The 56,731-nt window shown below is 67.9% G+C and carries 50 protein-coding genes, 2 pseudogenes and 1 riboswitch (1 of these 53 running past the window's edge); of the genes and pseudogenes, 27 read left to right on the top strand and 25 right to left on the bottom strand.

The genetic code is table 11. From position 1 onward, the window contains the following. Positions 1-28: 28 nt before the first annotated feature. The 10 genes from G6N66_RS00480 to G6N66_RS00435 form a co-directional block, all read right to left on the bottom strand. Complete coding sequence (locus G6N66_RS00480; protein ID WP_085231742.1) at positions 29-322, bottom strand: WXG100 family type VII secretion target; 294 nt, start codon at positions 320-322, stop codon at positions 29-31. Positions 323-379: 57 nt separating this feature from the next. Then, on the bottom strand, positions 380-1,897 hold the full coding sequence (locus G6N66_RS00475) for a PPE family protein (RefSeq protein WP_085231743.1): 1,518 nt from the start codon (positions 1,895-1,897) through the stop codon (positions 380-382). Positions 1,898-1,899: 2 nt separating this feature from the next. Further along, entirely contained in the window at positions 1,900-2,208 is a 309-nt protein-coding gene (locus G6N66_RS00470; protein ID WP_085231744.1) for a PE family protein, read from the bottom strand. Positions 2,209-2,213: 5 nt separating this feature from the next. Next, entirely contained in the window at positions 2,214-6,212 is a 3,999-nt protein-coding gene (gene eccCa / locus G6N66_RS00465; protein WP_085231745.1) for a type VII secretion protein EccCa, read from the bottom strand. Next, positions 6,209-7,816, bottom strand: coding sequence for a type VII secretion protein EccB (gene eccB / locus G6N66_RS00460; RefSeq protein WP_085231746.1), 1,608 nt, complete (start codon positions 7,814-7,816; stop codon positions 6,209-6,211). The genes eccCa and eccB overlap by 4 nt, the downstream gene beginning before the upstream one ends. Further along, positions 7,813-9,675, bottom strand: coding sequence for a type VII secretion AAA-ATPase EccA (eccA, locus tag G6N66_RS00455; protein WP_085231747.1), 1,863 nt, complete (start codon positions 9,673-9,675; stop codon positions 7,813-7,815). Before eccA ends, eccB begins: the two co-directional genes overlap by 4 nt. A 187-nt stretch (positions 9,676-9,862) precedes the next feature. Further along, positions 9,863-10,042, bottom strand: a riboswitch (cobalamin riboswitch). 119 nt (positions 10,043-10,161) lie between these two features. Next, positions 10,162-11,649 carry a PPE family protein gene (locus G6N66_RS00450; RefSeq protein ID WP_085231748.1) on the bottom strand — a complete coding sequence of 496 codons (1,488 nt, stop codon included), beginning with the start codon at positions 11,647-11,649 and terminating at the stop codon, positions 10,162-10,164. An 81-nt stretch (positions 11,650-11,730) separates the two neighbouring features. Continuing rightward, on the bottom strand, positions 11,731-12,627 hold the full coding sequence (locus tag G6N66_RS00445) for a class I SAM-dependent methyltransferase (protein WP_085231749.1): 897 nt from the start codon (positions 12,625-12,627) through the stop codon (positions 11,731-11,733). Positions 12,628-12,693: 66 nt separating this feature from the next. Beyond that, entirely contained in the window at positions 12,694-14,412 is a 1,719-nt protein-coding gene (locus tag G6N66_RS00440; protein ID WP_085231750.1) for a PPE family protein, read from the bottom strand. 86 nt (positions 14,413-14,498) lie between these two features. After that, entirely contained in the window at positions 14,499-15,401 is a 903-nt protein-coding gene (locus tag G6N66_RS00435; RefSeq protein WP_085231751.1) for an oxygenase MpaB family protein, read from the bottom strand. Between the two features lie 86 nt (positions 15,402-15,487). On the opposite strand from G6N66_RS00435, the gene G6N66_RS00430 reads away from it, so the two are divergent. Continuing rightward, positions 15,488-16,204: a TetR/AcrR family transcriptional regulator gene (locus tag G6N66_RS00430; protein ID WP_085231752.1), complete on the top strand. Its 717-nt coding sequence runs from the start codon at positions 15,488-15,490 to the stop codon at positions 16,202-16,204. On the opposite strand, the gene G6N66_RS00425 is transcribed toward G6N66_RS00430, so the two are convergent. After that, entirely contained in the window at positions 16,137-16,685 is a 549-nt protein-coding gene (locus G6N66_RS00425) for a hypothetical protein (protein WP_085231753.1), read from the bottom strand. The two genes, G6N66_RS00430 and G6N66_RS00425, sit on opposite strands and share 68 nt — an antisense overlap. Further along, complete coding sequence (locus G6N66_RS00420) at positions 16,686-17,267, bottom strand: VOC family protein (RefSeq protein ID WP_085231754.1); 582 nt, start codon at positions 17,265-17,267, stop codon at positions 16,686-16,688. Positions 17,268-17,488: 221 nt separating this feature from the next. Between G6N66_RS00420 and G6N66_RS00415 the strand changes: the two genes are divergently transcribed. The 3 genes from G6N66_RS00415 (at position 17,489) to G6N66_RS00405 (ending at position 21,356) form a co-directional block, all read left to right on the top strand. After that, on the top strand, positions 17,489-18,622 hold the full coding sequence (locus G6N66_RS00415; RefSeq protein WP_085231755.1) for an alpha/beta fold hydrolase domain-containing protein: 1,134 nt from the start codon (positions 17,489-17,491) through the stop codon (positions 18,620-18,622). Between the two features lie 85 nt (positions 18,623-18,707). Continuing rightward, entirely contained in the window at positions 18,708-19,031 is a 324-nt protein-coding gene (locus tag G6N66_RS00410; protein ID WP_085231756.1) for a hypothetical protein, read from the top strand. Between the two features lie 117 nt (positions 19,032-19,148). Further along, complete coding sequence (locus G6N66_RS00405) at positions 19,149-21,356, top strand: acyl-CoA dehydrogenase (protein WP_085231757.1); 2,208 nt, start codon at positions 19,149-19,151, stop codon at positions 21,354-21,356. Between the two features lie 77 nt (positions 21,357-21,433). Here G6N66_RS00405 and G6N66_RS00400 read toward each other — a convergent pair whose 3' ends face one another. Further along, complete coding sequence (locus G6N66_RS00400) at positions 21,434-21,826, bottom strand: hypothetical protein (RefSeq protein ID WP_085231758.1); 393 nt, start codon at positions 21,824-21,826, stop codon at positions 21,434-21,436. 472 nt (positions 21,827-22,298) lie between these two features. On the opposite strand from G6N66_RS00400, the gene G6N66_RS30210 reads away from it, so the two are divergent. Continuing rightward, positions 22,299-22,628 (top strand): ATPase, encoded by a 330-nt coding sequence (locus G6N66_RS30210; protein WP_085231759.1) that lies wholly within the window; start codon positions 22,299-22,301, stop codon positions 22,626-22,628. An 18-nt stretch (positions 22,629-22,646) separates the two neighbouring features. Here G6N66_RS30210 and fadD2 read toward each other — a convergent pair whose 3' ends face one another. Further along, on the bottom strand, positions 22,647-24,323 hold the full coding sequence (fadD2, locus tag G6N66_RS00390) for a long-chain-fatty-acid--CoA ligase FadD2 (protein ID WP_085231760.1): 1,677 nt from the start codon (positions 24,321-24,323) through the stop codon (positions 22,647-22,649). 58 nt (positions 24,324-24,381) lie between these two features. Here fadD2 and G6N66_RS00385 point away from each other — a divergent pair, with 58 nt between their 5' ends. The 10 genes from G6N66_RS00385 (at position 24,382) to G6N66_RS00340 (ending at position 34,556) form a co-directional block, all read left to right on the top strand. Next, a complete protein-coding gene (locus G6N66_RS00385) occupies positions 24,382-25,656 on the top strand; it encodes a DNA polymerase domain-containing protein (protein WP_085231761.1) in 1,275 nt (424 codons plus the stop codon). A gap of 121 nt (positions 25,657-25,777) precedes the next feature. Further along, positions 25,778-26,752, top strand: coding sequence for an ABC transporter substrate-binding protein (locus G6N66_RS00380; protein ID WP_139825092.1), 975 nt, complete (start codon positions 25,778-25,780; stop codon positions 26,750-26,752). 102 nt (positions 26,753-26,854) lie between these two features. Then, a complete protein-coding gene (locus tag G6N66_RS00375; RefSeq protein WP_085231763.1) occupies positions 26,855-27,523 on the top strand; it encodes a 5-oxoprolinase subunit B family protein in 669 nt (222 codons plus the stop codon). A gap of 19 nt (positions 27,524-27,542) precedes the next feature. Next, positions 27,543-28,451, top strand: a complete 909-nt coding sequence (locus G6N66_RS00370; RefSeq protein ID WP_085231764.1) for a 5-oxoprolinase/urea amidolyase family protein — start codon at positions 27,543-27,545, stop codon at positions 28,449-28,451. A gap of 9 nt (positions 28,452-28,460) precedes the next feature. Further along, positions 28,461-29,006 (top strand): GNAT family N-acetyltransferase, encoded by a 546-nt coding sequence (locus G6N66_RS00365; protein WP_085231765.1) that lies wholly within the window; start codon positions 28,461-28,463, stop codon positions 29,004-29,006. A 149-nt stretch (positions 29,007-29,155) separates the two neighbouring features. After that, entirely contained in the window at positions 29,156-30,562 is a 1,407-nt protein-coding gene (locus G6N66_RS00360; RefSeq protein ID WP_085231780.1) for a nitrate/nitrite transporter, read from the top strand. A 210-nt stretch (positions 30,563-30,772) separates the two neighbouring features. Then, entirely contained in the window at positions 30,773-32,155 is a 1,383-nt protein-coding gene (locus G6N66_RS00355; protein ID WP_085231766.1) for an MFS transporter, read from the top strand. Between the two features lie 79 nt (positions 32,156-32,234). After that, positions 32,235-33,380 (top strand): uroporphyrinogen-III synthase, encoded by a 1,146-nt coding sequence (locus G6N66_RS00350; protein ID WP_085231767.1) that lies wholly within the window; start codon positions 32,235-32,237, stop codon positions 33,378-33,380. Further along, a complete protein-coding gene (locus tag G6N66_RS00345; RefSeq protein WP_085231768.1) occupies positions 33,377-34,072 on the top strand; it encodes a sirohydrochlorin chelatase in 696 nt (231 codons plus the stop codon). The genes G6N66_RS00350 and G6N66_RS00345 overlap by 4 nt, the downstream gene beginning before the upstream one ends. A gap of 31 nt (positions 34,073-34,103) precedes the next feature. Continuing rightward, positions 34,104-34,556, top strand: a complete 453-nt coding sequence (locus G6N66_RS00340) for a TetR/AcrR family transcriptional regulator (RefSeq protein ID WP_085231769.1) — start codon at positions 34,104-34,106, stop codon at positions 34,554-34,556. 2 nt (positions 34,557-34,558) lie between these two features. Here the strand turns inward: G6N66_RS00340 and nirD are convergent, their stop codons facing one another. Together nirD and nirB are read right to left on the bottom strand one after the other, a co-directional pair. Beyond that, positions 34,559-34,915 carry a nitrite reductase small subunit NirD gene (gene nirD / locus G6N66_RS00335; protein ID WP_085231770.1) on the bottom strand — a complete coding sequence of 119 codons (357 nt, stop codon included), beginning with the start codon at positions 34,913-34,915 and terminating at the stop codon, positions 34,559-34,561. Next, complete coding sequence (gene nirB / locus G6N66_RS00330) at positions 34,912-37,476, bottom strand: nitrite reductase large subunit NirB (RefSeq protein WP_085231771.1); 2,565 nt, start codon at positions 37,474-37,476, stop codon at positions 34,912-34,914. The genes nirD and nirB overlap by 4 nt, the downstream gene beginning before the upstream one ends. A gap of 226 nt (positions 37,477-37,702) precedes the next feature. Here nirB and G6N66_RS00325 point away from each other — a divergent pair, with 226 nt between their 5' ends. After that, the gene (locus G6N66_RS00325) at positions 37,703-38,155 is read left to right on the top strand and encodes an Hsp20/alpha crystallin family protein (RefSeq protein ID WP_085231772.1); all 453 of its coding nucleotides are present in this window, start codon (positions 37,703-37,705) and stop codon (positions 38,153-38,155) included. A gap of 66 nt (positions 38,156-38,221) precedes the next feature. Here G6N66_RS00325 and G6N66_RS00320 read toward each other — a convergent pair whose 3' ends face one another. Continuing rightward, positions 38,222-38,752, bottom strand: coding sequence for a DUF302 domain-containing protein (locus tag G6N66_RS00320; RefSeq protein WP_085231773.1), 531 nt, complete (start codon positions 38,750-38,752; stop codon positions 38,222-38,224). Between the two features lie 111 nt (positions 38,753-38,863). On the opposite strand from G6N66_RS00320, the gene G6N66_RS00315 reads away from it, so the two are divergent. The 5 genes from G6N66_RS00315 (at position 38,864) to G6N66_RS00295 (ending at position 43,371) form a co-directional block, all read left to right on the top strand. After that, positions 38,864-39,370, top strand: coding sequence for a winged helix-turn-helix transcriptional regulator (locus G6N66_RS00315; RefSeq protein ID WP_085231774.1), 507 nt, complete (start codon positions 38,864-38,866; stop codon positions 39,368-39,370). Between the two features lie 47 nt (positions 39,371-39,417). Further along, a complete protein-coding gene (locus G6N66_RS00310; RefSeq protein WP_085231775.1) occupies positions 39,418-39,717 on the top strand; it encodes a hypothetical protein in 300 nt (99 codons plus the stop codon). Positions 39,718-39,806: 89 nt separating this feature from the next. Beyond that, on the top strand, positions 39,807-40,637 hold the full coding sequence (locus tag G6N66_RS00305) for a hypothetical protein (protein ID WP_085231776.1): 831 nt from the start codon (positions 39,807-39,809) through the stop codon (positions 40,635-40,637). Positions 40,638-40,696: 59 nt separating this feature from the next. Next, on the top strand, positions 40,697-42,625 hold the full coding sequence (locus tag G6N66_RS00300) for a fumarate reductase/succinate dehydrogenase flavoprotein subunit (protein WP_085231777.1): 1,929 nt from the start codon (positions 40,697-40,699) through the stop codon (positions 42,623-42,625). After that, positions 42,625-43,371, top strand: coding sequence for a succinate dehydrogenase/fumarate reductase iron-sulfur subunit (locus G6N66_RS00295; protein ID WP_085231778.1), 747 nt, complete (start codon positions 42,625-42,627; stop codon positions 43,369-43,371). The genes G6N66_RS00300 and G6N66_RS00295 overlap by 1 nt, the downstream gene beginning before the upstream one ends. Here the strand turns inward: G6N66_RS00295 and G6N66_RS00285 are convergent. Together G6N66_RS00285 and G6N66_RS30545 are read right to left on the bottom strand one after the other, a co-directional pair. Then, a pseudogene (locus G6N66_RS00285) lies at positions 43,368-44,692 on the bottom strand (PE family protein); the annotation flags it as partial. The gene G6N66_RS00295 and the pseudogene G6N66_RS00285 overlap by 4 nt on opposite strands. A 54-nt stretch (positions 44,693-44,746) precedes the next feature. After that, positions 44,747-44,968: pseudogene (locus G6N66_RS30545) on the bottom strand (PE family protein); the annotation flags it as partial. Positions 44,969-45,239: 271 nt separating this feature from the next. On the opposite strand from G6N66_RS30545, the gene G6N66_RS28755 reads away from it, so the two are divergent. Then, the gene (locus G6N66_RS28755; protein WP_169721533.1) at positions 45,240-45,395 is read left to right on the top strand and encodes a hypothetical protein; all 156 of its coding nucleotides are present in this window, start codon (positions 45,240-45,242) and stop codon (positions 45,393-45,395) included. On the opposite strand, the gene G6N66_RS00280 is transcribed toward G6N66_RS28755, so the two are convergent. Then, positions 45,392-45,880: a flavin reductase family protein gene (locus tag G6N66_RS00280; protein ID WP_085235183.1), complete on the bottom strand. Its 489-nt coding sequence runs from the start codon at positions 45,878-45,880 to the stop codon at positions 45,392-45,394. The two genes, G6N66_RS28755 and G6N66_RS00280, sit on opposite strands and share 4 nt — an antisense overlap. Continuing rightward, the gene (locus G6N66_RS00275) at positions 45,877-46,911 is read right to left on the bottom strand and encodes an isopenicillin N synthase family dioxygenase (RefSeq protein ID WP_085235184.1); all 1,035 of its coding nucleotides are present in this window, start codon (positions 46,909-46,911) and stop codon (positions 45,877-45,879) included. The genes G6N66_RS00280 and G6N66_RS00275 overlap by 4 nt, the downstream gene beginning before the upstream one ends. A gap of 200 nt (positions 46,912-47,111) precedes the next feature. Between G6N66_RS00275 and G6N66_RS00270 the strand changes: the two genes are divergently transcribed. After that, the gene (locus G6N66_RS00270) at positions 47,112-48,947 is read left to right on the top strand and encodes an acyl-CoA dehydrogenase (protein ID WP_085235185.1); all 1,836 of its coding nucleotides are present in this window, start codon (positions 47,112-47,114) and stop codon (positions 48,945-48,947) included. A 281-nt stretch (positions 48,948-49,228) separates the two neighbouring features. Here G6N66_RS00270 and G6N66_RS00265 read toward each other — a convergent pair whose 3' ends face one another. Next, positions 49,229-50,539 carry an acetyl-CoA C-acetyltransferase gene (locus G6N66_RS00265; protein ID WP_085235186.1) on the bottom strand — a complete coding sequence of 437 codons (1,311 nt, stop codon included), beginning with the start codon at positions 50,537-50,539 and terminating at the stop codon, positions 49,229-49,231. Between the two features lie 140 nt (positions 50,540-50,679). Between G6N66_RS00265 and G6N66_RS00260 the strand changes: the two genes are divergently transcribed. Continuing rightward, complete coding sequence (locus G6N66_RS00260; RefSeq protein WP_085235193.1) at positions 50,680-52,044, top strand: 3-oxoacyl-ACP reductase; 1,365 nt, start codon at positions 50,680-50,682, stop codon at positions 52,042-52,044. 4 nt (positions 52,045-52,048) lie between these two features. Further along, the gene (locus G6N66_RS00255; RefSeq protein ID WP_085235187.1) at positions 52,049-52,891 is read left to right on the top strand and encodes a MaoC/PaaZ C-terminal domain-containing protein; all 843 of its coding nucleotides are present in this window, start codon (positions 52,049-52,051) and stop codon (positions 52,889-52,891) included. Here G6N66_RS00255 and G6N66_RS00250 read toward each other — a convergent pair. From G6N66_RS00250 to G6N66_RS00240, 3 genes are read right to left on the bottom strand one after another with little or no spacing between them, the layout of a single operon-like run. Next, a complete protein-coding gene (locus G6N66_RS00250; protein WP_179968329.1) occupies positions 52,829-54,127 on the bottom strand; it encodes a chloride channel protein in 1,299 nt (432 codons plus the stop codon). The genes G6N66_RS00255 and G6N66_RS00250 overlap by 63 nt on opposite strands. Beyond that, positions 54,128-54,763, bottom strand: a complete 636-nt coding sequence (locus tag G6N66_RS00245; RefSeq protein ID WP_085235189.1) for a TetR/AcrR family transcriptional regulator — start codon at positions 54,761-54,763, stop codon at positions 54,128-54,130. A 36-nt stretch (positions 54,764-54,799) separates the two neighbouring features. Beyond that, positions 54,800-55,939 carry a glycoside hydrolase family 3 N-terminal domain-containing protein gene (locus G6N66_RS00240; protein WP_085235190.1) on the bottom strand — a complete coding sequence of 380 codons (1,140 nt, stop codon included), beginning with the start codon at positions 55,937-55,939 and terminating at the stop codon, positions 54,800-54,802. A 58-nt stretch (positions 55,940-55,997) separates the two neighbouring features. Here G6N66_RS00240 and G6N66_RS00235 point away from each other — a divergent pair, with 58 nt between their 5' ends. Both G6N66_RS00235 and G6N66_RS00230 read left to right on the top strand, forming a co-directional pair. After that, positions 55,998-56,171 carry a DUF2613 domain-containing protein gene (locus G6N66_RS00235; RefSeq protein ID WP_065443914.1) on the top strand — a complete coding sequence of 58 codons (174 nt, stop codon included), beginning with the start codon at positions 55,998-56,000 and terminating at the stop codon, positions 56,169-56,171. Between the two features lie 61 nt (positions 56,172-56,232). Next, a protein-coding gene (locus tag G6N66_RS00230; RefSeq protein WP_085235191.1) for an alpha-(1->3)-arabinofuranosyltransferase crosses the window boundary here: on the top strand, positions 56,233-56,731 show its 5' end (the start). 3,650 nt of this gene lie beyond the right edge of the window; 499 of the gene's 4,149 nt are visible here — the first part of the coding sequence; the start codon lies at positions 56,233-56,235; its stop codon lies beyond the right edge, outside the window.

The following is a 56,731-nucleotide window of genomic DNA, read 5'->3' as shown; positions in this document are numbered from 1 at the left end:
CACAAGTCCTTTCGCGGAAGTGCTCGGGTCAGAAGCCGGTGTAGGTGGACGCGGCGGCGGCGTCGGCGGCCGCGTACGTGCCGGCGGCGTCGCCGAGGTTGGCCTGGGCGATATCCAGCAGCGCGTTGACCCGTGCCGCTACCTCGACGAAGCGGGCATGCGCGGCCTGGAAGGCCGCGGACGACTCGCCGACGTGAAATCCCTGCGCCGACATTGCTTCCTGCTCGGCCTGGCTGATCGTGCTGCGCATCAACGCCGCCTTGGCGGAAAACGCCGACTGCGCGGCCACCAGTTGCGGGATGTGAGCGTCTAGAAGACTCATAATATGTTCTCTCCCTTCGAATTTCGATCACTCACGTGCATGTTGCGAACTCTCTTGTTAACCGTCCGCACCCCCTCTCCCCGACTCCCAAGTGTGTGGCACCATCGGCATTAGCGGCCCACCGCCGAACTCGTCGCCGGCCAGCATGGTCAACCCCGCGGCCTGCGCCACCGATTCGTTGTGCGCCGTTCCGGCGAAGCCCAGGGGACCGGCCCCCTGATCGGAGGCCTGGGCGCCGAAATCGGGAACGACGCCCTGCCCGTTCATGTCGGAGTCCATGTCCGCGAATTCGTCGGCGTGATCGTGTAGCGCGGCCCGCCGGCGCCGCTGCGCGCGGGCCCGCGCACTGGTTGCGATCGCCGAGCCGGATGCCGGGATGCTCGCCGCGGGCGCCTTGGCGCCACTGCGCCCACCGAGCGTCGGGCCGAAGCTCGGACCCCAATCATCAATGCCGGCCACCGCATACAGGAAGCCCGGTGGCGCCGGAGCGGCCAGCGCCGTCCCGACGGGAGCGCTTGCCGTCGGCGCCGGGGATGCTGGCGCGGTCGTGGGAGTCGGCGTGGGCGAGGTGAAAGTGGCGGCGGGCCAGCCGTGCTGCTCGACACCGGGCGCGACCGCCGCCGGCGTGAAATCGAAGTCGGGAACGTCCAGTTGCACGAGTCCGAGCAGGCCCAACATCGCGGTCGCGGAGGCAACCAACGCCGGCGCCCACAGCGGCGAGCTCAGGATGACCCCCCAGGTGCCCCACCCGACCGGCTCCCAAAACGCCTGATACGCAAGGTTGAACAGCAAGGGCCCCCAGGTGACCAGGGCTTGCGCCGGGTTGGTCGCGAAGTCGGTGATCATCTGCTGGATCTCGGCGCCCGGGTTGGTCAGAAAGTTCCAGATCGCGTCCCCGTCGGGCAGCGACTTCACGTAGGCCTCCAGCGCCTGGACGATGGCGTTCGAGCTGTCCAGTGAGGAGCCCGAATTGGCGGCCGGCGCCGCCGCGCCGGTTTGGGCGGCATTGGCCGTCGCGGCGGCCTCGCCGGCGCCCGGTGTCAGCACGACCGGGGCCGCGGTGGTGCGCGGCGCCGACGCCAGCGCCGCACCCGCTACCGATTGATAAAGACCCATCGTCGTCGCGGCCTGCACCCACATCCGCACATAGTCGGCCTCGTTGAGGGCGATCGGAATGGTGTTTATGCCAAAGAAATTCGTCGCCACCAACACACCGTGGATGACGTGGTTGGCCGTCAGCTCCACCAAGGTCGGCATTGCCGCCAGGGCGGCCGTGTACGCCGCCGCGGCGGCCTCGTGCTGGGCCGCCACTCCGGCGCTGTTGGCGCTGCCCTGCTGCAGCCACGCCACGTACGGCGCGTGCGCGGCCACATACCGCTCCGCGCTCGGGCCTTGCCACGCCCCGGCCTGCACCGCTCCCAAGAGCCCACTGAGTTCGGCTGCGGCCGCGGCGTATTCGGCACTGAGCGAGCTCCAGGCCCCGGCGGCCGCATACAGCGGCCCCGGTCCCGGACCGGCGCTCAGCGACGCCGAATGCACTTCCGGCGGCGAAGCCATCCACAGGGGGGCACTCATCGTTAGCCGGCTGCGATCCCATAGGTCGCGGCGGCCGCGGCGTCGCCGGCCAGATAGCTGGCACCAGACTCGCCCACGCCAACGCCCGCACGGCCCAGCTCCTCAACGCCCTGGGCGGCCACGGCGGCGTGCTCCTGGCCCTGGGCGCTGAACCCGGCGGCCGTCTGCAGCGAAACCGGATCCGCCGCCGGCGGGATCACCGCCGTAATGAGCGGGGCCGCGGCCGCGTGCGCGGCGGCCAGCCGTGCCGTCAGCGCCTCCACCGCCGCACTGGTGGCGGCCAGGCCCTCGGGAACCACTCGCAGCGTCATGACAACTACCCCTCCTGTTGCGTTTCATTGCGTTCTGAAGCCATCGCCGCCGCATCGGCGAGCGGGTTGACCAACTGGACATACGTCGGACTGTCGCTGTCGTCCAACAGAATCGCCCGGCCGGCGGGCAGCCGACCGAATCGTTGACCGCGGATCTTGCCGCTGTCGGCCGCGTTGCCCGACAACATCAGCGCGGTGGCTTGCAAGTCGCTGAACCGGCGCAGCAACGTGCTGGTCATCAGCGAATGCCCGGACCCGCTGGCACGGGCCGTCACGATCACCCGCAGCCCCAGATCGCTTGCCTGCGACAGCAATCCGAGGATCGGCGCCCACGGGCGCTGCCCGATGTACGGCCCGCTGGTGGCCGGGGAATCCGGTATCTGGTCGACGTCGTCGATGATCAGGTAGTGGATGTGGCCCTCAAAGGTCCACCGGGACAGCGCGGCCGGCAACAAGCCCGCCGGTGGGCGCCGCGCCTCGATGATGTTGGCCAGCCCGAGCATCGCCGGCATGATGCGGTCGATGTTGGGGGTGTATTCGTTGTCGGGGAACAGCGGCTCGTCGACGAGGTGCAGCCGGCGATCGAGCACGGTGAATGCCACCTGGTCGGGCGACGAGTTTTCCCGAATGGTGCGGATGATGTGACGCAGCAGCGTGGTCTTGCCCGACTTGCTGTCGCCGAACACCATCAACAACGGGTGCTCGGCGAAGTCGTGGACGACCGGCGCCAGGTCCTCTTCGCGCTGGCCGATGACCACTCGCTCGGGACCCCGATAGAGTGCCCCCACCGCGGCCGGCGGGAGGTTGGTGGGCAGCAACCGCACCGGCGGCGCGCTCACCCCGGGGTGGCGTGCGTTGATCGCGGCGATCTGGTCCAACTGCGGAGCCGCGAACAGGAAATGCTCGGCGGCCATGGTCAATCCGCGGCCCGGCTGGTCGTGCGGGACGGCCTCGGCCGGGCGGCGCAGGGCGCCGACCACGCGCACGTTGCTGTCCCGCGCGTCGTGCAGTCGCAGCTCGAGCCGGAGCCCCAGGCCGTCGCGCATCGCCAGCGGCACCTCTAGCCAGCTCGGGGTCGTGATGATCACGTGGATGCCGTACGCGAGGCCGACGTTGACCAGTTCGGTCACCTTGGCCAGCAAGGGGTTACGAGTGTTGAACTGATCGGTGTTGTCGCGGCCGAAGGCGTAGAGGTTGTCGATGACCAGGAACACCTCGCCGAAGCCGTCATCGGGGGCCGTCGCGTGGCCGTTGCCCGCGTGGTCGGCGAACCGGTCCCGGAAGGTCTCGCGCTGCCGGCGCGACAACAGCAGTTGCTCCAACTCGCCGAAGGTGCGACGAATGCGTTCGGGTTCCAGCGCGGACGCGACGCTGCCGACGTGCGCCAGATCTTGAAGCGCGCGCAGCTGTCCACCGCCGTAGTCCAGGCAGTAGAACGTGACGTCGCGCGGCGAGTGCAGGCTGGCCGCCGACAGGATAAATGTCTGCAGCGCGGTCGATTTGCCCGACTTGGCGCCGCCGTGGATCACCATGTTTCCCGACGAGGACGACGCGTCGAACACCAGCGGGTCGCGGCGCATCTCGAATGGCTTGTCGATCTCGCCGAGCGGCCAGCGCCAATGCCGTTGTGGTATCGCCGCGCGGGCCAGCACCGTGGTCAGCGGGATCGGTTCGTCGAGCGGCGGCAGCCACAGCTGCGGCGCTTGTGGTCCGTAGCGAGCCAGCTGTTCGCCGATGGTTGCGATCAGCTTGCGCGGCGGACCGGCGGATTCGTCGTCCGCGCCGTCGGATATCACGGTGCCCTGCTCCGCCTCTACCGCCGCGGCGGTGAACAGCTTCGGCTCCGGAATGGATTGCACGACCAGGGTTTTGGCTACCTGCGGCGGCTCGTAGATGCCGTCGACATAGGTGCTGCGGAACTTGATCGGCGTCGCGCCCGGGGCGGGCACCAAGAAGCCCACGCCCTTGTGTTCCTTGCCCGATTCGATGTGGTAGGCGTCCTCCACGCCGATGATCTGGCGGGACACGCTGGGGCTGGCCACCTTCAACCCGATCCGGTAGGAAGTGTTCTTGTCGATGTCTTTGATCTTGCCGACATCCAGGGTCTGGGACGCGAACAGGATGTGGATGCGGAACGAGCGGCCCTTGCGTGCCACGTAGTCGAACAGCTCGGCGTACTCCGGGTGATCGGCAAGCATCAGGGTGAACTCGTCGGCCACCACGAACAGGGTCGGGATGGGCGGCAGGTCATGTCCGGCCTCGATCGCGCTCTCGTACTCGGTCACCGAGTTGAACGCGCTGCCCTGAATCTTGCGGCCGGCCTCCCGCAGCAGCACCTCGCGGCGGGCCACCTCGCCGCGCAGGGTGTCGGCGAACCGGTCGGCCAGCGACTTCTTCTCGGCCATGTTCGAGATCACCGCGACGACCTGTGGGAAGTTGCGGAAGCTGTCGGCGCCGGCCTCCCCCTTGAAGTCGGCGTAGATCACGATCAGGCGGTCCGCCGAGTGAGTCGTCAACAGCGACAACAGGATCGACATCAGGGTTTGCGACTTGCCCGAACCGGTCATGCCGATCATCAGGCCGTGCGGACCCATCCCGCCCTCGGCCTCGTCCTTGAGGTCGAACATCAGCGGCTCACCGGTCGCGGTGACACCGATCGGCACGCGCAGTTCGTCGTCGCGGCGACGCGGGGCCCACAGCGCCGGCACGTCCAGTTGGGATGCGTCGCTGATGCCCAGCAACGCGGGGAACGTGGCACCGCGGGTGGCCTCCGAACGCAGGCCGGCGTGGGTCGGGTTGGAGTCCCACCGCGACAGCCGGCGGGCCAGGTGCGCGGCCTCGTCGGCGCCGAGCCCATCGGCGGCGTCGATGTAGGGCAGCCAGCCGCCCGTCTGCCAGCGTTGGATCGCCCCGCGCGCGATCCGCAGGATCGGCTTCTCCGGGTCCGAATACTGTTCGCGGTGCGGCTCGGTGGTGGAGCAGTGCACGACCGTTACGCCGGCCCGGCCCATCGCGAGGGTGGAGGCGTCGAGCTCGTAATCGGGATCGTCGACGACGATCAGCAAGTGCCGCAACGCATCCGCCGTTTCCCCGGTGAACGCCGGACGGTCTTGCAGCGCCGGCCCCAACATTTCGACGAGCTCGTCGGGGTCGCTGGTCAGGTAGCGGGCCGGACCGACGCCGTCGACCTGGCCGGGAATGTCGGTGTGCGGCAACCACTTCAGCCACGACCAGTCCCGGTCCTCCAGATCGCGAGCCGCCAGCGCCACCCCGAGCACGGTCGGGTCGTGCCAGGTCACTGCCTGCGCGATCCAGGCGCGCAACGCCGCGCGTACCTCGGCCGGCTCACCCAGGACGGTGATGCGGGACACCTTGGTCACATCGATTCCGGTCGGCACGTCGCGAACGGTGCGCTGGGTGTCGAGCAGGCTGCGTAACGCGCTGTGCGACACCGGTTCCAGATCGATCTCGTCGGCGGTGTCGTTGACCCGCAACGCGGTGGCCAACGGCACATGGTGGCGGCCGGCGCGCAACACCAGGAAGTCCGCGTCGTGCGGGTCACGTTCCCACTGGCGCCGCGATCCGGGTACCGACACCAGCGTCGCCGGGTCCGGGTGGGACCACTGCGCGGCGGCCCGCTGTTCGGCGGCCTGGGTCCGGATGTTGTCGCGGACCACCGACAGGTAGCGCAGGTAGTCGGCCCGTTCGGCATCGACCTCTTCGGTGCGCATCTTGTTGTCGTTGCCGCGGTACAGGGCGGTCGCCGCCAGCAACAACACGAACGGGAAGAACAACGTCTGCGGGGAGATCACCCGCATCCCGGTGGCAACCAACGCGACGATCATGCCGACGATCAGAATGACGATCAGGTAGGGCATCGCGCGCCGCAGCAGCGACGGCGGGATCACGCGGGGCAGCTCCGGCGGCGCCTCGATGGTGATGGTGCCCTTGCGGGTGCTCGGTGGCGGAACCCGCCGACGGGCTTCGAAGATCAGCCGGCTCATCGGGCTCCTCCCTCGGCCGAAACGGGACGGGCCGGCCGGGTGTCGGGCGGCAAACCGTCGTGTGCCAGCAGCGCGTCGGCGCGCGACAGCGTCGGGCCGGTGGCGAACAACGTGAGCATCGACCACGGCACGGCAACCGCGGGCGCCTTCAAGCCAAGGGCCTCAAGGGTTTTCCCGTGCGCGTCGGCCTCGGTGTCGATGCCGTAGCGCACCCCGGTGTCGGACACCCAGAACAGCGACCCGGCGGCCGGTGCGGACGGACCGCCGCCCACGCTCTGGGCGAAGTAGCCAGTCCCCGGCGCCAACGCGACGCGGGTCGCGCCATTGGCCGAGCCGACCAGGTCCAGGGTGCGCACCCCCTGGGGCACCGGCAGCGCCGAGCCGGACAGCAGGCTCAGGGTGCTGCTGGCGGCTCCGGCCGGCTTGCGCCAGTACGCGCAGGTGACCGGATCGCGGGCCGCATCGACGAGGCGGACCTGCTGGCCCGGGTAACGCGCGTTGTCCAGCAGCCGCGACACCGGCAGTTTCGCGACCTCGTCGGCGCCCAGCCGCGGCGGTTGTTGCAGGCCATAGGAATTCGTGTTGCGCAGGATCGCGGCCAGCACCGGCGAGATGGGTTGCAGGCCGTCCGGTAACACGGCGTAGTACCGCACGGTGTCGCCCGACGCCTTGTCCCGCGGCGCGTTGGCTTCCGGTAAGCCGTACGACACCACCACCGCGCCGATCGGGGCGGGAACCGAAAAGCCCGCGGGGGCACCGGCGTTCGGGATCACCGGTGCCGTCAACGACTGAGCCTCGGGTATCGCGTTGAACAGGCCCGGCGCGATGGGCCGCGCCGCGGGCACCTCGGAGCCCAGGCCGAGGGCGCTGGTCACGGCGTGATCGGCCAGGTCGATCTGGCTCCGCTTGCCGTCCCAGAGCAACCACGTGCCGGCCCCGCTATCGACCAGGATCGCGCGCTCGGGGTCGAGGGCAGTCGCCCGCGCCCCGCCGGTGTCGAGCGGTCCGGCGATGACGGTGACACCGGTGCTGTGCGCCCCGCGGCCACCATTTTGAGGGATACCGCTGACGCCGTCGCAGGCCGTCCAGTTCGCGTCGCGTGAGGTGTTTTGCACCATCCGTTCCGGTGCGCCCGGGATGCCGATCAGATTGCCACGCGGAAAGCGGTCCAGCTCACTGCTTTTCACGGTGGTGGGGTTGGCTGGCTGGCCGACGATCAGCCGGGCCGACGTGAGGTTGAGCACCGGATGCAGTTCGTCCCCGACTCGCACATACAGCGCGGCGGTCGACCGATCGGCCAGGATCGAGTTGTTGCCGGCCGACCCACTGGGCCGGATGAGCGAGAACACGAAGCAGCCCGCCAAGCCGGTGACCGCAAGGAGCACGCCCATCAACACCGCGCGCGACTGAGTCCGCAACGGGTCGACCAGCATTCGGGTGTCGTGCAGGGCGATGCCGGAGGCGATGCGGCGCATCACGAACCGCCACCCGGTCACCTGGTGCCGGGTGACGAAGCCGCGGCGGTACACGACCTTGTCGGGGTTGTCGTTGACCGGGGTGCGTGACGCGAACGAACGCCGTTGATCCTGCTCCGGGCTCGTCATGCCTGCTCCACCAGACCAAGACCTTGCAGCAGCGGCTCGACCGAGTTGCCGACGTCACTGGCATTGATCGTCATCAGTTCCTCGTCGGTGAATTCGCCGGTTTCGGCGTGTTCGGAGTGATCCAATCTGAATTCGCGTTCCTCTTCGGACTTTTCGACGACGTTGCGGACGAACCGGCCGTTGCCGGCGATGTCCAGGCCGCGCCGTTCCACCCCGTTCGCGTCGGGCTTGGACGTCGCGGCCAGATGCGTGAACAACGCTTCCAAATCGCGCAGGGCGGCCGGGTCGAAGACGCTGTCGCGCTTGGCGGCCATGAAGTTCGCGATCTCGATCAACTCGGCCGGCTTGTACGACGGGAAGTCGATGCTGCGGGTGAATCGCGACCGCAGACCCTGGTTGGTGTCCAGGAAGCGGTCCAGGTCGGCCCGGTATCCGGCGATGATGACGACCAGCCGATCGCGGTCGTTTTCCATCCGCGCCAGCAGGGTGTCGATCGCGACGAGTCCGAAGTCGTTCTTGGCGCCGGTCGCCACCAGCGCGTAGGCCTCGTCGAGGAACAGCACGCCGTCGAGCGCGCTGTCGATGATCGCGTTGGTCTTGGCCTCGGTCTCCCCGATGTGCTGGCCGATCAGGTCGGCGCGGTGCACCTCGCGGATGTTCTCCTTCTTCAAAAGGCCTAGGCCGCAATAGATCTTGGCGATGACGCGGGCGATGGTGGTCTTGCCGGTCCCGGGCGGGCCGGTGAAGACCAGGTGGTGGGTGCGTTGCGCCACCTCGAGTCCGCGCTGCTTTCGCACCAGTTCCATCGCCACCGCGCTCTTCAGCCGCGCCACCTGGTCCTTGACCTTGTCCAGGCCGATGAACTCGTCCAGCTCTCGCTCGGCCTCGGCCAGCAGCGCGCGCTTGCGCTCCTGTGCCCCGGGGTCGACGAATTCGCCTGGGCTGGGCTCGGTTTCGGGATCCCACGGGTCGGTGCGCGCCGCGATGCGGTCGGCGGTGGTGGTGACCAGCCCGACGCTGGTGTCCAACAGCGCGTGCTCGACCTCCTCGTTTTCCGGGTTGGCCGCGTAGAGATCCTGCAGCACCTCTTCGGCGCTTTCCTCGTCGACGTGCGCGCGCAGGACGAGGGCCTTGGCCAGCGCGCCGTCCACGGCGGCGACCGCGACCGGGCCGTCGGGCTCCTCCAGATACGACAGCGCCGGGGCGAACATGCCCAGGCGAGCCAGCGCGATGCCCAACGTGATCTTGGCGGCGTGGGTGAAGGCTTCGTCGAGGTCGGGGTCGTTGACGATCGGGGTCAGCAGCTTGACGACGTCCGACCAGCGCTGCGCGCGATAGTTGACGACGACGGCGAGCCAGCGGGCCTCGCGCCAGCTCGGGCGGCGCGCCCTGATGCCCGACACCAATTGGTCGGCTTGGGCGAAGGCCTCAGGTCCCCCTGCCGTAGCCAGCGCCGCCGCGTAGGCGAGGTGGAAGTCGTCCGGGCCGGTGGCGCGAAAGCGGAGATAGAGCCCGGTGTCGTAGCGGAATCCGAGGGCCTCGGGCGCGATTTCCACCCGACGTTGCAGCGTGCCCGCGGTGGCCGCCGTGCGCGACGCCGCTTCCAGCACGGGAGTGGACAGATCGCCGGCGGCGGCCAGCCCGGTCCACGCGTCGCACTGGTCATAGGCGATGCGGGTAAGCGCGGCGAAACCCGAACGGGCGGCGGCCAGGTCGGCCGGACGCTGGCGGTCGTAGACGACTATGCCGAGAGCGCGGCAGCAGGTGGCGAACCGGCTGACGACGTCGCCGTCGACCCTGCCGTCCGGGTGGGGCGCGCGTGGTTGTGCTGCGAGCATGCTGGTGTCACCGCGTTCCACTGCTGCGAAGTCTCCCGTACATAGTGTCCCCTAACCTAACCCGCTGAAGTTAGCATTGCCTAAGCTCAATGTCGAGGCGCCCCCGACAGCGCTGATCAGGACGTTCGGGGCGATCGCGGCGGCCGGGAAGCCGCAAAAGGCGTGCAGCCTCATGGGATTCAGCTTTCTCGGGGTGCACCGCCCCGGGGTAGCAGGACGCGATGACGCGAGTCTCCTGGCTCTCGGATCGTCGCTCGCCTCGCCTTCCAACCAATGGCCGTGGCGTGTGAGGGTCGCTCCCCGATGACAGTGGCGGGACCGCGCCGGATTCGCACCGGCTTCCTGCGTCGTCATCGCCTTACGGGCAACAGTGTCGCACGTTCGGACGAACGGCGGAACGCAGTTCATCAATTCGCCGCACTCCTTCCGGCCGCGGTGACCAAGGCGAACTCCGCAAAGCAGCCCAAGCTTACTGAACATGATTTTCATTAGCAAAGTCGGAGCGGGTCAGCGTTCCCAGGTGCCGGGAACCATCGGCACCGAGGGTCCGCCACCGAAGTCGTCGCCGGTCAATGTGGTCAAGCCCGCCGCCTCGACGGCCGCAGACCCGCGCGCGGTTCCCGCGAAGCCCATGGGTCCCGCACCCAGGCCCGAGGCCGCCGCCACCCCGACCAACTCCCGTTCCTCCCAGTCGGGCTCCACCTGGACATCCATGTCCATGAACTCATCGCTGTGGTCGCGCAGCTTTGCCCGGCGGCGGCGCCGCGCGCGCTCCTGCTCCCCCGTGGCCGCCGCGGCCGCCGGGGCGGCATCGGGCTCGGGCGCCTTCTTTTTGGCGCCTGAGCCAGCGCTGGTGCTCATGGGCGAGCCCAGGCCCGCGCCGGGGGGGCCTATTACATAGGGGAAGGCGGGTCCTGCGGGTCCCGAGGCCGGCGGAGCCGGGGACCCGGCGGTGGCGGCGGCTGCCGGCGCGGACGCCACCGACGAAGCCGGGGCCGAGGCTGGCGTCGTCGGTCCCGGAGCCGAAGCCGTGCTCATCCCCGGTGCGCTGCTCGCGGTCACCGGCAGGGTCGGCGCGGCCGGCGTCGGGACGTCCGCCGGCGGTGCCTCGCCAGGCTGGATACCGACCAGGCCGACGAGCCCGGCGGCACCGCCAAAACCGACGTTGGCGAACGGCAGCAGCGCGAGCGCGTCGAATTGCAGCGGGAACGCCTGGTAGGCCTCGACCGCGTGGCCCGCTTCGTCGGCGATAAGCGCCGGGATGTCGGACTGCAACTGTGATATCGCCGCGGCTGGATTCTCGGGGAATTCCTCGAGATCCCTGGAAATGGTTTGGGTGATCTGGGTGACCCGATTGACCCACCAGGACAACTCGTGCGGGTTGCCGCCGTCGTTGTCGATGATGCCCCCGTCATCATCATCGTCACCGTGGTCGTGGTCGTGGTCGGCGTGGTCGGCGTGCATGATCTGCGGTGCCGAATCGGTTCGCGGCGCCGAGGCCACCGCCGTCCCGGCGACCGTCTGATAGGTCGCCATGGTCGTGGCCGCCTGGATCCACATCCGCACGTAGTCGGCCTCATTGAGCGCGATCGGAATGGTGTTGATCCCAAAGAAATTGGTCGCCACCAGGACCCCGTGGATCACGTGGTTGGCGGCGAGCTCCACCAAGTTCGGCATGGCGGCCAACGCCGCCGTGTACGCGGTGGCGACCGTCTCATGTTGAACCGCCACCGACGCGCTGTTGGCGGCGGCGCGCGTCAGCCACGCCAAGTAAGGCGCGTGGGCCGTCACGTAGGCCTCGGCGCTCGGCCCCTGCCATGCTCCGCCCTGCGCCGACGCCAAGATCGCGGAGAGCTCCTCGGCGGTCTCGGCGTACACGGTGCTCAGCGAGTCCCACGAGCCCGCGGCGGCCAGCAGGCTGCCCGGACCGGGACCGCTGCTCAACAGACTGGAGTGGATCTCCGGCGCCAACGCCATCCACACCGGGGCCGTCATCGCAGAAACTCCTTAGCTGTCCACTCGATCTCAGCTAGTAGTCGGAGCTCAGCTCAAAAAGTTCCCGCGTATAGCGGACGGTCATTCCTTGACGGCACTGACCAGGGTGTTACGCGCGACCGCCGTCGCGAATTGGGACTCCGGCCCGGGGACCGGACGGCCGACTTCGCGCAGATACTCGGCCAGCGGAGTGCCGACCGCGGTCCAACCCCGGTCGCCGAACCATTCGGTGGCCGGCGCATGCTGCTCGTTGTAGACCAACTGGAAGAACTGGCGCTGGCCCGGCGTGGAGCGTTCCTCTTCGAGCCTGGCTTCGTATTCGTCCTGCGCGAGTGGCGCGCCGTCCTCGACGGCGACGTGGCTGCCCGGGCAGGCCAACGAGTCGATGCCGAGGAACAGCTGCTCCTCGGCGGCCGCGGGCAGATAGATCAGCAGGCCTTCGGCAATCCATGCCGACGGCTTGGAGCGGTCAAAGCCGTTGTCCCGCAAGGCCTGTGGCCAGTCCTCCCGCAGATCCACGGCAACTTCGCGACGTTCGGCGCGCGGCCGGGCGCCCCGGTTCGCCAGCACCTCACGCTTGAAGTCGAGGACCTGCGGGCGGTCCAACTCGAAGACCGTCGTCCCGTCCGGCCAGGGCAGCCGGTAGGCGCGCGAGTCCAGCCCCGCCGCCAGAATGACCACCTGCCGCACGCCGGCGTCGGCGGCGCGACGGAAATACTCGTCGAAATACTTGGTGCGTGCGCCCTGGAAGTTGACGAAGTGCCGGCCGAAGTCGTCGGTCTTGAGCTCGTGGTCGGGGATCTTGCCGTCGAGCACGTCGGCGGCACGACCGCCCACGGCGCGGCAGAACAACTCCGCATACGGGTCGACGGCCAGTGGGTCGGGCTTCTCCGCCTCCAGCGCCCGCGCGGTCGCTACGAACAGCGCGGTCGCGCCGACACTCGTTGTGATGTCCCAGGTATCGCCTTCACTGCGCACCCAACCGACCGTACGCCGGTGAATGTGGGGCCCCGAAAGCCCGGCTGCTCCGTCGACGCGGCGCCATCACCCATCCGTTGTGTGCCAGGAGGCCGGCACCATCGGGACCCTCGGTCCGCCCCCGAATTCGTCGCCGACCAGTGTGGTCAGACCCGCCGCCGCACCCACCGCCGCCCGGCCGGCCGTGCCGGCGAACCCCAGGCGTCCGGCACCGGAGTCCGAGACCGCCGCGGTCCAGTCCGGGTCGAGCTCCACGTTCATGTCCATGAACTCGTCGCTATGGTCCTGGTGCTGCGCGCGCCGGCGCCGTCGCGCCCGCGCCGCCTGGCGTGCGGCCGAGGCGGCCGCCAGCTCCGCCCCGTCGGGCTCGGACCCATTCTTCTTGGCGGCGGAGCCGGCGCTGGTTTTCATCCCCGAGCCGAATCCGATGCCCGGAGGCCCCAACAGGTACGGCGGGAACGTAATCGGCCCGGCCGCGGCCGCGGGCGGCGGTGGCGCCGGCGCACCCGCGGGCGCGGGAGGGCCGGATGGTGTGGGCGGCGGCGCCTGCGCGGTCACCGAAGCCGTCGCCGGCGCGGCGACGGCCGGTACGGCCGCGGCGACAGGCACCAAGGCGGGTGCGACACCAACCGGTGCCAGCGCCGGCGGGGCCGCTGCCGGCGGGACGGCGGGCAGGCCGGCCAGCGCCCCCAGGCCACCGGCCGCAGCGGGGGCGGCCGCGGGCACCGCCGCGAGCGCGAAGGCCGGGTTCTCGACCACATACTGCGCGACTTCCAGGATGTGCGTGGGGAAGTCGAACAGTTGCCAGCTGATGAACCACTGGACGGCCTCCACCGGATTCGTCCGCAACAGCACCCCGAAGTTTTGAAAATCCTCGATGAGTTCCAGGCTTCGAGCGACCCAGAATGACGCCTGACCGGGGTTCGCGTACTCGTCGTATTCCAGGCCGTTGATGGTGCCCTGCGCCGGATTCCAATTGATGCCGAAGCGCTGCAGCTGGGCCGCCAGAAACTGATCGAAGGCATTGTTGACGGTCGGATCGTGGGCGAGCTGGCTGTTCCCAATCCCGAACCGTTCCAAGGCATTTACCAACCCCTGCGGCAGCCCATAGGGGTTGTCGCTGTTGATGTGGGCTTGCAGGATCTGCTCAAGCTGCTGCTGAAGCCCGAGCGGATTTTTCAGGAACTGTTCGACGTTCTGCACGATCCCCTGCAGCGGGTCCGAGTTGGCGGCGGGCTGGCCGTCCGATTTCAGGATTCGCGGCGCCGGGGGGGTCTGCGGGCTGGCCGCCAGCGCCGCACCGGACGCCGCCTCGTAGCTGCCCATCGTGGTGGCGGCCTGCACCCACATCCGCACGTAGTCGGCCTCGTTGAGCGCAATGGGAATGGTGTTGAGCCCAAAGAAGTTGGTGGCCACCAATACTCCGTGGATGGCGTGGTTGGCCGCGAGTTCGGCGAGGGTCGGCATGGCCGCCAACGCCGCCGTGTAGGCGGCGGCCGTGGTCTCATGGTTGGCGGCCATCGCCGCGCTGTTGGCGCTGGCTTCGGTCAGCCATGCCAGATAGGGGGCGTGCGCGGCGACGTACGACTCGACGCTGGGCCCTTGCCACGCGCCGGCCTGCACGGTGGCCAACAGCGCGGCGAGTTCGTCTGCCGCCTCGGCGTATTCGGTGCTCAGCAAGCCCCACCCGGCGGCCGCCGCGAGCAACGAGGCCGGCCCCGGACCGCTACTGAGCAGCGCCGAGTGCACCTCTGGTGGGGATGCCATCCAGATCGGCGCGGTCATGGGGGCTCCTCGGGCTGGGAGGGCGAACCCGAGTGAGCTTAATGAATATGATTGTCGTTATCAACTTGGCCGTTGCGGCCCACGCACTAGACCAGGGGGCGACCCGTCCTGATCCGGCGTTCTAAATCCCAGAGCATCAGGTTGAACGGGAACTGCCGCAGTACCCGCGGCAGCATGCCGTTCACCGTGGCCACCACCGCCATCAACCGGTCGAACCGCCGCTGTTTGGCGGCATCCCAGGGCAGTCGCATCTCGTCGCGGAAGCGTTGCGGCAGGAAGCCGGTGGTGATCAGCAGGTTGAAGCTTTCCGACCGTCGGCGCAGTGCGGCGGGCAGCCATACTCCGCGAATCCGCGACACCGCGATCGGATACAGGTACTCGCGGATGGTGTCGTCGATGTGCACCTTCTCCAGCGATTCCTGCCAGTACTTGTCGAAGGCGGCGCGGTCGGCGGGCCACATCTCGGGCGGCACCTGCAAGGTAGTGCCGATCGACATGCCCTCGCGGTAAAGCCGATCCGCGTCCTCCTCGGGGATCTCACCAATGAAGGTGCGGTACACGTCGACGCCGCCTTTGTAGATGCAGGCCGCCACCCACAGCTGCAACTCCGGGTCAAATGCGTTGTAGGACACCGGGCTGTCGGGCGTGGAGTAGACCTGCGCGTGCGCACGGTTCACCGCGCGGCGGAAGGCCTCCTTCTGGGCATCGGTTCCGGCGTTGGCCACCGCGACGTAGGTAAAGGTGGTGCGCGCCCGCTTGATCGGATGTCGGTCGATTCGACCGCTCTCGACACGGCTCTCGGCCACTCCATAGCCAACGCCCGGACGCGCCAACTCCATGATCACGTTGGCCGCACCGGCCAGCAGCGCGACCCCCATCAGGCCGGGGTCACCGGCGATCCGCCGTCGGGTCGATTGCGGACGGGGCGGGTCGGATATCGGCCGCTCGACATGCGGAATGGGACGGTGAATCGCCTCGTGAATCGCCATCCGAAAGGACCTCCCCGGGAGCATCGTGGTCGAATGTGAGAACGCCTGTTTCCTGATTTTGGGCGGCATTCGACCGAGATGTCAAGATGGTGGGCATGGCGGAGACCGTGAGTGCGCGGCCATACCGGGGCGTTCAGGCCGGCGAGCGACTGGCCGAACGTCGCAGCCGGCTCCTAGCGGCCGGCCTCGACCTGCTGGGATCCGATCGTCAGGACATCTCCGAGCTGACCGTCCGGGGGGTTTGTCGCCGGGCCGGCCTCGCGTCCCGCTACTTCTACGAAAGCTTCTCCGACAAAGACGAATTCATCGGCGCCGTCTTCGATTGGGTGGTCGCCGAGCTGGCCGCCACCACGCAGGCCGCGGTCGCGGCGGTCCCGCCCCAGGAGCAAACCCGGGCGGGGATGGCCAACATCGTGGGCACCATGGCCAATGACGCCCGGGTCGGACGCCTGCTGTTCAGCACCCGGCTGGCCAACTCCGTGCTCGCGCACAAGCGCGCCCAACTCGGCGCATTGTTCGCCATGCTGTCCGGCCGGCATGCCATCGACGCACTGCGCGCGCCGGCGAGCGCCAGCGTCAAGGCGGCGGCTCACTTCGCGGTGGGAGGCGTAGGTCAGGCGCTCAGCGCTTGGCTGGCCGGCAACATTGCGCTCTCGCCCGACCAGCTCGTCGACCAGCTGACCGCGCTGCTCGAGTCCCTTACCGACCCGGCGCTTTACCGCGTCACCGAAACGGTCACGGGAACAACGGCAGCTGCCACAGTTGCGTCTGCGAATCCATCCGCCGCAAACGCATCATCGTAAGTCGCACGATGCGCAGCGCACCGGTGATCATGAAGATCGCCAGCGGCAACTCGATAAGGCACCCCGTGGTCAGCGACAGCCAGAGGTCCTTGGGGCCCGCGGTCATCAGGTCGAACCACGCATCGCAGATCAACAACACCCCGGAGGTGAACGCCGCCAGCATCAGCAGCTGGCGGCGCCGATAGCCCAGCCACGCCGTCGCGAGCATGAACGCGACCAGCAGGAGATCGAAGCCGATCCAGGTGACGGTCCAATTGTGGGCGATGTAGCGGTCGGGCAGCGTCACGTAAAGATAACCCAGCCAGGGAATCATTGCGATCGAGCCCACGATCATCACGGTTATCCGGATACGACGCATCCGCCCGAGGTACTCCGGGTCGATCAGGTGGTTCAGCGGCTTCTCCAGCCGGGAAATCAGCTCGGCACGCTCGTCGGGCGTCAGCGCCGCGATCTGCTGGTCGGTCAAAATGCCGTCGGTCATTTAACGTACGGCTTGCACCGAAGGCCGGCGGTCGGCCGCGGTCTTGGGCTCGGCCCGATTGTCACTTTCGGTGAATTCCTTTACCCAGCAAGCGAATTCCAAGGTGATGCCGTCGGGGTCGTGGAAGTAGAACGACCGCACATAGACCCCCGGATGCACCGTCGCGGACACTTGCCTTTCGCTCTCGTCGTGGTTGAGGACCGGGCCGACCCGCACACCCTTGTCCTTGAGTCGCTGCCGGTAGGCGTCGAACTTCTCGGCCGGGACATGAAACGCCAAATGGTTCATGGTGCTGACCGCGCTGGTGATGTCACCGATGCCCGGGATGGCGCCCGGCGACGAGATACCCGGCACTCGATCGGGTGCGTCGGCGAACCAGAAGAACGCGACACAGTCGCCGTTTCCGGCGTCGAAGAAGAAGTGCTGTCCCTGACCGCCCGGCAGATCGAGCGATTTGATCAGCGGCATTCCGAGGATGTTGCTGTAAAAGTCCACCGTGCGCGCCATGTCCGAACACACCAGGGCGACATGGTTGATCCCGCCGAGTTCGAACTCGCTGTTGATGTTGTGTGGCTTAATCATCGTGCGGCTCCCATCGGTATCCGGGGTTACCGGCCCTGCTCAACAATAGTTCTGAATCGAAGCTCAGATCCGCATAGTTCATCTAGCATCTGATCCACATAGGCGAAAGAGGCGCGACAGTGGAGGTATGTCAGGTGTCCACCGCCTCAGTGCCAGAGCGCCGTCCTCTGGAAATTCGGGTCTCCCACCGCTACCGCGCGATCCACGGCGAGGAGGCGTGAATGACTCGCCAGGGCGGCTCGCCAGGGGTTATCCAGGAGTTCGTCGGGTTGCCGTCGCGCACCGCTGCGCGGGCCGGGGCGGGAGGCCATCCCTGCCAGGGGCTGTACCACCGCGGCGTGGGGCGCAAGCCCAAGGTCGCGATGATCGCCACGCACTACCAAATCGACTTCTCCGAGCACTATCTCGCCGACTACATGGCCACCCGCGGCGTCGGGTTTCTGGGCTGGAACACCCGCTACCGTGGATTCGAGAGCAGCTTTGCGCTGGACCACGCATTGGTCGACATCGGCGTCGGGGTGCGCTGGCTGCGTGAAGTTCAGGGCGTGGAAACCGTTGTCCTACTAGGCAATTCGGGCGGCGGCTCCTTAATGGCGGCATACCAGTCTCAGGCGGTCGACCCGAATGTCACTCCCCTGGACGATATGCGGCCCGCGGCCGGATTGACGGAGTTGGTCGCCGCCGACGGTTACATTGCGTCCGCCGCCCATCCCGGCCGCCCGGACGTGCTGACCGCCTGGATGGACGCCGCCGTCGTCGACGAAAACGACCCAGTGGCAACCGATCCCGACCTCGACCTGTTCAACGAGCGCAACGGCCCGCCGTACTCGCAAGAGTTTCTCAACCGCTACCGGTCGGCGCAGATCGCGCGCAACCACGCCATCACCGATTGGGCCGAGGCCGAGCTCAAACGTGTTCGCGCCGCTGGCTTTTCCGACCGGCCATTCAGCGTGATGCGAACCTGGGCCGACCCGCGCATGGTCGATCCCAGCATTGAGCCCACCAAACGTCAGCCCAACCTCTGCTACATGGGACTGCCGGCCAAGGCGAACCGATCCGCCAACGGCATCGCCGCGGCCTGCACGCTGCGCAACTGGCTGAGCATGTGGAGCCTTCGGGTGGCGCAAACCCGGGCGGAGCCGCACCTGGCCCGCATCACCTGCCCGGCCCTGGTGATCAACGCCCTGGCCGACACCGGGGTCTTTCCCTCCGACGCCAAGCGCATCTACGACGCGCTCGCCAGCACCGACAAGTCGCAGGCCTCGATCAACACCGACCACTACTTCACCACCCCCGGGGCACGCAGCGAACAGGCGGACATCATCACCACGTGGATCCACAAAAGGTGGCGCTGACGTGCTGGCCCACAAAAGCCCCGGTGACAAGGTGCTGCGTCGATCCGAATCGGCATCTCTTTGCTTGCGCCCCAAGAGATCTGCGATGCGAAATCTGGCGGGCAGGTTGGCGGCGGTCGTCACGCTGGCAACGACGGCGATGGCGGTGACGACGGCCATGCCGGCGGTGAGCTCGGCGCAGTGCGATCCCGGGCAGTACTGGGAGCCGTTCAGCAAGACCTGCCTCCCCCTGGGCGTCGGACCGCGGCCGCTGCCCTGCGACCCCGGGCAGTGGTGGGACCCGAGCGGCAACATCTGCCGGCCCTTGGGCGTCGGACCGCGGCCGCTGCCCTGCGATCCCGGGCAGTGGTGGGACCCGACGACCAATGTCTGCCGGCCCCTGGGTGTCGGGCCGCCGGGACCGCCCTAGCGAACCCTCCCTGACCCCGTCCCGACCCCAGTAGTCAACCAACCGGCTGGTTGTTAGCTTGGAGGGTGCTTAGCCGAGCAGGGTCCCGAAGCAGGGCACAACCATGGAAGGCGACCAGTGCCGATCGCAATAACTCCTGAGCACCAAGACCTGGCCGATTCGGTGCGATCCCTGGTGGCGCGGGTAGCGCCGTCCGAGGTGCTGCACCAGGCGATGGAAACCCCGGTCGACAATCCCCCGCCGTACTGGCAGGCCGCGGCCGAGCAGGGCCTGCAGGGTGTGCACTTGGCCGAGTCCGTCGGCGGACAGGGCTTCGGCATCCTGGAGCTGGCCATCGTCCTGGCCGAGTTCGGCTACGGCGCGGTGCCCGGGCCGTTCGTGCCGTCGGCGATCGCCAGCGCGTTGATCGCCGCTCATGACCCCGAGGCCAAGGTGCTCACCGAGCTGGCGTCGGGCGCGGCCATCGCCGCCTACGCGCTGGATTCCGGACTCACCGCAACGCGACACGGCCCCGACGAGAACGTGCTGGTGATCCGCGGGGAGGTCCGCGCGGTGCCCGCGGCCGCGCAGGCATCGGTATTGGTGCTCCCGGTCGCAATCGACAGCGGCGACGAGTGGGTGGTGCTCAGCGCCGACCAGCTCGAGATCGAGCCGGTGAAAAGCCTGGACCCGCTGCGGCCCATCGCGCACGTCCGGGCCGAGGCCCTCGAGGTCGGCGACGACGCGCTGTTGAGCAACCTCACCATGACCACCGCGTACGCGCTGATGTCCACGCTGCTGTCCGCCGAGGCGATCGGTGTGGCCCGCTGGGCGACCGATACGGCGTCGCAGTACGCCAAGATCCGGGAACAGTTCGGCAGGCCGATCGGGCAGTTCCAGGCCATCAAGCATAAGTGCGCGGAGATGATCGCCGACACCGAGCGGGCCACCGCCGCAGTGTGGGACGCCGCCCGCGCGATCGACGAAGCCAGCCAAAACGGTTGGGACATAGTGGCTTCGGCGGTCGAGTTCGCCGCCGCGGTGGCCGCGACACTGGCACCGGCGGCCGCACAGCGCTGCACGCAGGACTGCATCCAGGTGCACGGCGGCATCGGCTTCACCTGGGAGCACGACACCGGCGTCTACTACCGCCGGGCGCTGATGCTCGCCGCGTGCTTCGGCCGCCGCTCGGAGTATCCGCAAAAGGTGGTAGACACCGCGACCAGCACCGGGATGCGTGCCGTGGACATCGATCTGGATCCGGACACCGAGAAGCTGCGGGCCGAGATCCGCGCCGAGGTGAGCGCGCTCAAGCAGATGGACCGCGAGGCGCGCAAGGTCGCGATCGCCGAGGCCGGTTGGGTGTTGCCCTATTTGCCGAAGCCGTGGGGCCGCGCCGCCAGTCCGGTCGAGCAGATCATCATCGCGCAGGAGTTCACCAACGGGCGGGTCAAGCGCCCGCAGGTGGGCATCGCTTCGTGGATCATCCCGTCGATCGTCGCTTTTGGTACCGAGGAGCAAAAGCAGCGGTTCCTGCCGCCGACGTTCCGCGGCGAAATGGTTTGGTGCCAGCTGTTTTCCGAGCCCGGCGCCGGGTCGGACCTGGCGGGGCTCTCGACCAAGGCGACGCGGGTGGAAGGCGGCTGGCGCATCAGCGGCCAAAAGATTTGGACCACGGCCGCGCAGTTCTCCCAGTGGGGCGCCCTACTGGCCCGAACCGACCCGTCGGCGCCGAAACACAACGGCATCAGCTACTTCCTGCTGGACATGAAGAGTGAAGGCGTCACCGTCAAGCCGCTGCGCGAGCTCACCGGCGCCGAATTTTTCAACACGGTCTACATCGACGACGTGTTCGTGCCCGACGACTGTGTGCTCGGCGAGGTCAACCGGGGCTGGGAGGTCAGCCGCAACACCCTGACGGCGGAGCGGGTGTCGCTGGGGACCAGCGACAACAATTTCCTGGCGACGCTGCCCGAGTTCGTCGAGTTCGTCCGCGACGGGCAATTCGACCAGGTCGCGCAGCACCGCGCCGGTCAGCTGATCGCCGAGGGCCATGCCGCCAAGGTGCTTAACCTGCGCTCGACGCTGTTGACGCTGGCCGGCGGGGACGCCATGCCGTCGGCCGCGATCTCGAAGCTGTTGTCGATGCGCACCGGGCAGGGTTATGCCGAATTCGCGGTGTCGTCCTTCGGCACCGATGGCGCGATCGGCGACACCGACGAACTGCCGGGCAAGTGGGGTGATTACCTGCTGTCCAGCCGGGCCACCACGATCTACGGCGGCACGTCGGAGGTACAGCTCAACATCATTGCCGAACGACTCCTGGGGTTGCCGCGCGATCCCTAAACAGAGCCCCCAAACGTGGGTTGACCAGCCGGGAGTGCCGGTAAGACCAGCCGGTCAGCGCCCACGCGCTTCGTGGCTCAGTACCACCACCACGCCTGACGGTTGCCGAAGATGCCGCGATGAGCAAAACCGCCATGCCCGCCGCCGTGCCGCCACATCCACGACTCGCGGTTTCCGAAGACGCCGCGGTGGCCAAAGCCGCCGCCGCGGCCGAAGCCGCCGGGACCCCGGCCCCGGCCGCCGCCATGGCCGTGGCCGCCGGGACCCCAACCGCCGCCGGGGCGCGCGGGAATGATGCTCGGGCCGCCCGGGCCGCCGTGCGGTCCGAATGTCGCGAAGCTGGTGCCCGGGTTGGGTGCGGGCGCGGCCTGCGCGGTCGCGTCGCCGCCAAAGAACATGGCTCCGGCCACCGCGGCGGCACCGACGGCGCCGGTGGCTGCCTTGCGGATCGATCGCTGTGAAATCAACATGAGGGGCTCCTTACGCTCAAGACCTTTGTGCCGATGCTTTTGACAATACCCAATAAATGGATAGGCAAACAATATCTTTTGCCGTTTTAGTGGCGCAGATGCGCAAATTTGCGGTGGTATCGGTCTCGCATTTCTCACATTTATGCGTTGGCGTAATTCCTGAATTCAGTATTTACGTATTCGCGTATTCTTCCAGATAATCAGTCATCTACTGACCTACTGAGATGTGAATAGACATGCTTCAGTGGATCAGTATTTCCGTTGTCGCATCCGCTGAACCAAACCAGCCGCGTTAGTTAAGTTATTAAGCAATTACAGCAAATATTCACATGCCATTCATCTTGTCTATGGTTCTGGGCTCGCCGACACGCCGCGCCTGACGGCGTGCGCTGCGAGCTCTCGCGCGCGCGCCTAAGCTGAAGTACTGATTTACTGATTTGGCCCCGGAAGGCCGGCAAGGAGCGCCACCGCGGTGATAACCAACCCAGTCGGCGACGGGGCGCCCACCGAGCGCCTCAACAAGAACCCGCCGCAGCTGCCCGCCCGGCGTAGCTTCAGGCAGCCCGCCCAGGCGTCCGCCGACCGTCGGGCCAGCGACCAGCGCGGTCAACGAACCCGGCGGACCGTCGACCTCCCAGCGAGCACGCACCGCGCCCTGGACATCTGGCAGCGCGAGGCCGCCGACCGTCTGGGTGTGGCCCGGGTGACCGGCCAAGAGGTGCTCACCGCCCTCATCGACCAGCTGCTGGTCGACCCGAAGCTCGCGGCACAGATCATCCGGACCATCGAATCGCGACGCTGATCGCCAAGGACCCGCGAGCTAAATCTCCATCTCGCGCAGCTCGCGCTTGAGGATCTTGCCGGTGGGGTTGCGCGGCAGCTCCTCGAGGAAGATCACCTCGCGTGGCACCTTGTAGCGGGCCAGGTGGTCGCGCACGTAGTGCTTGATCGCATCCTCGTCGACGCTGGCACCGTCCTTCTTGACCACGAACGCGCGCAGCCGGTGGCCCCACTCCTTGTCGTCCACGCCGATCGCGGTGGCCTCCACCACGTCGGGATGCCCGCTGATCAGGTCCTCGACCTCGGCGGGGAACACGTTCTCGCCACCGGAGACGATCATCTCGTCGTCGCGGCCGCTCACGTAGAGCAGCCCGTGTTCGTCGAAGTAACCGACGTCGCCCGACGACATCAGGCCGTCCACGATCTGCTTGTGACCGCCGCCGGTGTAGCCCTCGAACGGGAAGGCGTTGCCGACGAAGATCCGCCCGACGTCGCCCTGCGGCAGCTCGTGGCCGTTGTCGTCGAGGATCTTGACCTTCACACCCTTGACCACCGGGCCGACGGTGGCGGGGTTGAGTTCCAGGTCCTTGGGCCCGGCGATGGTGGCGAAGGCGATCTCGGTCGAGCCGTACATGTTGTAGATGACCGGGCCGAAGTCCTTGAGGGCACGGTTGGCCAGCTCGGCGCCCAATTGGGAGCCCGACACGAAGATGATCTTCAGGCTGGACAGGTCGGGCTTGCGGTCCATCTTTTCGATCGCATCGAGCAGCCGCGACAGCATCACCGGCACCACGACCATGGCGGACGCCTTGTGCTTCTCGATGTCTTCGAGCACCAGCGGCGGCTTTAACTTGCGCCGCAGCACGAGCGTGGACCCGAGGAACAGCGCCAGGGTGCCGTGCAGGTAGCCCAGCGCGTGGAACATCGGCGCCGGCAGCGACGTCACCTCGTTGGCCTTGAACGGAACATGCGACAGGATGCCGCCCACCGGCGCCAGCGTCGGCGGGGTGCTGCGGTTCGCCCCCTTCGGAGTGCCGGTCGTGCCGCTGGTCAGGATGATGATCGACGCATGCTTGGTGGCCTTGGGCGCGGGTGATTTGCTGCTGCGCGCGATCAGATCGGCCAGGGTCTCGTCCTCGCTGCCCGAGGGCTCGTCCGAGTCGGGGTTGGTGCCCAGCGCGCGCAGCTTGCCCAGCTCGGGTTCCGCCTTGCTGACCGCCTTGGTGTATTCATCGTCGTAGATGATCACCTTGGCGCCCTCGCGCTCCGAGACCTCCTTGATCTGCGGGCCGGAGAACTCACTGTTCAGCAGGATGATGCGGGCGCCGGCGCGGGCGGCGCCGTAGTTGGCGATGAGAAACCAGCGGGTGTTGCGGGCCAGGATCGCCACCCCGTCCCCGCCGCGCACACCCCGTTCGATCAGGCCGTTGGCCACCGCGTGGGCGGCCTCGTCGAGCTCGCGGTAGCTGAATTCGCCCTCTTCGTCGATGCACGCCGCGCGGTCGGGATGACGCCTCGCGTTCAGCGACGGCAGCATCCCGAACTCGCCCCACTTATAGATGTCGGTGGCCATCGCGACGACGTTCTGCGGTGGCTCCAGCCGGAAGGCGCCGGCCTCGAAGATCTTGCGCACGTAGTGCAGTTCGGCTGAGCCGCGTTCGAGGTACTGCTGAAGCTTGTTGACAGCCTGGCCCGGCAGTCCGATGAAGTTAGCCATGGCTCCACCATATGTGACCCAGGTCGCACTCCGGGGAAGAAAGTTTTCCCGACCTACCATGAACTCCATGAGCGGCCCGGCGTCCTTGGAAGTGGCCGGACGTCGAGTCACCATCACCCACCCGGACAAGGTGGTCTTCCCCGCGCATGCGGGCTCCGGCCCGTACACCAAGCTCGATCTGGTGCGTTATTACCTGGCCGTCGCCGAGGGCGCGCTGCGTGGCGTCGCCGGTCGGCCGATGATCCTGAAACGTTTCGTCAAGGGCATCGAGCAGGAGGCGGTGTTCCAGAAGCGGGCGCCCGCCAAGCGGCCGGACTGGGTGGACGTCGCCGAGCTGCGCTACGCGTCGGGCACGTCGGCCGCCGAAGCGGTCATCCACGACGCCGCCGGGCTCGCGTGGGCGATCAACCTGGGTTGCGTCGACCTCAATCCGCACCCGGTGCTCGCCGGCGACCTCGACCATCCCGACGAGCTGCGGGTCGACCTGGACCCGATGCCCGGGGTCACCTGGCCACGGATCGTCGACGTCGCGCTGGTGGCCCGCGAAGTGCTCGAGGACTACGGCCTGATCGCCTGGCCCAAGACGTCGGGCTCGCGGGGCTTTCACATCTACGCCCGCATCGCGCCGCGCTGGAAGTTCACCCAGGTCCGGCTGGCCGCCCAGACCGTCGCGCGGGAGGTCGAGCGGCGGATCCCCGACGCGGCGACCAGCCGCTGGTGGAAGGAGGAACGCAAGGGCGTGTTCGTCGACTTCAACCAGAACGCCAAGGACCGCACCGTCGCCTCGGCGTATTCGGTGCGGGCTACCCCCGACGCGCGGGTGTCCACACCGCTGCACTGGGACGAGGTCGCCGACTGCGATCCGGCGGCGTTCACCTTGGCCACCGTGCCGGACCGATTCGCCGACCTGGGTGACCCGTGGGCGGGGATGAACGAGACGGTCGGCGAGCTCGACCGGCTGCTGATCCTCGCCGAAGAACTCGGTCCCGTCGAGAAGGCACCGAAGGGCTCCGGCAAAGGAGCCGACGGGCGACGCGTCTCGTCCAAGCCGCTCATCGAAATCGCCCGCACCAAGACCAAGGACGAGGCGCTGGCCGCCCTGGACACCTGGCGCGAGCGGCACCCCGCCGTCGCCGCGCAGCTGCAGCCGGCCGACGTGTTGGTCGACGGCATGCGCGGACCCAGTTCGATCTGGTATCGGATCCGGATCAACCTGCAGCACGTCGCCGAGGAGCAGCGCCCGCCGCAGGAGGAGTTGCTCGCCGATTACAGCCCGTGGGAGGGGTACCGGGGCGCTCAGCGTCCGGGGGAATCGCCCCGCGCAGGCGACTGAGAAAGCACCTGCGCGCCGGACCTTCGTCGACGCCGGTATGCCGCTGAGCTGAACGAGGCCGCGCACGCGATACTCTCACGCGGTGCGGGTAGGGCGACAAGGCTTTCCGGGGCGACCAGCGCTGAATCGGCGCGCGTTCTTGCAGTTCGCCGGGGCCGCGGGAGCGCTCGCCGCGGGATGTTCGTCGTCCAAACCCGCGCCCGGCGCCGCCCCGGCCGGCGGGGTCACCATCACCCACCTGTTCGGGCAGACCGTCATCAAGGAGCCGCCCAAGCGCGTGGTCAGCGCCGGCTACACCGAGCAGGACGACCTGCTGGCGGTGGGCGTGGTGCCCATCGCGGTGACCAACTGGTGGGGCGATCAGCCCTTCGCGGTGTGGCCGTGGGCCCAGCCCAAGCTCGGCGCGGCGCAGCCGGTGGTGTTGAACCTGGACAACGGGATCCCGGTGGACCAGATCGCCGGCCTCAAACCCGACCTGATCGTGGCGATCAATGCCGGCGTGGACGCCGACACCTACCAGAAGCTCTCGGCGATCGCGCCGACCGTCCCGCAGGGCGACGGCGACGCGTTCTTCGAGCCGTGGAAGGACCAGGCCGCCACGATCGGCCAGGCGGTGTTCCAGGCCGACCAGATGAAGTCACTGATCGACGGCGTCGGGCAGAAGTTCGCGGCCGTCGCGCAAAAGAATCCGGGCTGGCTGGGCAAGAAGGCGCTGCTGATGCAGGGCACCCTCTGGCAGGGCACCGTGGTTGCTACGGTCGCGGGCTGGCGGACCGACTTTCTCAACCAGATGGGGCTGGTCATCGCCGACAGCATCAAGCCGTTCGGTGGCAGCGATCACCGCGCGGTCATCCCGCGCGACCAGATCAGGGCGGTGCTCGATTCCGCCGACGTGGTGATCTGGACGACCGAGAGCCCGGACGACCAGAAGGCCCTGCTCGCCGACCCCGACGTGGCGGCTTCGCAAGCAACGACCCAGAATCGCCACCTCTTCACCACCAAGGAACAGGCGGGCGCGATCGCGTTCTCGTCGGTGCTCAGCTACCCGATGCTCGCCGAGCAATTGCCGCCGCTGATCAGCAAAATCCTGGGCTAAACCTCCGCCGGTGTGAGCGTTTGCTAAGGCACCTCTGGCAGTGCTCGAAAATCCGTGCCCGCCCCCTCGCCGTCGCCACGATCCCGGAGTTACTGTCGAGTAATGAGCGTGACCGACCTCTCCCGCGACCTGTCCACCGACCTCGTCGGCAACATGGTCCTGGACTACGGCGACCAGGCGCTGATGGTCCAATGCGGCAGTACCGCAGAGGTATTGGCGTGGACGGCCGCCCTGCGCGCCGCGGAATGGCCCAGTGTGATCGACATCGTCCCGGCCGCCCGCACCGTGCTCGTGAAGCTCGACGGCGCCAATTGCCAGACCCTCATCCGGCAGCTGCTGCGCAACCTCCGCGTCGACTCGGACCGGTTCGAGGTCGCCCCCGCCGACCGCAGGGCCGACGTGGTGATCGACGTCGTCTACGACGGCCCGGACCTCGCCGAGGTCGCCGAGCGCACCGGGCTGAGCACAGCACAGGTCATCGATGCCCACACCACGACGCTGTGGCGGGTCGGATTCAGTGGATTCGCACCGGGTTTCGCATACCTGGTGGACGGCGACCCGCGGCTGCGGGTGCCGCGCCGGTCCGACCCGCGGACCGCCGTGCCGGCCGGATCGGTCGCCCTCGCCGGCGAATTCAGCGCGATCTACCCCCGCCGATCGCCGGGGGGCTGGCAGCTCATCGGCCACACCGACGCCGTGCTGTGGGACATCGAGCGGCCCGATCCCGCCCTGCTGACGCAAGGCATGTGGGTCCAGTTCCGGGCAGTGTGACGGACCGAAAGAGCACACCGTGATCACGCTGGAAATCCTTGACACGGGACCGCTGGCCGTCGTGCAGGACCTAGGCCGCACCGGCCTGGCCCACCTCGGCGTCGGGCGGTCCGGGGCCGCCGACCGCCGCTCGCACACCTTGGCCAACCGGCTGGTCGCCAATCCCGACGACCGCGCCACCGTCGAGGTGACCTTTGGCGGTTTCTCGGCCCGCGTCCGCGGCGGCGATGTCGACATCGCGGTGACGGGCGCCGACACCAATCCCGCGGTGAACGGAAACGTGTTTGGCACCAACAGTATTCGTCACGTCCGCGACGGCCAGGTGATCTCGCTGGGCGCGCCGCGCGCCGGGCTGCGCAGCTATCTGGCCGTGCGGGGCGGCTTCTGCGTGCAGCCGGTGCTGGGCTCCCGCAGCTACGACATGATGTCGGCGATCGGCCCGGCCCCGCTACAGGCCGGAGACCGGCTTCCGGTCGGCGAGCACACCAACGCCTATCCCGAACTCGACCAGGCCCCCGTCGCGGCGATCTCCGCACAACTGGTCGAACTTCAGGTGCTGCCCGGACCGCGCGACGACTGGTTCGTCGACCCCGACGCGTTGGTGCACACGATTTGGATGGCCTCCGACCGCAGCGACCGGGTCGGAATGCGGCTGGAGGGCCGCCCGCTGCGGCACCGCCATCCCGACCGGCAGCTGCCCAGCGAGGGCACCACCCGCGGCGCGATTCAGGTGCCGCCCAACGGTTTACCGGTCATCCTGGGGCCCGATCACCCGGTCACCGGCGGCTACCCGGTCGTGGGCGTGGTCGTCGACGCCGACATCGACAAGATCGCCCAGGTGCGACCCGGCCAGTATGTGCGGCTGCACTGGGCGCGGCCCCGCGCTCCGTTCAGCGCCGACAGAGCAGACCTGGTCCACGGGGTGTAAACAGAGGGGGTGCACACCCAGGTACACACCGCCCGCCTGGTCCATACCGCCGATCTCGACAGCGATACCCGGACGCGCATGCGCCGGATGGTCACCGAGGCGTTCGCCGGTGGATTCACCGACACCGACTGGGAGCACGCGCTGGGCGGAATGCATGCGCTCATTTGGCGTCGCGGTGCGATCATCGCCCATGCGTCGGTGGTCCAGCGGCGGCTGATTTACCGGGGCACTGCGCTGCGCTGCGGTTACGTGGAGGGTGTCGCGGTGCGGGAGGACTGCCGCGGCCAAGGGCTGGCGTATGCCCTCCTCGATGCCGTCGAGCAGGTGATGCGCGGTGCCTACCAGCTGGGCGCGCTGAGTTCCACGGTCCACGCCAGCGGCCTGTACGCATCGCGGGGCTGGTTGCCCTGGCGCGGCCCGACGTCGGTGCTGGCGCCGACCGGTCCGACCCCCACCCCCGACGACGACGGAACGGTGTTCGTGTTCCCGGTGGGGATCACCTTGGATACGACGGCGGATCTGATGTGCGATTGGCGCGACGGCGATGTTTGGTAGCGTGTGAGCTCCAATTACGTTGAATCGTAAGGCTATTCGGCAGACCTTGGGTCGCCTCACACCGGCGCCGGGCCGGCAGTGATCGGAAATTCATCCCGGGGTCACGGCCCGCAGCGCCGGGGCAATAAAGAATTCATAGCGTGGCGGCCATGACGCACCTGCTCCCGGACTGGGACCCCGAAGACACCGTCGCCTGGGAAGCCGGCAACAAGAAGATCGCCCGCCGCAACCTGATCTGGTCGGTGGTAGCCGAGCACATCGGGTTCTCGATCTGGTCCATCTGGTCGGTGATGGTGCTGTTCATGCCGACCTCGGTGTACGGCTTCTCCGCGGGAGACAAGTTTCTGCTCGGCGCCACCGCGACGCTGGTGGGGGCGTGCCTGCGGTTCCCCTACACGTTCGCCACCGCGCGCTTCGGCGGGCGGAACTGGACCATATTCTCCGCGGTGGTGCTCCTGATCCCCACTGTCGGCACCATGGCGTTGCTGGCCCACCCCGGGCTCCCGTTGTGGCCGTATCTGCTGTGCGCGGCACTGACCGGCCTCGGCGGAGGCAACTTCGCCTCGTCGATGACCAACATCAATGCGTTTTATCCGCAGCGGCTCAAGGGCTGGGCGTTGGCGCTCAACGCCGGCGGCGGCAACCTCGGGGTGCCGATAGTTCAGCTCGTCGGGCTGCTGGTCATCGCGAGCTTCGGCAACCGACAGCCGTACGCGGTGTGTGCGATATACCTGGTGCTGCTGGCGGTGGCGGCGATCGGGGCCGCGCTCTACATGGACAACCTGGAGGACTACCAAATACAGCTGGGCACCATGCGCGCGGTGCTCTCCGAACGGCACACCTGGGTGATCGCGCTGCTCTACATCGGTACCTTCGGTTCATTCATCGGATTCTCGTTCGCTCTTGGACAGGTGCTACAGATGAATTTCCTTGCCAGCGGCCAAAAGACGGCGCAGGCCTCGCTGCACGCCGCTCAGATCGCCTTTTTGGGACCGCTATTGGGCTCGCTGTCGCGGATATACGGCGGTCGGATCGCCGACCGCATCGGTGGTGGCCGCGTCACCCTTGGCGCATTCTGCGCCATGATCCTCGCGGCCGGAATATTGGTCAGCGCAAGCACTTTCGGCTCTCACCACGGCGCCGGACCCGCCCCGGCGGGGGCGATGATCGGGTACGTGGCCGGCTTCATCGCTTTGTTCATCCTGTCCGGCATCGGCAATGGCTCGGTGTACAAGATGATCCCGACGATCTTCGAGGCCCGCAGCCATGCCTTGGAACTCGACGAAGCGGCGCGCCGGCAGTGGTCACGCTCGATGGCCGGCGCCCTGATTGGCCTCACCGGAGCGATCGGTGCGCTCGGCGGCGTCGGCGTCAATCTGGCCCTGCGGCAGTCCTATTTGAGCAACGGCACCGCGACGGCCGCGTTCTGGGCCTTCGCCGTGTTCTACGTCGCGGCCTCGATACTGACCTGGGCGATGTACGTGCGCCGGCCGCTGCGGGCCACCGCCCCCGCGGCGTCCGAGCCCGCCCCGCAAGCGGGCTTGGCGTATGTGTGAATGAGAGCGTGAAGCGTGAAATGTATTCCAGCTCACAAAATCACACTTGTCAGGGATCTACCAGAGAATTGGGATTCAACTCGCAGCGGATAACGGCCACATTGAGTTGACGGCCGTTCGAGATTGATGTGAGCATCGAAACAGACGGCAGCGCAGGCGTCTTCCATATTTTGGGTATCGACGGGACCGTTGACGAGAGGTCAATACCGCGTGGGCCGCAACCATCACATCACGGACTGGAATCCCGAAGACACCGCCGCGTGGGAAGGCGGCAACAACACCATCGCGCGCCGCAATCTGCTCTGCACAGTGGCGGGTGATCACGTGGCCTTCTCGATCTGGAGCCTGTGGTCGGTCATGGCGCTGTTCATGCCCGCGTCGGTGTACGGCTTCTCCGCCGGCGACAAGCTGCTGCTGGGCGCCGTCGCCACCCTGGTCGGTGGCTGTGTCCGCATCCCCTACACCCTGGGCATCGCCGCGTTCGGCGGCCGGAACTGGACGACGTTCTCCGCGTTCGTGCTGCTGATTCCGACCGTCGGGACCATGGTGCTGCTGGCCAACCCCGGCCTGCCGTTGTGGCCGTATGTGGTGTGCGCCGCGCTCACCGGGCTGGGCGGTGGCAACTACGCCGCATCGCTGGCCAACGTCAACGCCTTCTACCCGCAACGCCTCAAGGGTGCGGCGCTGGCCATCAACGCCGGCGTCGGCAACCTCGGGGTCGCGGTGGTCCAGTTGGTCGGACTGCTGGTGCTGGCAACCCACCCGTTCGGGGGCCATCAGCCCGCGTACTGGGTCTGCGCGATCTACCTGGTGCTGCTGGCGGTGGTCGGCATCGTGGCGGCGATGTTCATGGACAACCTCGACTCCAACGTTGCCGGCATCGAGGTCGACCACCTGCGGGCGGTGCTGTTCGAGCGCGACACCTATGCCATCTCGCTGCTCTACATCTGCACATTCGGCTCCTGGATCGGGTTCGCCTTCGCGTTCGGACAGGTGTTGCAGGTCAACTTTCTGACCAACGGCGAAACGGCCGGGCACGCGGCTCTGCACGCCGCGCAGATCGCCTTCCTTGGACCGCTGTTAGGGTCGCTGGCCCGGATCTGCGGCGGGAGGCTGGCCGATCGCCTCGGCGGCGGCCGCGTCACCCTGGGCGTCCTCGGCGGCATGATCCTGGCCGCCGGGCTGCTCGTCGGGATCAACACCCTCACCGTCCAAGTGGTCGGCTTTATCGCCCTGTTCATCCTGTCCGGAATGGGCAATGGCTCGGTGTTCAAACTGATTCCGTCGGTGTTCGACGCGCGCAGTCACTCGCTGGACGTCACCGAGGCTGAGCGCCGCCGGTGGTCGCGCGCGATGTCGGGAGCGCTGATCGGCTTCTGCTCGGCGGTCGGCGCGCTCGGCGGTGTCGGCATCAATTTGGCGCTGCGCGAGTCCTACCTCAGCAGCGGCACGGAAACCTCCGCGTATTGGATGTTCTTGGGTTCCTACCTCGTCGCGGCGATCCTGACGTGGACGATGTATGTCCGCAAGCGGATTTCGTCGCCGGCCGGACCGCCGGCGACGAAATCCGAATCCGAGCTCACACCGGTGTGAGCAGCGCCTCAGTGGTGGGCAATGCGTCAGCAATTGCAGGGTAACGCGGCGGAAATCTGCCAGGCATAGACAGGTGTATATGACCCAGCCAGAATCTGCACCACTGACCGGGTACCGGATCGCAGTGACCTCGGCGCGCCGCGCCGAGGAGCTCTGCGCCCTGCTGAGCCGCCAAGGCGCCGAGGTCTGCAACGCCCCGGCGATCAACATGATCGCGCTGCCCGACGACGACGAGCTGCACGACAACACCGCGGCGTTAATCGCCGAGCCGCCCGATGTTTTGGTAGCGCACACCGGTATCGGCTTTCGCGGCTGGTTGGCCGCGGCCGAGGGGTGGGGGCTGGCCAATCAGTTGATCGACGCGTTGTCGTCGGCCCGCATCCTGGCCCGCGGACCCAAGGCCACCGGTGCGCTGCGCGCCGCCGGCCTGCGCGAGGAATGGTCACCGCAATCCGAATCCTCACACGACGTGCTGAAGTATCTCCTCGATTCGGGTGTCTCGGGCAAGCGTGTGGCCATCCAGCTGCACGGCGCGGCCGACGCCTGGGACCCATTCCCGGAATTCGTCGCCGGATTGCGTTCCGCTGGCGCCGAAGTCGTGCCGATCCGGGTGTACCGGTGGAAGTCGACGGCGTTGGGCGGCGAGTTCGACCAGCTGGTCACCGGGATCGCCCGACGACAGTTCGACGCGGTCAGCTTCACCTCGGCACCCGCGGCCGCCGCGGTGTTGGAACGCAGCCGCGACTTGGGTATCGAGGACCAGCTGCTGGAAGCGCTGCGCACCGATGTGCACGCGATGTGCGTGGGTCCGGTGACGTCCCAGCCGTTGAAGCGGAAGGGTGTCCCGACGTCGTCGCCCGAGCGAATGCGGTTGGGCGCCTTGGCCCGTCATATCACCGAGCAACTGCCGCTGCTGGGATCGTGCACCGTGCTGGCCGCCGGCCACGTGGTCGACATCCGCGGGACCTGCGTACTGGTCGACGGCTCGATGAAGTTGGTGTCGCCGTCGGGCATGGCGATACTGCGTGCGCTGGCGCAACGTCCCGGCGACGTGGTGTCGCGCCACGACCTGCTGCGCGTGCTGCCGGGCAACAGCAACGACCCGCACGCCGTCGACACGGCCGTGCTGCGACTGCGAACTGCGTTGGACGACAAGAACATTGTGGCGACCGTGGTCAAGCGCGGCTACCGCCTCGCGGTTGGCATCCCGGCGGGTGTCGGATGACTCTGCTGCTGGTTGCGCACGGCACCCGCAGACCGGGCGGTGTCGAGATGATCGGCGACCTCGCGGCCCGGGTGAGCACGCTGGTCGGGCACCGGGTGCAGGTGGCCTTCGTCGACGTACTGGGACCGACGCCCAGCGAGGTGCTGTCCAGCTCTGACGAGCCGGCGATCGTGGTGCCCGCGTTTTTGTCCCGCGGCTACCACGTGCGCGCCGACCTGCCCGCCCACGTCGCCGCCAGCGGTCACCCCGACGTCGTCGTCACCCCGGCCCTGGGGCCCAGCGTGGACGTCGTGCGAATTGTGGCCGAGCAGCTGGTGAATTGCGGCCTGCGTCGCGGTGATTCGGTCATCCTGGCGGCCGCGGGCACGTCGGACCCGCGAGCGCACGCCGACTTGCGCACCAGCGCGGCGCTGCTGTCCACGCTGCTCGGGTCCCCCGTGGCCCTCGGATTCGTGGCCACCGGCCAGCCGCGGCTGCACGAATCCGTGCGCCGGGCCCGGGCCAGACGCGGCAGGCGCCGCGTCGCGGTCGCCTCCTACCTGCTCGCCGACGGCCTGTTTCAGGAACGCCTACGCACCTGCGGCGCCGACGTCGTCAGCGCGGCCCTGGGCACCCACCCCGGCCTGGCGCGGCTCATTGCGGCCCGATTCCAAACCGCGCTCGCGGGGCGCGCCGTCGCGGCGAGCGCTTGATCTTTGACCAGCTAGGGGTAATCCTGGCACCATGGCCCGTCGCGAAGAGCCATCTCGGGGGATTCTCGACCCGGTAGCGAAGATGCTGCGGTTGCCGTTTGGCACACCGGAGTTCATCGACCGCATCTTCACCGGAAGCGTCAACACCATTGGCCGCCGCACGCTGCACTTGCTGATCACCACCTGGGACGCGGCCGGCGGCGGCCCGTTTGCCGCCAGCGCGATCGCGTCGACCGGCGTGGCGAAGACCGCCGAGATCGTGCAGTCCATGTTCGTCGGGCCGATCTTCAACCCGCTGCTGAAGATGCTGGGCGCGGACAAGATCGCCGTGCGGGCGTCGTTGTGCGCGTCTCAGCTCGTGGGATTGGGCATCCTGCGCTACGGAATACGCTCTGAGCCAATCCATTCGATGACGGTGGACCAGCTCGTCGACGCCATTGGCCCGACGATGCAGCGCTACCTCGTCGGCGATATCGGCCAGTAAGGCTAGCCCACCAGCCGCGCGATCTGGATCTCGCCGTCGGGCGTGAGGCGGACCTGGTAGACCGGCACCGACACGCGCGGGTCGTCAAGGCAGCAGCCGTCTTCCAACGCGAAGGCCTGCTTCAGGATCGGCGACTGCACGGTCGCGCGACCCCCGCGGTCGCCGACGATGCCGCGAGACAGCACCGCGGCGCCGGAGAACGGGTCGACGTTGCCCAGCGCGTGCAGCGACCCGTCGTCAAGTCGGAACAACGCCGCCTGGCTGCCATCGTCGAGCAGCACCCCCACCCCGCGACCGGGAATCAGATGGTCGTAGGCGCAGGCGGTGGTCCACACCTGAATGTCGTTGACTAGTGTCACAATTCCTCCCTAATCCGCGGCATGCCAATTGGCACAGGCACTTTGCGTCCGGCGCGCTCGGTAAACGACACCGTCGAGTCGACGGCGTCCGGGGCGTTGACGAAGGAGACGAACCGCGACAGCTTGTCCGGATCCTCCAGCACGCCCTTCCATTCGCAGGCGTAGTTCTGCACGTGCCGCTCCATGGCGGCCTCGAATTCGGCGGCCAGGCCCAGCGAGTCGTCGCACACGACCTCACGCACGTGATCGAGCCCGCCGTCCAGCGAGTCGACCCACGGCGCCGTGCGCTGCAGCCGGTCGGCCGTGCGGATGTAGTACATCAAGAACCGGTCGATGTAGGCGACCAGTGTCTTGGTGTCGAGGTCGGCGGCGAGCAGTTGAGCATGTTTGGGAGTCATGCCGCCGTTGCCGCCGACGTAGAGGTTCCAGCCCTTCTCGGTGGCGATGACGCCGACGTCCTTGCTGCGCGCCTCGGCGCATTCCCGCGCGCACCCCGACACACCCAGCTTGATCTTGTGCGGCGCGCGCAGGCCGCGGTAGCGCAGTTCCAGGTCGATGGCCAGCTGCACCGAATCCTGCTGGCCATAGCGGCACCAGTCGCTGCCCACACAGCTCTTCACCGTGCGCAACGCCTTGCCGTAGGCGTGGCCGGATTCCATGCCGCCGTCGACCAGTCGCTTCCAGATCTGCGGCAGCTGATCCACCCGGGCACCGAACATGTCGATCCGCTGCCCGCCGGTGATTTTGGTGTACAGCCCGAAGTCCTGCGCGATCTGCCCGATCAGAATCAGATGCTCGGGCTTGATGTCGCCACCGGGAACCCGGGGCACCACCGAATAGCTGCCGTTTTTCTGAATGTTGGCCAGGAAGTGGTCGTTGGAGTCCTGCAGCGCCGCCTGCTCGCCGTCCAGGATGTGCTCGGAGCCGGTGGAGGCCAGGATCGATGCGACCACGGGTTTGCAGATGTCGCAACCCTTTCCGCGGCCGAAACGCTCCAGCAGCCCGGAGAACGTGCGGATCTCGGTGGCGGAGATGATTTCGAACAGCTCCGCGCGCGACTGGCTGAAGTGCTCGCACAGCGCCTTGGACTGTTCCACCCCCTCGGCTTCCAGTAGTTGCTTGAGCAGCGGCACGCACGAACCACATGACGTGCCGGCCGCCGTGCACGCCTTGAGCGCGGGAACGTCGCCGCAACCTTCGGCGATCGCGCACTTGAGGTCGCCCTTGGTGACGTTGTTGCACGAGCAGATCTGCGCCGCGTCCGGCAGCGCACCGACGCCCAAAGCCGAAGTGCCGCCGCCGGATTGGGCCGGCGCGATCAACGCCAGTGGGTCTCCCGGCAGCTCGCTGCCGACCATCGGCCGCAGCACACCGTAGGACGACGCGTCGCCCACCAGCACCCCACCCAGCAGGGTCTTGGCGTCGTCGGAGAGCACCAGCTTGGCGTACGTCCGGTTCACCGCGTCGTTGATGACGACCTCGAGGCAATTCTCGGCCATGCCCATCGCGTCGCCGAAGCTGGCCACGTCGACACCGAGCAGCTTGAGCTTCGTCGACAGGTCCGCCTCGGGGAACTCGGCGGTCCCGTCCAGCAGCCGGTCGGCCACCACCTCGGCGGAGGTGTAACCGGGCCCGACCAGGCCGTAACACCGCCCCTCGATGGCCGCCACCTCGCCGACGGCGTAGATGTCGGGATCGCTTGTCCGGCAGGACAAATCGGTCAGCACGCCGCCGCGCTCGCCGAGGGTCAACCCCGCGGCCCTGGCCAGTTCGTCGCGTGGCCGGATGCCGGCGGCGAAGATCACCACGCCGGCGTCGATGACTTCCCCGTTGCTCAGCCGCAACCGCACGTCCGAATCACCGGAATCATCCAGGGGCTCGATCGAATCGGTACCCGTGCCGACATGCACCGCGATTCCCAGATCGGTGATCATCCGCGAGAGCAGCGCGCCCCCGCCCTCGTCGATCTGCTGGGCCATCAGGCGCGGCATCATCTCGATGACGTGAGTCGGTAATCCGAACCGGCTCAGCGCGTTAGCCGCTTCCAGCCCCAGCAGGCCACCGCCGATCACCACGCCGGCGCTGCCGGCCTGCGCCGCGCGCAGGGCGGCAGCGCGGATGTCGTCCAGGTCGTCGAGCGTGCGGTACACGTGGCACGCGGGCAGGTCGTGGCCGGGCACCGGCGGGACGAACGCGTAGGAGCCGGTGGCCAAGACCAGCGCGTCGTAGCCGTGTCGCTGGCCGTCCGCGGTGAGCACTGACTTTGTGGCGCGGTCGATTTCGGCGACACGAGTGTTCAGCAGCAGGCGCACCCGTTCGTCGCCGGCGTAGTCATTGCCGGGCAGCGCCAGCAGCGCGCGGTCCCAGCTTTCGGTGTACGACGTCAGCCCGACGCGGTCGTAGGCGGCGTCGGCTTCCTCGGCCAGCACGGTGATCCGCAGCGATCCGGCGGTGTCGCGGGCGCGCAGCGCCTCGACCAGCCGGTGGCCCACCATCCCGTGTCCGACCACGATGATGTGACGGGCCGCACGGTGCGCACGCGGAAGTTCGGCTGAAGCCATGCGATGAGGTTATGGGCGGCAAATTACGCGACAAATCACCAAGTGTGACGCACCTATCACGTCTTGCTCACACCTGAAGATCCGCTGTGTGAGACGCGTTCGCTGTGGGCGAACGTGCTGGTGGAACTTAAGCGTGAGTGACTCAAGTTAGTAGTGATAGCCGGCCGGCAAGGCGCCGGCCACAGCAAACTCACAACAGAGTTTCAAGGAAGCAATAGGAGAAGCCATGAGCAAGGTTGCATTGTGGTCGCGCCCGGCTTGGGACACCGACCGCTGGTTGCGCGACTTTTTCGGTCCCGCCGCCGCAGCGGACTGGAACACGCCGGCGACCAGCGGTTTCCGTCCGGCCGCGGAGATCGTCAGGGACGGTGACGACGCGGTGGTCCGCGTGGAACTGCCCGGCGTCGATGTCGAGAAGGACGTCAACGTCGAGGTCGACTTCCAAAACGGCGTAAGCCGCCTGGTGATCCATGGCGAACACCGTGACGAGCATCACGAGGAAAGCCAGGGCCGCACCCTCCGGGAGATCCGCTACGGATCGTTCCGTCGGTCGTTCCAGCTGCCCGCCCACGTCACCGGCGACGCCATCACGGCCTCGTACGACGCCGGCGTGCTGACCGTACGGGTGGCCGGCGTGTACGCCGGAACCCAGGCGCAGAAGATCGCCATCACCAAGTAGGTCCGCGAGCAGACGCAAAGCCCCCGGCGCGCACCGCGTGTCGGGGGCTTTTGCGTCTGCTCGCCGTCAAAGAACGAACGCCGGGGCGGCGTCAACCCCGATGAGCCGCAACAGGTTTACCACTTTGCGGTCCAGGCCCTCGCCCACCGCGGTGACCTCCGGGATGCCGAGGCTGCCGAATGCGGCGCTGGGCTGGTCCATCGAGAAGACCGCAGTTCCGTCGGCGTCGGCGTGGATCAACAGTCGCAAGGGCGCATACAGCAACGCCTTGGGGTCATGGCGGAACATGGTCTCGGCGATGGTGTGGTTGCCGAGCAGGTATTCCACCGCCTTGGTGGTGTGGCCGGCGAACCCCAGCAGCGGCGCCGCGTCGATCTTGGCGTAGACCATCAGACCGTTGGGCGCGTTGATCGCCACGGCCGCCAGCACGTCGTCCCAACTGCCACCGCGCTCGACGATCGCCTGCACGGTGGCCGGGTCGAACGGCGGTGCCGCCTTTTCGAAAGCCGTGATGAAGCCGTCGAATTCGAGACCGGTGCGGATGTCGATCCGATTCATGGTGTGGGCCACCACGCGGTGGTCGGCGATGGTTGTCATGGCATTCCTTTTTAAGCCGAAGATGCGTGCCCCGGCGTGGTTCGGTGAACGAACTTACGACATTCGACTATACGGTTCATTCACCGAACCAACAAGGGGTAACATCCAACCGTGGCCCTGCCCCGCGAGTACCCCGCCGAAAACTGCCCCATCGCGCGGTCGTTGGAGATCGTCGGCGAACGCTGGACTTTGCTGATCGTGCGCGACGCCTTCTACGGAGTGCGGCGATTCAGCGACTTTCACGGTCATCTGGGCATCCCCAAGGCGGTGCTGGCCGAACGCCTTGCGTTCCTTGTGGAACAGGAAGTGCTGGCAAAGGACGACGGCGAGTATCGACTGACCGGCAAGGGCAGGCAGCTGTGGCCGCTGGTCTGGTCGATGATCAGCTGGGGCAACGAGAACTACGTGGACAAGCCCGGCAGGCGCAGCTATCGGCACGCGGAGTGCGGCGGCGCGGTCCGAGAAGATCGCAGCTGTCAGCGGTGCGGGCAGGTTCCCGACGTCTCCGATCTCGTCACCCACCCGCCGCGGCGTCCGCGCGATCCCGGCCGGGACGATCCCGTCAGCCGCGCGCTACGCCGGCCGCATCGGATGCTGGAGCCGCTCCGAAGTGGCTAGTATCGAAAACGTACTGTGATCCATGCCACCGTCGGAGGAGTTTCACGTTGTCAGCCCCCGCCACCGAACTGACCGAACTGCATGACCTCGTCGGCAGCCTGCGGCGGTGTGTGGCCGCGCTGAAGGCGCGCTACGGCGAGAGCGCGGCAATGCGGCGCATCGTCATCGACGCCGATCGGATCCTGTCCGACGTCGAATTGCTCGATACCGACGTTTCCGAATTGGATTTGGATCGCGCCACCGTGCAGCAGCATGGCGAGAAAATCGCCATTCCCGACGTCGACTACGACCGCGATTTCTGGCGTGATGTCGACGACGAGGGTGTCGGAGGTCACAACCGGCACTAAAGGCCTCGGATAAAGCGTGCCCCCTGTCAAAGAGGGGGTGCTCTCTGTGTACCCTTCGACCTGACAGCCCGTTCGAAGAGGAACACTAGATGAGCGCACCCACTGCGAGTCGTGCTGACTCCGGCGTCTTTTCACCTACCCGCGCACGGATACCGCAAAGGACCCTACGCACCGACCGGTGGTGGTTGTCGCCGTTGCGGGTCGACCTCGGTTTCGCCGCTTTCCTTATCTATGCGACGGCGCGCGGGCTGCAGAAGGCCTACTTCTACGTCCCGCAATACCACTACCTCACGCCGTTCTACTCGCCGTGCATGAGCAAGTCCTGCGGTGCGGCCAGCGAATTCTGGCCGCAGATCCTGCCCGACTGGTGGTTCGTGCCGTATGCGGCGTTGACGCTGCCGTTCCTGCTGCTGTTCCGGCTCACCTGCTACTACTACCGCGGCGCCTACTACCGCACGGTGTGGCAGTCACCCACCGCCTGCGGCGTGGCCGAACCCCGCGCGCACTACACCGGCGAGACCAGGCTCCCGCTGATCATCCAGAACACGCACCGGTACTTCTTCTATATCGCCGTCATCATCTCGGTGATCAACAGCTACGACGCGATCATCGCGTTCCACTCCGAAACCGGGCCGGGTGGATTCGGCTTCGGACTGGGCAACCTGATCCTGCTCGGCAACGTCATCATGTTATGGATCTACACGCTGTCCTGCCACTCGTGCCGCCACGTGACCGGCGGCCGGCTCAAGCACTTCTCCAAACACCCTGTGCGGTACTGGATCTGGACCCAGGTCAGCCGACTGAACACGCGGCACAAGCTGTATGCGTGGGTCACGCTGGGCACGCTGATGATCACCGACGCCTACGTCGCGCTCGTTGCCAGCGGCACCATCCCTGACCTGAGATTCGTTGGCCACTAGGCTAATTCGGGGCCAATCGGGCGAAATCAGACTTACTAGATTAGCTGAGCGAGGTAGTAATGACTGAGGTCGAACGGCACTCCTACGACGTGGTCGTGATCGGTGCCGGCGGCGCGGGATTGCGTGCGGTCATCGAGGCACGCGAACGTGGCCTCAAGGTCGCGGTGGTCTCCAAATCGCTGTTCGGCAAAGCCCACACGGTGATGGCCGAGGGCGGCTGTGCCGCATCGATGGGCAACACCAACCCGAAAGACAACTGGCAAACCCACTTCGGCGACACCATGCGCGGAGGCAAGTTCCTCAACAACTGGCGGATGGCCGAGCTGCACGCCAAGGAGGCCCCGGACCGGGTCTGGGAGCTGGAGACCTACGGCGCGCTCTTCGACCGCCTCAAGGACGGCAAGATCAGCCAGCGCAACTTCGGCGGACACACCTACCCGCGGCTGGCGCACGTCGGCGACCGCACCGGCCTGGAGCTGATCCGCACCATGCAGCAAAAGATCGTCTCGCTGCAGCAGGAGGACTTCGCCGAGCTGGGCGACTACGAGGCGCGGATCAAGGTGTTCGCCGAATGCACGATCACCGAGCTGCTCAAGGAGCAGGGCGCGATCGCCGGGGCCTTCGGCTACTGGCGCCAGAGCGGCCGGTTCATCGTGTTCGAGGCCCCCGCGGTGGTGCTGGCCACCGGCGGAATCGGCAAGTCGTTCAAGGTGACCTCGAATTCCTGGGAGTACACCGGCGACGGGCACGCGTTGGCGCTGCGGGCCGGCGCGACGCTGATCAACATGGAATTCGTCCAGTTCCACCCGACGGGCATGGTGTGGCCGCCGAGCGTGAAGGGGATCCTGGTCACCGAGGGCGTCCGCGGCGACGGCGGCGTGCTGAAGAACTCCGACAACAAGCGCTTCATGTTCGACTACATCCCGCCGGTGTTCAAAGGGCAATACGCCGAGACCGAGCAGGAGGCCGACCAGTGGCTCAAGGACAACGACTCGGCCCGCCGCACCCCGGACCTGCTGCCCCGCGATGAGGTGGCACGCGCGATCAACTCCGAGGTCAAGGCGGGCCGCGGCAGCCCGCACGGCGGGGTCTTCCTCGACATCGCGTCGCGATTGACCCCCGAGGAGATCAAGCGGCGGCTGCCGTCGATGCACCACCAGTTCATGGAGCTGGCCGGGGTCGACATCACCAAGGAACCGATGGAAGTCGGCCCCACCTGCCACTACGTCATGGGCGGTGTCGAGGTCGACGCCGACACCGGCGCGGCCACCGTGCCCGGGTTGTTCGCGGCCGGCGAATGCTCCGGCGGCATGCACGGCTCCAACCGGCTGGGCGGCAACTCGCTGTCGGACCTGTTGGTGTTCGGCCGGCGGGCCGGCCTGGGCGCCGCGGACTACGTGCGCGCGTTGGGCAGCCGGCCGGCCGTCTCCGACGACGCCGTCGACGCGGCGGCCAAGATGGCGCTCAAGCCGTTCGAAGGCCCGACCGACGGTTCGGCACCGGAGAATCCGTACACCCTGCACAGCGACCTGCAGCAGTCGATGAACGACCTGGTCGGCATCATCCGCAAAGAGGACGAGATCGTCGAGGCGTTGACCAAGTTGGACGCGCTCTGGAAGCGCTACCAGAACGTGCAGGTCGACGGAAACCGCGAATATAACCCGGGCTGGAACCTGGCCATCGACCTGCGCAACATGCTGCTGGTCAGCGAGTGCGTGGCCAAGGCCGCGCTGGAGCGCACCGAGAGCCGCGGCGGCCACACCCGCGACGACCATCCGAGCATGGACGCCAATTGGCGCAACACGTTGCTGGTATGCCGTGTCGGGTACGGCGACACCAGCGATTCGCGAATCATCGTCACGCGCCAGCCGCAGATACCGATGCGCGCCGACTTGCTGGAGCTGTTCGAAATCTCCGAGCTGGAAAAGTACTACACCGAAGAAGAGCTGGCCGCGCATCCAGGACGGACCCCAGGGACGGAGAGCTAATGGGCTACAACGCACGCCTGCGAGTGTGGCGCGGCGACGACAGCGCCGGTGCGCTTGAGGACTTCACCGTCGAGGTCAACGAGGGCGAGGTGGTGCTCGACGTCATCCATCGGCTGCAGGCGACCCAGACACCCGACCTGGCGGTGCGGTGGAACTGCAAGGCGGGCAAGTGCGGATCCTGCTCGGCGGAGATCAACGGCATGCCCAAGCTGATGTGCATGACCCGGATGTCGACGTTCGCCGAGGACGAGGTGGTGACGGTGACTCCGCTGCGGACCTTCCCGGTGATCCGCGACCTGGTCACCGATGTCTCGTTCAACTACGAAAAGGCCCGGGAAATCCCGTCTTTCGCGCCGCCCAAGGACCTGCAGCCCGGGGAATACCGGATGGCGCAGGCCGACGTGGCGCGCTCGCAGGAGTTCCGCAAGTGCATCGAGTGTTTCCTGTGCCAGAACGTCTGTCACGTGGTCCGCGACCACGAGGAGAACAAGAAGGCGTTCGCCGGACCGCGGTTCTTGATGCGGGTCGCCGAACTGGAAATGCACCCGCTGGACACGCTCGACCGCCGCGACCAGGCCCAGGAACAGCACGGGCTGGGCTACTGCAACATCACCAAATGCTGCACCGAGGTCTGCCCGGAGCACATCAAGATCACCGACAACGCGCTGATCCCGATGAAAGAGCGGGTCGCCGACCGCAAATACGATCCCGTGGTGTGGTTGGGCAACAAGCTTTTCCGGCGCTAAGACCCGGGTAAGCCCAACAGCAGTCCACCGGCGCCGCCGGTACCGGGAAGGCCCTTGGCCTTGCTGGCGCTCACCCCGGGGTTGCCGCCGTTACCGCCGTTGCCGATCAGCACGGCGTCCCCGCCGTCCCCGCCATTGCCGGGGGGCGCGGCGAGCGCGAAGCCGCCCCCGCCCGCACCGCCGTTGCCGCCGTCGCCGATCAACGCGGCCCGGCCCCCGGCACCGCCGCGGCCGCCGCCGGCGATGCCGCCCCCTGCGCCACCGGTGCCGCCGGCGCCGCCGGAGCCGAACAGTCCGCGGCCGTCGCCGCCGGCCCCGCCCGCCCCGCCGGCAACGACGGCGTTGCCGCCCGAGCCACCGATGCCGCCGTGGCCGATCAGCAAGCCGGAGTTGCCGCCGGCCCCGCCCACCCCACCGGCGTTGACGGCGTCGCCGCCCGAGCCACCGATGCCGCCGCGGCCGATCAGCAAGCCGGAGTTGCCGCCGGCCCCGCCCGCTCCGCCGGTGGTGCCGCCGGTACCGCCGGAGCCGCCGGCGCCGCCGACGCCGAACAACCCGACCGCGTTGCCGCCGACCCCGCCGGCCCCGCCGCCGGTCCCGCCATGGCCGCCGGCGCCGCCGACGCCGCCGTCGCCGGACAGACCGACCACACTGCCGCCGGCGCCACCCGCCCCGCCGCCGGTTTGGCCCTGGCCGCCGGCGCCACCGTGGCCGCCTGCGCCGTACAACAGGCCACTCGTCCGCCGGCCCCGCCGGCGCCGCCAGTGGTGCCGTTGCCGGCGCCGCCGACGCCGCCGGCACCGCCATCGCCGAACAGCAGCCCGGCGTGGCCGCCCGCCCCGCCGGCACCACCGGCACTGCTGAAGCCGAGTCCGCCGGCGCCACCGGCGCCGCCGGCGCCCGCGAGCAGCCCGCCAGCCCCGCCGGTCCCGCCGTGCCCGCCGCTCCCCGCACTCGATCCGCCGACGCCGCCGGCCCCGCCAGGACCGAGCAGGCCGGCCGCCCCGGCCGCCCCACCGGTCCCGCCGGTCCCGCCGCTGTTAGGGGTGGTCCCGCCGGCCCCGCCGGTGCCGGGTTGGCCCCACAGCAGCCCGGCCGCCCCGCCCCTACCGCCCGCCCCACCGTTGGTGCCGCCCGAGACCCCGGAACCGCCGTCTCCGCCGTTGCCGAACAGCCACCCACCATCCCCGCCGTTCTGCCCCGTGCCCGCCGCACCATTGGCGCCGTTGCCGATCAGCGGGCGCCCCGTGAGCGCCAGGAAGGGCGAATTGATCGCGCCCAGCACGCCCTGCTCGATGCTCTGCAGGGGCGAGGCGTTGGCGGCCTCGGCGGCCGCATAGGCGCCCGCGCCCGCGGCCACCGACCGCGCGAACTGGTCGTGAAACGCGACGGCCAGGGCACCCTGGTGCTGATAGGCCCGGGCGTCGGCGCTAAACAATGCGGCGATGGCGGCCGACACCTCGTCGGCACCGGCGGCCGCTATTGCGGTGGTCGGTGGCCCCGCAGCAATATTTGCGACGTCGATCGATGACCCGATCCCGGCCAAATCCAAGGCCGCTTCCGCCAATTCGTCGGGAATGGTGAGCAAATACGACATCCGAGACCTCCAACCCGTCCGGCCGCCGAATCCGGTCGCCCCGCAGACAGATCTCAGCAAATTATCGCCCCGCTCAGCGGCGGTGACAATGCCGGAATTGGCAAATAATCCCCCTGCGCCCTGGACTGCCTTCCCACGGACTGATGAGCCGAAAAGCGCTGCGGTGAAACACAATTGGTGGCATACCGGGGTCGGTCGTGCCGCGGCGACGCGTTAACCTCGGCGGAGCGGGTGGGCGTTAGGCCGCGATCGCACCGGGTACCCGTAGCTGATGCGAGAGACCACCAGCATCAACGAGATACGAACCGCGATCAAAGAGTTGTCCGTGCGCGCCGAACTCGCGCACAAAGAGGGCCGCGAGGCTGACGCCACGGAGATCGAGCAGCGCATCCAGGGCTATCGGGACGAACTCGGTCACCGCCCCTAGACGCCGAGCCGACGAAATTCGCTGCGGTGGAACACAATGGGGGCTATCGCGGCGTCCACGGTGACCTCGGTGACCCGCAGCACCACGATGGCGTGATCGCCGGCCGGGATGACTTGCTCGATCGCGCTCTCCAACCACAGGCCGGTGCCCTTGATGAAGACCGCGCCGCTCTCGCGCGACACCGTCTCCAGACCGGCGAAGCGGTCTCCGGTCTTGGCGGCCAGGGTGCGCGCGGCCACGTCGTGGGCCTCGCCCAGCACACTGATGCCCAGCTTTGGCAGGTCTTTGAGCTTGGGCCACGTCGTCGAGGTGTTCTGCACACAGATCGACACCAGCGGCGGTTCCAAAGAAACGGGCACGAAGGTGCTGACCGCCAGGCCTTCCCGCTGGCCGTTGACCTCGGCGGCAATGGCCACCACCCCCGTCGGGAAGTGGCCAAAGGCCTCGCGCAGTGACGTCGGCGTGAGGTTGCTGTTCGGGTTCACCGGACTTCGTTTCCCCTTCCGGGAAAGGAATTCTCGCCGTCGAGCCTACCGACCGCATACCCGTGCGCCGCAGCGACATCGGGGTGGGCGCGCAATCGACTCTTCCAGGCGTTTCGACCGTAGACAGAGTAGATGGGATCCGACGGATCCGGGTGCGATTCCGCGCGCGCGCCCAGCTCCTCCGGTAACGACAACATCGGTACCTGCGCGTCCAGCCGCGGGTTGAAGAAGTACGCGATCGAGATGCGCTCGGCCCCCTCCAGGTGCACCCGGTGCTCGGTGGCCCGCAGGTAGCCACGCGTCGCAACTTCGAGCAGCTCCCCGATGTTGACCACGAACGCCCCGTCCACCCCGGGCACGTCTATCCATTGCGTGGAGCCACGACGCCGCACCTGCAGACCCCGGGCGCCGGGCTCGGCCAGCAATAACGTCAGCACCCCGGAATCCTTGTGCGGGCCCACACCTTGCGCGGTGGCCGCGCGGGCGGGGTAGCGAATCATTTTGATCAGCGTGGCGGGTGCGCCGGCGAACGCGGATTCGAAGACGTCGGGTGGGCTGCCCAGCGACGCCGCCCAGTGCCCCAGCAGGGTGCGGGCCACCCCGGACAGCGCGGCGTCCCACTCGTCGATGATTCCGGGCAACTCGGGCAGCGCGGCCGGCCACTGGTTGGGGCCCTGCAGCCAGAGGTAGTCGGGTTTGCCGGGCCCGCCGATCGGCGAGCGCTGCGGCCCGATGTCGATCTGTTCGCGCCAGTCCACCTCGCCGCGGGTCAGCTCCCCGCCCAGCCGGGTGTAGCCGCGAAAATGCGGGCTGCGCACCATGGCGATGGCGTCCTTGTCGGCCTCGGGCAGCGCGAAGAGCGCGCGCGCCGCCTTAAGCACCCCGGCGGTCAGCGCCGCGGGTATCTGATGGCCCTTCAAATAGAAGAAACCGACCTCGTGGGCGGCCTCCCGCAGACGGCGCCGCAACACGCCCGGGGCTTCCCCCAGGTCCACTACCGGTAGTGCCGTGACGTTGCCCACACTCGCCATTCAACCACCGTCGTCGCAGGTGGGAGCCATCGCAGGCGTTCCCGACGGTCCTGGCCAACCGGTTGGTTACTTAGGCAATGAAATTTAGCTCACAATTGGTTGCAATCAAGTTACTGATGGGTATAGTTAGCGCTGTTACTGGTGGGTAACTTAGACCTAGTACCCAACCACAAGTGGCATTCTCGACGAGGAGGAATGTAGTGAGCCACTACAAAAGCAACGTCCGCGACCAGGTATTCAACCTGTTTGAGGTGCTGGGCGTTGACAAAGCATTAGGTCAAGGCGAATACGCCGATCTGGACGTCGACACCGCCGGCGAAATGCTGGCGGAGATGAGCCGACTGGCCGAAGGACCGATTGCCGAGTCGTATGTGGACGGGGACCGCAACCCGCCGGTGTTCGATCCGAAGACGCACTCGGTGACGCTGCCCGAGTCGTTCAAGAAGTCGATGCAGGCATTCATCGACGGCGGTTGGGACAAGGTCGGCATCGACGAAGTCCTCGGCGGGATGCCGATGCCCAAGGCACTGGTGTGGGCGCTGCAGGAGCACACCCTGGGGGCCAACCCCGCGGTGTGGATGTACGCCGGCGGCGGAGGCTTCGCCAACATCGTCTACCACCTCGGTACTGAGCAGCAGAAGAAGTGGGCCGTGCTGTGCGCCGAGCGCGGTTGGGGCGCGACCATGGTGCTCACCGAGCCGGACGCCGGCTCGGACGTCGGCGCCGGCCGCACCAAGGCGATTCAGCAGGAGGACGGCTCCTGGCACATCGAGGGTGTCAAGCGGTTCATCACTTCCGGCGACTCGGGCGACCTGTTCGAGAACATCCTGCACCTGGTGCTGGCCCGCCCCGAGGGCGCCGGTCCCGGCACCAAAGGTCTTTCGTTGTTCATGGTGCCCAAGTTCCTGTTCGACCCGGAGACCGGCGAGCCCGGCGAGCGCAACGGCGCCTTCGTGACCAACGTCGAGCACAAGATGGGCCTGAAGGTCTCGGCCACCTGTGAGCTGTCCTTCGGCCAGCACGGCGTGCCCGCCAAAGGCTGGCTGGTCGGCGAGGTGCACGACGGCATCGCGCAGATGTTCGAGGTCATCGAGATGGCCCGGATGATGGTGGGCACCAAGGCGATCGCCACGCTGTCGACCGGCTACCTGAACGCCCTGGACTACGCCAAGTCCCGGGTGCAGGGCGCCGACCTGACCCAGATGACCGACAAGACCGCACCCCGGGTGACCATCACGCATCACCCCGACGTGCGCCGGTCGCTGATGACCCAGAAGGCCTACGCCGAGGGTCTGCGCGCGCTCTACCTCTACACCGCGACGTTCCAGGACGCGGCGGTCGCCGAGGCGGTGCACGGCGTGGACGCCGACCTGGCCGTCAGGATCAACGACCTGATGCTGCCCGTGGTCAAGGGCGTGGGCTCCGAGCAGGCCTACGCCAAGCTCACCGAGAGCCTGCAAACCTTCGGCGGGTCCGGCTTCCTGCAGGACTACCCGATCGAGCAGTACATCCGGGACGCCAAGATCGACTCGCTCTACGAGGGCACCACCGCCATCCAGGCGCAGGACTTCTTCTTCCGCAAGATCGTCCGCGACAAGGGACAGGCGCTGGCCTACGTGTCGGGCGAGATCCAGAAGTTCGTCGACAGCGAGTCCGGCAACGGCCGGCTCAAGACCGAACGCGAGCAGCTCGCCAAGGCGCTGGCCGACGTTCAGGCGATGGCCGCGACGATGACCGGCTACCTGATGGACGCGCAGCAGAACGTCACCAGCCTGTACAAGGTCGGCCTGGGTTCGGTGCGCTTCCTGATGAGCGTCGGTGACCTGGTCATCGGCTGGCTGTTGCAGCAGCAGGCCGCGGTGGCCGTGGCCGCCCTCGATGCGGGTGCCACCGGCGATGACCGGTCCTTCTACGAGGGCAAGGTCGCGGTGGCGTCGTTCTTCGCCAAGAACTTCCTGCCGATGCTGTCCAGCACCCGCGAGGTGATCGAGACGCTGGACAACGACGTCATGGAACTCGACGAGGCCGCTTTCTAAGACAGGACAGAACAAGGACCCCCGCCTTCCCCTCCGAGGCGGGGGTCCTTGCGTCTGTGTGCTGCGGCAGAGCAACTCGGGGCAGAAAAAGACCGCCGCTGGATCCCCTCACTCCAGCGGCGGCCCTTTTCGCACGCCCGTCGGCACTGACCGGCGCTCGCTCGCAGGGATGCCCCGTATTGCCGTCGGGGTCGGGGGTCAGACCACAACACGGGGCTATCCGGAACTCACATACCCACTTGCCCCGGCCACAAACCCGGCCCGCGAAAAAATCTGGACCGTCAGGTTTCCAGAATGGCGGCCACGCCCTGCCCGCCGGCCGCGCAAATCGAGATCAGCGCGCGGGCCGGCTTGTTCGTTTCGGCCTTCTTTTCGGCGAGCTGCTTGGCGGTCTGCGCGAGAATCCGCCCGCCGGTGGCCGCGAAGGGGTGGCCCGCGGCCAACGACGAACCGTTGACGTTGAGCTTGGACCGATCGATCGGGCCCAGCGCGGCGTCCAGGCCGAGCCGCCCCTTGCAGTACTCGTCGGACTCCCAGGCCTGCAGGTGGGTGAGCACCACCGAGGCGAAGGCCTCGTGGATCTCATAGAAGTCGAAATCCTGCAGGCTCAAGCCATTTCGGGCCAACAGCCGCGGCACCCCGTAGGTGGGGGCCATGAGCAGGCCGTCGTTCCCGTTGACGTAGTCCACCGCCGCGGTTTCGGCATCGACGAAGTAGGCCAGCGGGGTCAGGCCGTGCTCGGACGCCCACTGCTCGGTGGACAGCAACGCGACCGAGGCCCCGTCGGTCAGCGGAGTCGAGTTGCCCGCCGTCATCGTCGCGTCGCCGGCCTTGACCCCGAACACGGGTCGCAGCCCGGCCAGCTTCTCGACGCTGGCGTCGGGCCGCAGGTTGTCGTCGCGGTACAGCCCCAGAAACGGGGTGACCAGGTCGTCGAAGAAGCCGCGGTCGTAGGCGGCGGCCATGTTGCGGTGGCTGGCGACGGCCAGTTCGTCCTGATCGACGCGCCTGATGCCCATCTCCTTGGCGGTGATGGCGGCGTGCTCGCCCATCGACAGGCCGGTGCGCGGCTCGCTGTTGGCCGGGATCGCGATGCCGAGGTTGGCGGGCAGCGTGCCGACCAGCTTCAGCCGTTCCAGATTGGACTTGGATCGGCGCAGTTTGAGCAGGTTACGGCGCAGGTCGTCGCCCAGCCCGATCGGCGCGTCCGAGGTGGTGTCGACGCCACCGGCGGCCGCCACCTCGTAGCGCCCGGCGGCGATGCCGTCGGCGGCGGCGATCGCGGCCTGCAGGCCGGTGCCGCAGGCCTGCTGCAAATCAAAGGCCGGCGTGTAGGGGGACAGCTGCGATCCGAGCACGCATTCGCGCATCAGGTTGAAGTCGCGGCTGTGCTTGAGCACCGCTCCGCCGATGACCGCGCCCAGTTGCTCGCCGGCCAGCCCGAACCGGTCGATCAGCCCGCCCAGCGCCGCGGTGAACATGTCCTGGTTGGACGCGTCGGCGTAGGCGCGGTCTGATCGCGCGAAGGGGATGCGATTTCCGCCCAGGACGGCGACGCGTCGCTTCTCGGTTGTGTCGTTTGTCGGCGTCACTTGATTCCTCCGCTTTTATCGGTTTGGGGACCAGCCGTCAGGGCCATACTACTCACTGTTCTTACTCCCGAGTAAGTTCGTTTCGGTCCGCTCAAGATACGGTTGGCTCTGTACGGCATACCCACATGGAAGGCAGTTCAGTGGCTCCCAAAGGCTCGTCCGACCTGTTCTCACAGGTCGTCAACTCCGGCCCCGGTTCGTTTGTGGCCAAGCAACTCGGACTTCCGCAACCCGAGCCCCTGCGCCGATACCGACCGGGTGACCCGCCGCTGGCGGGATCGCTGTTGATCGGCGGACAGGGTCGGGTGGTCGAGCCGTTGCGGGCGATGCTCGACAGGGACTACGACGTGGTGGGCAACAACCTGGGCGGCCGGTGGGCCGACTCGTTCGGCGGGTTGGTCTTCGACGCGACGGGAATCGCGACGCCGGCCGGGCTGAAGGACCTGCACGAGTTCTTCACCCCGGTGCTGCGCAACCTTGGCCACTGCGCGCGCGTGGTGGTCGTCGGCACCACCCCCGATGCGGCCGCCAGCACCGACGAGCGGATCGCGCAGCGCGCGCTCGAGGGGTTCACCCGCTCGCTGGGCAAGGAACTGCGCCACGGCGCCACGGTGGCGCTGGTCTATCTGGCCCCGGACGCCAAGCCCGCGGCGACGGGCCTGGAGTCGACCCTGCGGTTCATCCTGTCGGCCAAGTCGGCCTACGTCGACGGCCAGGTGTTCTATGTCGGGGCGGCCGACTCCACTCCCCCGGCCGACTGGGACCGGCCTTTGGACGGCAAGGTCGCCATCGTGACCGGCGCGGCCCGCGGCATCGGCGCGACGATCGCCGAGGTGTTCGCCCGCGACGGCGCCCGGGTGCTCGCGATCGACGTGGAATCGGCCGCCGAGTCGCTGGCCGAGACCGCCAGCCGTGTCGGGGGCACCGCGCTGTGGCTCGACGTCACCGCCGACGATGCCGTCGATAAGATCACCGAGCACCTGCGCGACCACTACGCCGGGCGCGCCGACATCCTGGTCAACAACGCGGGTATCACCCGCGACAAGCTGTTGGCCAACATGGACGACGCCCGCTGGGACGCCGTGTTGGCGGTCAATCTGCTTGCGCCGCTTCGGCTTACCGAGGAGCTGGTCGGAAACGGCAGCATCGGCGAGGGCGGCCGGGTGATCGGGCTGTCGTCGATGGCCGGCATCGCGGGCAACCGCGGGCAGACCAACTACGCGACCACCAAGGCCGGGATGATCGGCCTCACGCAGGCGCTGGCACCGCAGCTGGCCGAAAAGGGCGTCACGATCAACGCGGTCGCACCGGGTTTCATCGAGACCCAGATGACCGCGGCCATCCCGCTGGCCACCCGCGAGGTGGGCCGTCGGCTCAACTCGCTGCTGCAGGGTGGCCAGCCCGTCGACGTCGCCGAGACCATCGCGTACTTCGCCAGTCCCGCGTCAAATGCCGTGACCGGTAACGTGATTCGGGTCTGCGGCCAGGCGATGCTGGGGGCATAGCACCATGAACCAACCCAGCGGGCTGAGAAATATGCTGCGCGCGGCCGCCGGCGCACTGCCGGTCGTGCCCCGCGCGGACACGTTGCCCAGCCGCACGGTCACCGTCGACGAACTGCCCATCGACCCCGCCAACGTCGCCGCGTACGCGGCGGTCACCGGTCTGCGCTACGGCAGCGACGTGCCGCTGACCTACCCGTTCGCGCTGACGTTTCCCGCGATGATGTCGCTGGTGACCGGATTCGACTTTCCTTTCGCCGCAATGGGATCCGTGCACACCGAGAACCACATCACGCAGTACCGGCCGATCGCGGCCACCGACACGGTGGGTGTGCGGGTGCACGCCGAAAACCTGCGCGAACACCGCAAGGGGCTGCTGGCCGACCTGGTGACCGACGTCAGCGTCGGCAACGATGTCGCGTGGCATCAGGTGACGACGTTCCTGCATCAGCAACGCACCAGCCTGTCCGACGAGCCCAAACCCCCGCCGCAGAAGCAGCCGAAGCTTCCCCCGCCCAACGCGATGCTGCGCATCACGCCCGGGCGGATCCGCCGCTACGCCGCCGTCGGCGGCGATCACAACCCGATCCACACCAACCCGGTCGCGGCCAAGCTTTTCGGCTTCCCCACCGTGATCGCGCACGGAATGTTCAGTGCCGCAGCGGTATTGGCGAACATCGAAGCTCGACTCCCGGAGGCCGTGCAGTACTCGGTCCGGTTTGGCAAGCCGCTGGTGCTGCCCGCCACCGCGGGGCTCTACGTCGACGAGGGCGCCGACGGCTGGGAACTAGCGCTGCGCAATGTCGCCAAGGGATACCCGCACCTGACGGGCACGGTCCGCGGGCTCTAGCAATTTCTGCAGTCCCCATGCGCCGAGCGCGGTGGTCAGGAAGACCAGGAACATCCACGGCGGCGGGTGGGCCAGTTCCCAGACGAAGATGGCGGCCCAGATCGGTGACCCCTGGGTGACGGCGAGCACCCCGGCCGCGCCGGCCAGCGAGGTCGCCGGTAGCTGAAAGTCGGTGCCGCCGGCCCAGTTGATGGTCAGCACCAGCAGCGACCCGGCCGCGGCGCCGGTGGCCAGCGACGGCGTGAGCATGCCGCCGGCGGCGCCGGCACGCAGGAACAGCGCGGTCAGCAGCGGCTTCAACGCCAGGATCGCGGCGGCCGACGCCAGGGTCATGCCCGTTTTCTCGGAGGCCAGGGCGACGGTGAGGATGCTCCTGCCGTTGCCGGGCAGCTCGGGCCACCAGTGCGAGCAGATGCCCATCACCAGCCCCGCGCCGGCAAGCGCGGGCACCAGCACCCAGGACTTCATCACGCGGGCGGGCCGCGCCGCCCGCATGAGCCGGTTGAACGCCAAACCGACCACCAGCGTCACCGGCGCCAAAATCAGTGCCCGCCCGGTCAATTGGAACGACAGATGCGGAGTGGGCCAGTCCAGGCTGGGGTGGTCGTGGGTGATCGCCGAGCCGACCGCGACGGCCAGGCTGGAGCTGATCAGCGCCGCGCCCAGCGCGCGTGGATGCCAGCTCTTCAGGATGATGCGCACGGTAAACAGCGCGCCCGCCAGCGGAACGGCATAGACCGCGCCGAGGCCGGCCCCGGCCGCGCACGCCAACAGGATCTGGCGGTCTCGCGGTGACTGCCGCCGCAACCAGCCGGTGCCGAAATCGCTTAGGGCCGCGGCGAGTTGACGCGGGGCACCCTCGCGCCCCAGCGATGCACCCGAGCCGACCAGCACCACCTGCAGCAGCGCATCGACGCTCCACGCCCGCCGGGGTACCGGGTCACCCCCGGTGATCGTCGGCTCGAGCGGGGGCACCGCGGCCCGCCGCCGCAGGATCCACCAGCCGAGGCCGGCGAGGGCGCCGCCGAGCATCGGCCCCACCGCGCGGCGAGTCGGGCTGCTCCCGATGACGCCGGTGAGCTGCGTACCGAGGCTGTAGTTGTAGGTGAGGTGCTGAACGAAGCGCAACACTTCCGTCGTCGCCAACCCGGCCACCCCGGCCAGCAACCCGACGATGACGACCGCACAGAAGAAATCGAGATTGGGGCGCGGCCGGGACCGGGGCACCCGACAAATCTAGCCCGTCTTGCCCGCCGCGACGTTCTGGCCGGCATCGCGATCGGCCCGGGTGCCCTTCAGGCCGCGCCAGAACAAATCGATCATCAGGGCGGCCGCCTCGTCGACCTCGGTGTCGCCGGTGGACAGCCGGTTGGCTATCGCCTCGCCGGCGCCCACCAGGGCCACGGCCATCGTCTCGATCTCGGCGTCGGCCCGCGGGTTGCGGGTACCGGAGCGCAGCAGCCCGCCCACCATGTCGATGATCTGCTCGCGTCCCTCGCGCACCTTGTGGGCGAACGCCTGCGAGCTGGTGGCCTGGGTGTACATCACAATCCAGGACGCCCGGTGGGCGTCGATGTAGCGCAGGAACGCGCCGATGGTGTTGCGCAGCATGTCTTTTGGGCTCTGCTTGAAGTCGACCTCGTCGCGCAGCGCTTCGATGAACCGGCCCATCTCACGGTCCAGGCACGCGCCGAACAGGTCCTCCTTGGAGCCGTAGTACAGGTACAGCATCGGCTTGGAGATGTGCGCTTCGGCGGCGATGGCGTCCATCGAGGTCTCGTGGTAGCCGTTGACCGAGAACATCTGCACGGCGGCGTCGAGCATCTGCTGCTCGCGGACCGCACGAGGCAACCGCTTGGTACCACCTGCCATGTCGCGTACTCCTCTAGCTCTAGCTAAGGGTAAGCATTAGCGGCCGCACTTCGGGCTGCGACCCTTCATCGCGGCCACCCGCTGCACCGACTTATCGACGGCCGCCATCGTCAGTTCGCCCGATGCCAGCGCCTTTTCCAACCGGTCCAGCACCGCGGGCACCTCGTCGGTGGTGACCCACAGGGCGACATCGGTCCCGGCCTGCAGGGCGCGCAGCACCGCGTCGGACACGCCGTATTTGCTGGAGATCGCGACCATGCTGGACAGGTCGTCGCTGAACACGGGGCCGTCGAACGGCGGGGCGCCGTAGCCGATGCCGTCGCGCAGCAGGTCCACCGCGGCCTTGCTCAGGCTGGCCGGGTCGTCACCGGTCAAACCGGGAACCTGCAGGTGACCCATCATCACGCCGACGCGGGGGGCGGCCACCAGCGTGCGGTAGGGCACCAGGTCGTTGCCCTGCAGGTCGGCCAGCGGCGGCGTGACGACGCCGCCCTTGTGCGAATCGCCGGAGCCGTGGCCGTGGCCGGGAAAGTGCTTGAGCACCGGCAGCAACCCGGCGTCGCGCAGCCCCTGCGCGAACGCCCCGGCGTAGGCGGTGACCGTTTGCGGATCCGAGCCGAAGGACCGGTTGCCGATCACCGCGTCGTCGGGCTCGTCGGTGACGTCGACGACCGGGGCGAAGTCGATGGTGATGCCCAGCTCTTTCATCTTTTGACCACGCTGCAGGGCCAGGTCGTGGACCTGCTGGACGGTTTGGGTCTGGGCCAGCTGCTTGGGTGACGGCGCGGTGCCGATCCTCGACTTCAACCGCGAGACCCGTCCGCCCTCTTCGTCGACACTGACCGCCAGGGGCAACGGTCCCGGGTTGGCGGTGATGTCGGCCAGCGGGCCGTCGAAGATCGACATGTCGGTCCAGCTGCCGATGAAGATGCCGCCGACGTGATGGTTGTCGACGACGGCGCGGGCGTCGTCGGCGTTCTTGATCCCGACCATGAGCAGCTGGGCCAGCTTGTCGCGCGGCGGCAACGTGGTGGGATCACCGCAGTTCGGCGGAGGGGGCGCCGCCGTCGGCGTGCTGACCTTGGTGCTGGCGGGGGGTTTCGAGCCATGGTGGCCACACGCCATCAGCAGCGTCGATACGGCGGCGAGCACGAGCAGCTTGCGCGCAAAAGGCATCCGGCCATGGTGCCACGGCGAGGTGGCGGTGCTCGTTGCGCCTGCTAGGTTGGCTGACATGAACCGGATCATTGCGCCCGCCGCCGCGAGCGTGGTGGTTGGCCTGCTGCTGGGCGCGGCCGCGATCTTCGGGATCACGCTGATGGTCCAGCAGGACACCAAGCCGCCCCTGCCGGGCGGGGATCCGCAGTCGTCGGTGCTCAACCGGGTTGAATACGGGAACCGTAGCTAGCCCGGCGGCACGCGCGGTTTCCGCGGAGCCGGATTCGCTCCCGGATTCACCCACTCCGGCCGTGTCCCGCCGCTGGCTGCTGCTGGTCGCAGCCGTCGCACTGGCATTGACGTTCGCGCAATCCCCCGGGCAGATCTCGCCCGACACCAAGCTCGACCTCACCGCGAACCCGCTGCGCTTCCTGGCGCGCGCGACCAACCTGTGGAACAGCGAGCTGCCGTTCGGGCAGGCGCAGAACCAGGCCTACGGCTACCTGTTTCCGCATGGCACCTTCTTCGTGATCGGCCACCTGCTGGGCGTGCCCGGGTGGATCACCCAGCGGTTGTGGTGGGCGCTGCTGTTGACGGCCGGCTTTTGGGGTCTGCTGCGGGTCGCCGAGGCGCTGCGCGTTGGCGGTCCGTCCTCGCGGGTGATCGGGGCGGTGGCGTTCGCGCTGTCGCCGCGGGTGCTGACCACGCTCGGCTCGATCTCGTCGGAAACCCTGCCGATGATGCTGGCGCCGTGGGTGCTGCTGCCGACGATCCTGGCGCTGCGAGGCGGAGCCGGCCGGCCGATGCGCG

Origin of the sequence: Mycobacterium conspicuum (assembly GCF_010730195.1) — a bacterium.
GTDB lineage: Bacteria > Actinomycetota > Actinomycetes > Mycobacteriales > Mycobacteriaceae > Mycobacterium > Mycobacterium conspicuum.
The sequence above is the reverse complement of the archived record's forward strand: the minus strand, read 5'-3'. Positions and strand labels throughout refer to the sequence as shown.

What these genes read in the sequence shown, in the direction of transcription:
- G6N66_RS00425 (WP_085231753.1), bottom strand. Translation starts at nt 16,685, where the DNA reads ATGACCGACGGCATTTTGACCGACCAGCAGATCGCGGCGCTGACGCCC.
- G6N66_RS00440 (WP_085231750.1), bottom strand. Translation starts at nt 14,412, where the DNA reads ATGACCGCGCCGATCTGGATGGCATCCCCACCAGAGGTGCACTCGGCG.
- G6N66_RS00385 (WP_085231761.1), top strand. Translation starts at nt 24,382, where the DNA reads ATGAACTCCATGAGCGGCCCGGCGTCCTTGGAAGTGGCCGGACGTCGA.
- G6N66_RS00255 (WP_085235187.1), top strand. Translation starts at nt 52,049, where the DNA reads ATGAACCAACCCAGCGGGCTGAGAAATATGCTGCGCGCGGCCGCCGGC.
- G6N66_RS00410 (WP_085231756.1), top strand. Translation starts at nt 18,708, where the DNA reads ATGCGAAATCTGGCGGGCAGGTTGGCGGCGGTCGTCACGCTGGCAACG.
- G6N66_RS00325 (WP_085231772.1), top strand. Translation starts at nt 37,703, where the DNA reads ATGAGCAAGGTTGCATTGTGGTCGCGCCCGGCTTGGGACACCGACCGC.
- G6N66_RS28755 (WP_169721533.1), top strand. Translation starts at nt 45,240, where the DNA reads ATGCGAGAGACCACCAGCATCAACGAGATACGAACCGCGATCAAAGAG.
- G6N66_RS00235 (WP_065443914.1), top strand. Translation starts at nt 55,998, where the DNA reads ATGAACCGGATCATTGCGCCCGCCGCCGCGAGCGTGGTGGTTGGCCTG.
- G6N66_RS00400 (WP_085231758.1), bottom strand. Translation starts at nt 21,826, where the DNA reads ATGTTGATTTCACAGCGATCGATCCGCAAGGCAGCCACCGGCGCCGTC.
- G6N66_RS00470 (WP_085231744.1), bottom strand. Translation starts at nt 2,208, where the DNA reads ATGACGCTGCGAGTGGTTCCCGAGGGCCTGGCCGCCACCAGTGCGGCG.
- G6N66_RS00340 (WP_085231769.1), top strand. Translation starts at nt 34,104, where the DNA reads ATGGCCCGTCGCGAAGAGCCATCTCGGGGGATTCTCGACCCGGTAGCG.
- G6N66_RS00245 (WP_085235189.1), bottom strand. Translation starts at nt 54,763, where the DNA reads ATGGCAGGTGGTACCAAGCGGTTGCCTCGTGCGGTCCGCGAGCAGCAG.
- G6N66_RS00375 (WP_085231763.1), top strand. Translation starts at nt 26,855, where the DNA reads ATGAGCGTGACCGACCTCTCCCGCGACCTGTCCACCGACCTCGTCGGC.
- eccCa (WP_085231745.1), bottom strand. Translation starts at nt 6,212, where the DNA reads ATGAGCCGGCTGATCTTCGAAGCCCGTCGGCGGGTTCCGCCACCGAGC.
- G6N66_RS00430 (WP_085231752.1), top strand. Translation starts at nt 15,488, where the DNA reads ATGGTGGGCATGGCGGAGACCGTGAGTGCGCGGCCATACCGGGGCGTT.
- G6N66_RS00320 (WP_085231773.1), bottom strand. Translation starts at nt 38,752, where the DNA reads ATGACAACCATCGCCGACCACCGCGTGGTGGCCCACACCATGAATCGG.
- G6N66_RS00305 (WP_085231776.1), top strand. Translation starts at nt 39,807, where the DNA reads ATGAGCGCACCCACTGCGAGTCGTGCTGACTCCGGCGTCTTTTCACCT.
- G6N66_RS00345 (WP_085231768.1), top strand. Translation starts at nt 33,377, where the DNA reads ATGACTCTGCTGCTGGTTGCGCACGGCACCCGCAGACCGGGCGGTGTC.
- eccB (WP_085231746.1), bottom strand. Translation starts at nt 7,816, where the DNA reads ATGACGAGCCCGGAGCAGGATCAACGGCGTTCGTTCGCGTCACGCACC.
- G6N66_RS00420 (WP_085231754.1), bottom strand. Translation starts at nt 17,267, where the DNA reads ATGATTAAGCCACACAACATCAACAGCGAGTTCGAACTCGGCGGGATC.
- G6N66_RS00480 (WP_085231742.1), bottom strand. Translation starts at nt 322, where the DNA reads ATGAGTCTTCTAGACGCTCACATCCCGCAACTGGTGGCCGCGCAGTCG.
- G6N66_RS00275 (WP_085235184.1), bottom strand. Translation starts at nt 46,911, where the DNA reads ATGGCGAGTGTGGGCAACGTCACGGCACTACCGGTAGTGGACCTGGGG.
- G6N66_RS00360 (WP_085231780.1), top strand. Translation starts at nt 29,156, where the DNA reads ATGACGCACCTGCTCCCGGACTGGGACCCCGAAGACACCGTCGCCTGG.
- G6N66_RS00350 (WP_085231767.1), top strand. Translation starts at nt 32,235, where the DNA reads ATGACCCAGCCAGAATCTGCACCACTGACCGGGTACCGGATCGCAGTG.
- G6N66_RS00300 (WP_085231777.1), top strand. Translation starts at nt 40,697, where the DNA reads ATGACTGAGGTCGAACGGCACTCCTACGACGTGGTCGTGATCGGTGCC.
- fadD2 (WP_085231760.1), bottom strand. Translation starts at nt 24,323, where the DNA reads ATGGCTAACTTCATCGGACTGCCGGGCCAGGCTGTCAACAAGCTTCAG.
- G6N66_RS00450 (WP_085231748.1), bottom strand. Translation starts at nt 11,649, where the DNA reads ATGACGGCCCCGGTGTGGATGGCGTTGGCGCCGGAGATCCACTCCAGT.
- G6N66_RS00435 (WP_085231751.1), bottom strand. Translation starts at nt 15,401, where the DNA reads ATGGCGATTCACGAGGCGATTCACCGTCCCATTCCGCATGTCGAGCGG.
- G6N66_RS00415 (WP_085231755.1), top strand. Translation starts at nt 17,489, where the DNA reads ATGACTCGCCAGGGCGGCTCGCCAGGGGTTATCCAGGAGTTCGTCGGG.
- nirB (WP_085231771.1), bottom strand. Translation starts at nt 37,476, where the DNA reads ATGGCTTCAGCCGAACTTCCGCGTGCGCACCGTGCGGCCCGTCACATC.
- G6N66_RS00295 (WP_085231778.1), top strand. Translation starts at nt 42,625, where the DNA reads ATGGGCTACAACGCACGCCTGCGAGTGTGGCGCGGCGACGACAGCGCC.
- G6N66_RS00240 (WP_085235190.1), bottom strand. Translation starts at nt 55,939, where the DNA reads ATGCCTTTTGCGCGCAAGCTGCTCGTGCTCGCCGCCGTATCGACGCTG.
- G6N66_RS00475 (WP_085231743.1), bottom strand. Translation starts at nt 1,897, where the DNA reads ATGAGTGCCCCCCTGTGGATGGCTTCGCCGCCGGAAGTGCATTCGGCG.